The organism is Pseudomonas sp. JDS08PS003, from assembly GCF_045013505.1.
GTDB classification, from domain to species: domain Bacteria; phylum Pseudomonadota; class Gammaproteobacteria; order Pseudomonadales; family Pseudomonadaceae; genus Aquipseudomonas; species Aquipseudomonas protegens_B.
Map to the genome: position 1 here is coordinate 4963346 of NZ_CP120724.1, position 57671 is coordinate 5021016.

Sequence of the window (57671 nt, forward strand, 5' to 3'; positions counted from 1 at the left end):
CACAAGCCTGCGGGCTGCGGGAAAGCCTCTACCGCCACTGTCAACGGGCCATTGAGCACGGCAGCCGGCGCGGCGTCCACGGCTTGCCGCTGATGGGCACCGGGGACTGGAACGACGGCATGAACCGCGTCGGCGAGCGGGGCCTGGGGGAAAGCGTGTGGCTGGGGTTCTTCAGTCACGAGGTGCTGCAACGGTTCGCCGTCACCGCCGAACAGCACAACGATCCGGCCTTCGCCCTGACCTGTCGCAATCAGGCCCTGGCCTTGCGCGCCGCCCTCGACAGCCAGGCCTGGGACGGACAGTGGTATCGCCGCGCCTGGTTCGACGACGGCCAGGCCCTGGGCACCGCCCGCAACCTGGAGTGCCGCATCGACTCCATCGCCCAGAGCTGGTCGGTGTTGTCCGCGGCCGCCAGTGACGCCCGCCAGCACCAGGCCATGGAGTCCCTGGACCAGCATCTGGTCCGCCGGGACAGCGGCGTAGTGCTGCTGCTGGACCCACCGTTCGCCCACAGCCCACTGGACCCGGGCTATATCAAGGGCTATGTGCCCGGGGTGCGGGAGAACGGCGGCCAGTACACCCACGCGGCAATCTGGGCCAGCATGGCCTTCGCCCGCCTGGGGGACAGCGCCCGGGCCTGGGAACTGCTGCACATGATCAACCCGGTGAGCCGACGCAGCGCCGAGCAAGTGGCCACCTACCGGGTCGAACCCTATGTGATGGCCGCCGACGTCTATGGCGTGGCGCCCCACACCGGGCGCGGCGGCTGGAGCTGGTACACCGGCTCGGCGGGCTGGATGTACCGGCTGATCGTCGAGTCGTTGCTGGGGCTGCGGCGTGAAGGCGACCGCCTGTACATCGAGCCGGTGATCCCGGCTCATTGGCCCGGCTACAGCATGGACTACCGGTTTGGCGCGACGGTCTATCACATCGAGGTGCGGCAGAACCCCGGCGCCAGCCTGAGCCTGAGCCTGGACGGCCGCCCCCTGACGGGGCTGGCCATTCCGCTGCTGGACGACGGCACCACACGCCGGGTGTTGCTCACCTGGCCCGTCAACGTCCCACCGCCGCAGACCGGGCTTTCCCCGACAGCGGCCATCACCGAGTCGGCGCCATGACAGACACCGGGCAACGCCCTGGACTACCCTGAGTGAGCGCTGACGCCTTGCCATCCGGTGGTTCTGAGATGTTCGACAACCTTGGGCTCGGGCCCAATCACTTGCTCAACGCACTGCCGGCCGAGGTGCAGGAGCGCCTGCTGCCCCACCTCAAGCCAGTGCCCCTGGCCCTGGGCCAGGTGCTCTACGAGTCAGGGGATATCCCGCGCCACGTGTATTTCCCCACGGACGCGGTGGTGTCGCTGCTGTACCTGATGGAGAACGGCGCCTCCGCGGAAATCGCCGTGGTGGGCAACGAAGGGCTGGTGGGCGTGTCCCTGGTCATGGGCGGCGAGAGCACCACCAGCCGGGCCATCGTGCAAAGTGCCGGGCATGCCTTGCGCCTGCCCGGGCAGCGTCTCAAGGACGAATTCAACCGCCACGGCGAGATGCTCCTGCTGATGCTGCGCTACACCCAGTCGCTGATCACCCAGATGGCCCAGACCGCGGTGTGCAATCGGCACCACTCCATCGATCAGCAACTGTGCCGCTGGCTGCTGCTGTCCCTGGACCGCCTGCCGGGCAACCAACTGGTGATGACCCAGGAGTTGATCGCCAACATGCTCGGGGTGCGTCGTGAGGGCGTCACCGAGGCCGCCGGCAAACTGCAGCGCCAGGGCATCATCGAATACAGCCGGGGGCGCATCAACGTCCTCGACCGGCCACGCCTGGAACAGCACAGTTGCGAGTGCTACGCGGTGGTGCGCAAGGAGACCGCGCGGCTGCTGCCGTACCTGCCCCAGGCCGATCCGGGAGAAAAACCGCCGGACTGAAATTTCCTGATAGAAACCGGGCGTCAGAGGCGCAGAATCCTCGGCTGATCCTGCCTCGCCCGGCCCTGCGCCAGGCGGCTGCAGGCCGCTTTTTCTCCAGCCACGGCCAAGCCCATGACGCCCTCTACCTGCGCTGACAGTGGCGCCTTCGTCACTCGCCAGACCTTTGCCCCCTATGCTGGCGGCCCGCTCTCGGGGCTCAGCTTCGCGGTCAAGGACAACATCGACCTCAAGGGCCTGACCTGTACCTACGGCAGCCCGGCCTGGGGCGCGGCGCACCCACCGGCCAGCCACCACGCCTTGTGTGTCGAGCAGTTGCTCGGTGCCGGCGCCACCTGCCTGGGCAGCACGGTCAGCGATGAGTTCACCTACAGCCTGCAAGGGGAAAACCCGTTCTTTGGTACGCCCCTCAATCCCAAGGCCCCGGGACACATACCCGGAGGCTCGTCCAGCGGCTCGGCCTCGGCGGTGGCCTGCGGCCTGGTGGATTTTGCCCTGGGCACCGACTGCGCCGGCTCGGTGCGGGTGCCGGCCAGCTTCTGCGGGATCTGGGGCCTGCGCCCAACCCCGCAGCGCATCTCGGCCGCCGGCGTGCTGCCGTCGGTGCCCAGCGTCAGCACGGTGGGGGTCCTGGCCAATGGGCTCGACACCCTGAGCCGGGTCATGCCGGTGCTGCTCAGCAGTTGCACGCCAGCGCCCCGGCCCATCGGCACCCTGTATGTGCTGGAAGACGCCTTTGCCCTCGCCGACCCGAAGATCCAGGCCCGGCTGCGGGCGGTCATTCGGGCGTTGCAGGCGCGGGTGCCGGTCGTGGTCAAACCCCTGACCTTCGCTCAACTGGTCAAGGGCGACTGGGACCTGAAAGCCTGCAATGAACAGGCGCTGCGTCTGCTGCAAAGCGCCGAAACCGGCAACTCCATCGGCCACTGGGTCAACACCTTCGAGCCGCCATGCAGCCCCGGTTTCGAGGCCGCCTTCGCCAATGTCCGGCAGCTGGATCGCCGCCACATCAGCAGCGCATTGCGACACTGCGAACAGCTGTTTGCCGCGGTCAGCGCCTTTACCGCCAGCAACGACCTGTTCTGTTTCCCCACGGTGCCGCTACCGGTTCCGGGCAAGGGCCAGTTGCAGGCGCCCGAGGCGATCATGGACTTCTACGACCGTTGCATGGCCGTCAGCAGTTTTGCCGGGGTCGCGCGGCTACCGGAGCTGTCCATCCCGGTGGGCCGGGTCGAGGGACTGCCGGTGGGTCTGTCCCTGGCGGCGGGGCATTACCAGGACCTGTTCCTGCTGGACGCGGCCCGCGAGTTGTTTGCCGCCATCGATTGATTCCCGGCCCTGCGTGGCCTTCGAGGCGGGCGCTGTCTGGGGCCTGCCGCTGACTCTCTTTCGACTCACAAGAGCACCGCCAATGTCACCACAACCTTTTGCAACACCCCGCCGTTTGCTGCCCGTGGCCCGGCCGACGTCCCTGCAAGCAGTGCCCGGCGCGGTCACCCGGGTGCTGGTGGTAGGCGCCGGATTCGCCGGCCTCGCCGCTGCCAATGCACTGATGACCGCCGGCATCGAGGTGCAGGTGCTGGAGGCCCGGCCACGGATCGGCGGCCGCACCCACACCCTGGCCCTGGGCAATTCCCGAGTGGATGCCGGCGGTTCGTGGATTCACGATCCCGAGGGCAATCCCCTGAGCCAGCTGGCCCGGTTCATGGCACTCGATACCCGGGCGTTCTGCATCGCCGAACTGTTTGCCGGCATGGGCCTGGTGGACCCGCAGGGACAACGCCTGGACCCGGCGCGGCGCATGCAGATCCTCGAACTGGCGGACAGCTTCGAAGCCGAACTGATGCAGGACGCCGGGCAGTACCCGGCGGATCTGTCCCTGGAGCAGTGGCTGGAGCTGCGCGCACAGGACATCGCCGATCCCGACCTGCGGGACTGGGTGCAGTTTGTGATCAGGACCGGATTGCAGGCCGACCTGGCCGCGCCGGCCCGCGACATTGCCCTGCTCAACTACAGCCTGGAGTGCGATTACGAGGGCGCGGACCGCTGCATCAGCGGCGGTTACCTGAACCTGCTGCAAGGCCTGGCCGAGGGCCTGCCCATCAGCACCGACTGGCCGGTGGCGAAGGTCCGCAGCAATGCCTGGGGCGTGACCCTGGAGTGCAGCGACGGGCGTGTGGAAAGCGGCTCCCATGTACTGCTGAGCGTGCCGCTGGGGGTGCTCAAGGCCGAGGCCATCGAGTTTTCACCGGCCTTGCCGGCGCAAAAGAAGGCGGCCATACAGCGCCTGGGCTTTGGCCATTTCGAAAAGCTCCTGCTGAGTTTCGACCAGCCTTTCTGGCCCACAGGGCAAGCGGCGTGCAGCGGGTTGTTGATCAAGGACCATCCGCTGTTCCCCTACTGGATCGACGTGACACCCCTCACCGGCACCCCGACCCTGGCGGCCCACGTCTCGGGGCCTCCGGCCCTGGAGCTGGCCAAGCTGGACGATCCGACCGCCCTGGCACTGGCCCTGGAGGCCCTGGCCACGGCCTGCGGCGGTTCGCTGCCGACACCGAGCGCGGTGCACCGAACCCACTGGTCGAGTGATCCCTACAGCCGCGGCGCCTACCTGCACCTGACGCCCCAGGCCTCGCTGGCCGACATCGCCCAGCTCGCAGCCCCATATGGCCGGGTACTGCTGGCGGGCGAAGCCACCTCCTGCGAGCGTTACGGGTATGTCGATGGCGCCTATTGCTCAGGGCTGCGAGAAGCCGCCCGATTGCTACCGGGGGTCGAACTGGCGGTGTCGATCGCCGAACCCGGGCACTGACCCGGGTCGTCTCAGGCTGCCCAACGCGCTGCGGTGCTCAGCTCGCGCCGCCTGACTTGACCGCCAGGATGCTGCCCGGCATCGAGTACAGGGCCCGTTCGGTGGTACTGCCGATCAAGCGGCCAAAGCCGGTGCGGTGCACGGTGCCCATGACCACCACGTCCACCAGGTATTCGTCGACGAACTGGGCGATGCCCGGCACCGGCGGTCCCATGATGAAGTGGCGAAATTCCTGGGGCACGTTGTGTTCATCGCCCAGGCGTTCGAATTCCTTGTGCAGGGATTCGCGCAACTCGTCCAGGCAATTGACGCTCCAGGCGGTGGACGCCACCGGCGCGACACCATCGAGCATCGGCATCAGGTCGTAGGCATACAGCAGGTGCAACTGTGCATCGCATTGCAGGGCCAGGGCGTTGGCGGTCTGGATGATCAGGCCATTGAGGCCGCTGATCTGGGTGTCGGACTGGGCCGGGTCGACGGCGGCGACAATGCGCCGGGGCAGTTTGTGCGGGGCATCGTTGACCAGATGCACCGGCACCGGGGCTTCACGCAGCAGGTGGCAATCCAGGGGGGTGACGAAAACGCGCTTGAGGGCCGATTCCAGGGTCACATCCTTGATCAGCAGATCGGGGCGGAATTCGCTGATGTAGTCCAGCATGTCCTTGAGCACCTGAGTGCTCCAGATCACCTGGGTGGTGACCTCCACGCCCTGCTCGCGCATCCATTGGGCTTCCACCTGCAGCCAGCGCTCATGGCGTTGCAGGTAGGCTTGGCGTTCACTGTCTTCCAGGTGCTCTTCCCACAGGTAGGTGCGCGCCGGTGGTTCGACGAACACCAGGGCATGCAAGGCCGCTCCGCTGGCCTTGGCCAGGGCGGTAGCGCGGCGCGCCGCAGGAGACTGGTGCTGCTGGGGATCGGCAATCAGCAACAGACGCTGGTACTGGCTCATGGTTGACCTCCTTGGACGTTGATGGGCCTGAGTGTCGAGGCAGACGGGCGCGGGCACCTTGATGTGCATCAAGGACACCCGGCGCACGGATCAAGGTGTCACGGCAATCTTCATCACCCCGTCGCGCTGGCTGGCGAACAGCTCGTAGGCGGCTTCGATGTCATCCAGCTTGAAGCGGTGGGTAACCAGAGGCTTGAGGTCCACCTGGCCACTGGCGACCACTTCCATCAAGCGGCGCATGCGCTCCTTGCCGCCGGGGCACAGGGTACTGAGGATGCTCAGGTCGCCGAGTCCGGCGGCGTAGGCATCCAGCGGGATGCGCAGGTCGCTGGAATAGACCCCGAGGCTCGACAGCTTGCCGCCCGGGCGCAGCACCCGCAGCGCCGACTCGAAGGTGCCCTGGGTGCCCAGGGCCTCGATCGACACATCGACCCCGCGACCGTCGGTCAGATCCATGATCTGCTTGACCACGTCGCCCTGCTTGAAGTCCACCACGTGGGTCGCCCCCAGGCCCCGCGCCACGCTCATGCGCGCCGCCACGGTATCGACGCCGATGATGGTGGTGGCGCCCTTGAGCCGGGCCCCGGCCACCGCGCACAGGCCGATGGGCCCCAGGGCGAACACCGCCACGCTGTCGCCGATGTTGACCTCGGCGCGCTCGGCGCCGGAGAAACCGGTGGACATGATGTCCGGGCACATCAGTACTTCTTCGTCACTCAGACCGTCGGGAATCGGGCACAGGTTGGCCAGGGCGTCCGGCACCCGCACGTACTCGGCCTGGCAGCCGTCGATGGTGTTGCCGAACTTCCAGCCGCCGCTGGCGCGAAACCCGTGGCGGGTGTCCGGACCGTCCTGTGAGCCACAGCCACAGAGGCAGGCATAACTCTGGCCGCTAGGGGTGATGGCCCCGGCGATCACCCGCTGGCCCTCATGGAAACCGCGGACCTGGGAGCCCAGGCGCTCGATCACGCCCACCGGTTCGTGGCCGATGGTCAAGCCCTTGGCCACCGGGTATTCGCCCCGCAGGATGTGCACATCGGTGCCGCAGATCGTAGTGGTGGTGATGCGCACCAGAGCGTCCAGCGGACCGATTTCGGGGATGTCCTTGTCTTCCAGCACGATGCGGTTCTTTTCCACGAATACCGCTGCTTTCATCTTGGCCATGTTGCCGATCTCCATTTCCGGGAAGGGGCTGCGCCGTTGCACAGATCTGCCAACAGGCTGCGCGGATGCGCCGGGCAACGGCTTGATCATGATCAAACAATGGACCCTTCAGGGGCGCTGCGGCGACCGCGTGTCGCAAACCCGACATTCACCTGCGACGCGCGCCCAGGCACAGCAACAGGGCCACCACGCCGCACAGGCAAAGGCTCAGCCCCAGGACCTGCCCCCAGCCCACCAGCAGCAGGCCGGCGCCGATCAGCAGGTAATAGAACAAGCCGAACCAGGCCCCGGCGCTGCCCAGCCGGTCGCTGTAGGCCGCCAGGGCCGAGCCGAGAATATTCGGGATCGCCAGGCCAAACCCCAGTACCACCCCGAACATCGGCAGTACCAGCCACAGGCTGTGCTGCAAGGCCAGGACCCCGCCGCCCCCAGCCAACACCGCCAGGGCCGCCAATACCAGTAGCCGCTCGCTGCACCAGCCTCGGCCCAGCAGCCGGCGGTTTAGCCAGGCACCCAGGCCGGAGCCCAGGGCCAGCAACGCGCCGCTGTAGCCGAACCATTGCGCGCCCTGCCCCAGGCCTCGGAACACAAAGGGCCCGAGGCTGTAATAGCTGAGCAAGGCCAGGTTGAACACCGCCACCAGCAGCGCCGAGCGCCAGATCGCAGGGTCCCGCAGCATCTGCCACAAGGTACCGGCCAGGGGCGCCAGAGGCTGCGCAGGCGGACGGGTTTCCGGCAAGGCCCGGGCGCACCAGCCGAGCAACGCCAGGGCCAGCACCAGCAACCCCGTCAGCGCGCCCTGATAGCCAAAAGCGCGGCTCAGGGCCGCCCCCACAAACAGCCCAATGGCGGGGCTGGCCGCCAGCACCATGCCCATCAGCGAGAACACCCGGATCAGCTCGCGGCCCTGGAACAGGTCCCGCAACAGGGTCTGGGTCACCACGGAACAGGCGGCCCCCCCCAGCGCCGCCAGGCCCTGGCACAGCAACAGCTGGGCAAAGCTGCGAGCCTGCAACTCCAGGACCAGCGCCAGGGCATACAGCGCCAGCCCGCCGAGCAAGGCCGGGCGCCGCCCCCAGCGATCGCTCAGGCGTCCCCAGAGCACCACCCCCGGCGCGAAACCGAGGATAAACACCGACAGGCTCTGGGCCGCCTGCTGCGCAGGAACGCCAAAGACCCGGCCGATGTCGGTCAGGGCCGGGCTGAAGAGGGTCTGGGCGATCTGCGCAAACATCAGCAGGGCCATGGCCAGGGGCAACAGGGAACGGGGATTCATCAGGTGGGTGCTCGGCAAAAAAAACATGCCGGCGATTCTAGGCAGGCGACACTGGCGTATTATCGCAACCTGGCCAATAAACAGTGGAAATCGGACAAAGATGGCATGGCTCGATCCCCAGGCACGCTTCGACCCGGACCCCTTCAGCGCGCCGGTGATCGGCATTGCCGCTACCCTCGGCGATCATGATTCCGGCCTGCACCGGCACCGTCGCGGGCAACTGCTGTACACCCGCCAGGGCTGCACCCGGATCACCCTCGCCGACCGCCTGTGCCTGCTGCCTCCCTCGCGGGCGGCATGGATTCCCGGCGGGGTGCAGCACCGCGCGCAGATGCAACAGAGCGTGGATTACCGCTCGCTGTACTTCAGTGTTGAACTGAGTCCGCGCTTGCCTGCGGAGGTGGCGGTGATCGATGTCAGTCCCTTGCTGCGCGCCGTGCTGGAACCCATGGCCCTGGCGGCGTTCGATTGCGACTGGAGCCAGGGCCGCTACCCGCACCTGCTGGGCCTGTGCCTGGAGGAAATCGGCGCCGCGCTGCACCAGCCACTGTCCTTGCCCCTGCCTCGGGACAAGCGCCTGCAACCCTTGCTGGAAGACCTGCAGCGCCTGCCACCGGAGCTGCAGGTGCTGGCCACCCGGGTCGGCGCCAGCAGCCGCACCATCGGCCGCATCTTCCAGCGCGAGACGGGCCTGGGTTACCAGCAATGGCGTCAGCAATGGCGCTTGATGCGTGCCATCGAGCTGCTGGCCACCGGCCGCAGCATCGGTTACGCCGCCTTCGAACTGGGCTTTGCCAGTGACAGCATCTTTATCGCCTTTTTCAGGGCCATGACCGGCACCACGCCCCGGGCCTACTTCAAATGAGGAACCGCGACGGGGCACCTCAGGTGCGGCTGCGCAACCACTGCAGAAAGCCCTTCTTGGCCACAGGCTTGGGCGGCGACTGGGCCAGGCTCTGGGCAATGTGCTGGCGGAAGTCCAGCAGGGTCTTCATGGCGTCGCCGATGTCGTGACGGGCATCCAGGCAGGGTTTGAGGAACTCGTTGTCGATGCGGTACAAGCTGCAGAAGGTCTTGGCCGAAAACTCCGCGATCGTGGCCTGCTCGGCCACCACGCCCGCTTCGCCAATCACTTCACCCGGGCCCATGCGCCCGGCTTCAAAGGGTTTGCCGTCACGCTGCATGGTCACCGACACCACGCCGGACTCGATGATGAACAGGTGATCGCTGACCGCCCCCGCCGGCAGGATGATTTCGCCGGCACGGAAGGTCTGCAACTGCATGTTCTGGCTGAAGGTGTCCTTCTCTTCCTGGCGCAGGGTGGAAAAGATACTGGAGGCGTCCAGCAGCGCCCGAGGTCGCGACAGCGCCTGGTTCTGCACCGGCTCGTCGCTGGACAGCAAGCTGATGCCGCTGGCCTGCAGATGACGGAATGCCAGGTCGAACAGCTGGTTACGCACTTCGCGCTTCTGCCCCATGGTGGCGACGAAGCCGCTGATCTCGTACTCCGCGCCGCTGCTGCCGGAGCTTTTCAGGGCCACGCTGGGGGCCGGGCTGCCGAGCAGGAAACGGCAGCCGAGCATGGCCCGCTCCAGGGCCTCGATGACCTTCTGCGGGCGAGCGTGGGGGCTGACCTGCACGCTGATGGATAAACCGTAGATATCGCTGGGGCGGCTGAAGTTGGTGATCTTGGCCTTGGACGCCAGGGAGTTGGGGATCACCACCATGCTGCCCTGGGAGGTCTGCAGCCGGGTTGCCCGCCAATCGATGTCCACCACCCGGCCTTCAGTGCCGTCGATGGCGATCCAATCATCGATCTGATAGGGCTTGGTGGTATTGAGGACCAACCCGGAAAACAGGTCGCTGAGGGTGCTTTGCAGGGCCAGGCCGACGATGATCGCCAGCGCCCCGGAGGTGGCCAGTACGCCCTTGACCGGCAGGTCCAGCACGTAGGCCAGGGCGGCGATGATGGCGATCAGGAAGATCACCGCGCCCATCAAGTCCTGCAGCAGCCGCCCGGTGTGACCAACCCGCTGCATCATCAGGGTGCCCAGCAACACCGTCAGGGTCCGTGCACCGAACAGCCACCAGCCGATCTGCAAACCGGTGGCCGCCAGGTGCAACGGCACATCGTCCGGCCAGGGCGCCGTCTGCATGGGGCTCAGGCCCTGGTTGAACAGCATCAGGCTGTACAGGCAAAAGATCAGCACCCGTACCGCCAGCTTCCAGCGATCGCCCTGGCGACCGATCAGGTGCCACAGGGCAAGGTCCAGCAGCAACAGCGTCAACGCGGCCAACAGCAGGTGATCGGCGAATGGGGCAAGCATCGAGCAACTCCAGCAGGACAATGGCGGCAAGATCGCACGAAAGACGCTGGGGCAGGTATAGCTGGAAAAGACAAAAACCGGTGATGAGGCCATGCCATACAGCGGCGGACGCGATGCCCGCCGCTGCCGGGGCTTTATTGGCCTTGGGTCAGGGTGTTGTAGCTGGTCATCAGGTTGCGGTAGTCGGGAATGTGGTTGGAGAACAGGGTGCCCAGGCCTTCGACGTCGTTGCGCCAGTCGCGGTGCAACTCGCACGCCAGGCCGAACCAGGTCATCAACTGCGCGCCGGCGTTGGACATGCGGTTCCAGGCCGAGTCCCGGGTCAGCGCGTTGAAGGTGCCGGAGGCATCGGTGACCACGAAGACTTCAAAACCTTCTTCCAGGGCCGAGAGCGCCGGGAAGGCCACGCAGACTTCGGTGACCACCCCGGCAATGATCAGTTGCTTCTTGCCGGTGGCCTTGATCGCCTTGACGAAGTCTTCGTTGTCCCAGGCGTTGATCTGGCCGGGACGGGCAATGTACGGCGCGTCGGGGAACAGCGCCTTGAGCTCCGGCACCAGCGGGCCGTTGGGACCGGTTTCGAAACTGGTGGTGAGGATGGTCGGCAGCTTGAAGTACTTGGCCAGGTCAGCCAGGGCCAGCACGTTGTTCTTGAAGCGATCGGGCTCGATATCGCGGACCAGCGACAGCAAGCCGGCCTGGTGGTCGACCAGCAGAACGGCGGCGTTTTCCTTGTCGAGACGTTTGTAGGCGTTAGTCATGGTGAGTCCTCGCTAATGATCGATGCCGGATAACCCGGCTGGGGTTAAACCCATGGCCGCACCTGCAGCGTGAGGGCGGACATTGGGGATAGCGCGCGACTCGCAGAGCCTAGTCGGCCATGCGCGCCGCGCCAGCGCTGCCGGTCAGTGCCCGGTGGCGTCCATCTGGCCGAAGCGGCCCGATTGAAAGTCGACGAATGCCTGATGAATCTCCTCTTCGCTGTTCATCACGAACGGGCCGTGACCGACGATGGGTTCGTCGATGGGCTCGCCGCTGAGCAACAGCACAATCGCGTCGTTGTCGGCCTGCAGGCTGATCAGGTCGCCCTCGCGCTCCAACAGCGCCAACTGCCCTTGCGCTACCCGCTCCTGGCCATTGATCTGGACCGTGCCACGCAGCACCACCAGGGCGGTGTTGCGCCCCGGGTGCAGGGGCAGCTCCAGGTGCTTGCCGGCCAGCAGGCGCATGTCCCAGACGTCGATCGGGGTGAAGGTCTGTGCCGGACCGCGCTGACCGCCGAACTCACCGGCGATCAGGCGCAGGCTGCCGGCATGGCCGGGCAGCGGGATCTGCGGGATGTCCGCCGCGACGATGGTCTGGTAACCGGGGGCTGCGAGCTTGTCCTTCGCCGGCAGGTTGACCCACAGCTGGACCATTTCCAGAGGACCGCCACGCCGGGCGAAATCGGCGGAATGGAACTCCTCGTGGAGAATCCCCGAGGCGGCGGTCATCCACTGCACGTCGCCCGGACCGATCGTGCCGCCGCTGCCGGTGGAGTCACGGTGTTCCACTTCGCCGTCGTAGACGATGGTCACTGTCTCGAAGCCGCGATGGGGATGCTGGCCGACGCCGCGGCGAGCGCTGGTAGGGCTGAACTGGGCGGGACCGGCGTGATCCAGCAGCAGGAACGGGCTGATGTGCTGACCCAGGTTGTCGTAGGAAAACAGGGTGCGGACCGGGAAGCCGTCACCGACCCAGTGAGGCCGGGGGCTGGTGTAGATGCCGATGATGTTTTTCATGTCGTCCTCCAGAACTATCTGATGGACACACCTTAAAACTCACACCTTTGCCGCGCTAGACTGCAAAAATCGCCCTTAGCGTTCTATTTGGAGAACGATCTTGGAAGACCTGAATACCCTCTACTACTTCACCCAAGTGGTGGAGCACCGGGGATTCGCCGCCGCCGGGCGCGCCCTGGACATGCCCAAGTCCAAGCTCAGCCGACGGATCGCCCAGCTGGAGGAGCGCCTCGGCGTGCGCCTGATCCAGCGCACCAGCCGCCACTGTTCGCTGACCGAGATCGGCCAGGAGTATTACCAGCGCTGCCTGGCCATGCGGGTGGAAGCCGAGGGTGCGGCGGAAGTCATCGAACGCAATCGCTCCGAACCTCAAGGCTTGGTGCGCGTGGCCTGCCCCACTGCCCTGCTCAACTCCTGGGTCGGGCCGATGCTCACCCGTTTCATGCTCAAGTACCCCTTGGTGGAGCTGTTCATTGAAAGCACCAACCGCCGGGTCGATCTGATCCACGAGGGCTTCGACATTGCCCTGCGAGTGCGTTTCCCGCCCCTGGAAAATACCGATCTGGTAATGAAGGTGCTGGGCAACAGCACCCAGAGCCTGGTGGGCCATCCGGACTTTCTCCAGCGCCTGTCGAGTCCGGCCGCACCGGCGGACCTCAGTGGCCTGCCGAGCCTGCACTGGGGCGCGGCGCAGCGCGATTACCAATGGCAACTGCTGGGGCCCGACGGCGCCGAAGCCTTGATCCGCCATCGGCCGCGAATGGTCACCGACGACTTGCTGGCCCTGCGCCATGCGGTGCTGGCGGGCGTCGGCATCGCCCATTTGCCCAAGGTGGTGGTCCGCGAGGACCTGGACGCCGGACGTCTGCTGGAACTGGTGCCCGGCTGGGCGCCGCGCTGCGGGATCGTCCACGCCATCTTCCCGTCGCGCCGCGGCCTGCTGCCTTCGGTACGCAGCCTGATCGACTTTCTCGGCGAGGAATTCAGCCAGAGCGACATGGCCTGAGCAGCACCACCTGCGCCTTGATCGAACAAATCGCCGTGGGACTGACTGCCGATTGTTTATCGCGCAACGCAAAACGGCATCCCCTGGGGATGCCGTTTTGCATAGAGCGCGGTTACATCAACTGGCGCTGGCACTCCAGCTGCCGTGCTGCGGTTCCGGCAGCCATTGGATACCCGGCCTGGGTGCCTTGAGCCGCGGCGGATCGATGTGCAACATCAGGCGCTTGATCGCCTCGTTGTCCGGCAGCTCGGCGCGGCTGGCCTGAATCCTGTGTCGCAGGCTGCTAGGAATCGGCGGGAAGCGCTGACTGTCGTAAATCAGTGCATGGTCGACCTGAGGGTTGTCCAGGCAGAAATCCAGCAGATCGAAACCACTGTGAGTAGCCAGGGTGCCGTTGATGATCAGCAGATCGAACGGATCGCAGGCGTACTCCACCAGCGTCAGGAGCTCTTCAAGCCTGTGCACCGGAGCCACGCGGTAGTAATTGAGTTGGTTAAGTGTTCGCTCGATCTGCATTCGATGAAAATGCTGATCATCGGCAATCAATATACGCAGCGCTCTATTGGACATTTTTCTGATCCTGCTCATGAGACTACGACCGACGATTGCCGGCCTTTCCTCCTAGATCGGTAGAAGGCTAGGGAAGTGTTTATGGGTTTTCTTTAGGATTATTCTGAAAACCATCCCCAGTTCAGTCTTACCGTTGGTTTTTCGGACAAGTCCGCTGTCACACCGGCCCAATCTCCAACCCTTTACGAGGCTGCGAACTACCTTAATCGCCCCTCAGCTTTTTTAGAGGGTGAAAGGTCTCATGGTTTTGTAAGGCTTTTCCCAGACTAGGCAACACACCTCTGAGGGGACGCAATAGGCCGGCACGCTGCCAGCAGCCAGGCCCCATTCACTCGGTGGTACTCGGGCTCCAGAAAGCCTGATGCACCAGGGACGAGGTAGACAGGCGAGCCACCAGTGCATCCAGTTCATCGCCGTCCACCGAGGTGGTGGCCAGGGTGGCCTCGATCTCCACTTCATCGTTGCCAAAGGCATGCACGTCGACATCGCTGGCCGGGTAGTTGCTGCGCGCCAGCTCCGCCTCCAGCAGCGCGAACACCGCCTTCTGTTTCGAACGGTGGGCAATCACATAAACGATGTTGGTGACCTCGGCGGAAATCACATCCAGGGGCTGGCGGTTGATGTTGTTGACGATGGGCCGCAGCAAAGTGTTGGCCGCGAGCACGAACAAGGTTCCCAACAGCGCTTCGAGAACCAGATCGGCACCGGCACAGGCCCCCACCGCAGCCGACGCCCAGAGCGTCGCGGCGGTATTCAGGCCACGGACGTTACCCTCCTCGCGCATGATCACCCCGGCCCCGAGAAAGCCGATACCCGAGACCACATAGGCCACCACCCGCACCGCGCCGTCGGCGCCTCCCAGGCGGTTGGCCATGTCGACAAAGATCGCCGCCCCCACGGCCACCAGCACATTGGTGCGCAAACCGGCGGTGCGTTGTCGGTACTGGCGCTCGAAACCGATCAGGCCACCGAGGATAAAGGCGGCGCTGAGGCTGACCAGGGTATCGATCAGCGAGTCCAAATTGATGTTGTTCAGGGCTTGCATGGCAACTGTCCTTGAGCGGTGCGGCATGAATGGCACCAGAGGACTCTAGCAGCGGTCCATGAACGTCTCATGGCCTGCGGTGGGCGCACGGCCTGCCGTAGGAGTTGGCTTGCCAGCGAAGAGGCCCCTGAGGGCGCCTTCGTCAGCAGGGTAACTTTCGCGGGCAGAGACGCGTTCGTCTGCGGGGTAACTTTCGCTGGCAAGAAAGCCTTCGCCAGCGAGCTGGCTCCTACAGGGGCAGCATTACTGCCAGCCAAAACGGCGGACGTAGTAGCCCTTCACTGCCTGGGTCAGGGCCATGTAGGCCAGCAGGATCAGCGGCAGGAACACAAAGTACAGCGACGGCAACGCCTGCAATTTGAAGTAGTGCGCCAGCGGGCCCATCGGCAGGAAGATCCCCACCGCCATGATGATCCCGGTCATCACCAGCAACGGCGTGGCCGCGCGGCTTTGCAGGAACGGAATCTTCGGCGTGCGGATCATGTGCACGATCAGGGTCTGGGTCAGCAGCCCCACCACGAACCAGCCGGACTGGAACAGGGTCTGGTGATCCGGGGTGTTGGCGTCGAACACGTACCACATCAAGGCAAAGGTGCTGATGTCGAAGATCGAGCTGATGGGCCCGAAGAACACCATGAAGCGCCCCACATCCGCCGGCTGCCAGCGCTGGGGTTTCTTCAGCATCTCCTCGTCAACGTTATCGAAAGGAATGGCGATCTGGGAAATGTCGTACAGCAGGTTCTGCACCAGCAGGTGCATCGGCAGCATCGGCAGGAACGGGATGAAGGCACTGGCCACCAATACCGAGAACACGTTGCCGAAGTTCGAGCTGGCGGTCATCTTGATGTACTTGAGCATGTTGGCGAAGGTCCGGCGCCCTTCCAGCACGCCCTCCTCCAGCACCATCAGGCTCTTTTCCAGGAGGATGATGTCCGCCGCTTCCTTGGCGATGTCCACCGCGCTGTCCACGGAAATACCGATATCAGCGGTACGCAGCGCCGGGGCATCGTTGATGCCGTCGCCCATGAAGCCCACCACATGGCCGTTGGCCTTGAGCAAGCGAACGATGCGTTCCTTGTGGGTCGGGGTCAGCTTGGCGAAGACGTTGGTGGTTTCCACCGCCTTGGCCAGTTGCTCGTCGCTCATGCGTTCGATGTCGTTGCCCATCAGCAGGCCCTGCTGCTCCAGGCCCACTTCGCGGCAGATCTTCGCCGTTACCAGTTCGTTGTCGCCGGTCAGCACCTTGACCGCCACCCCATGCTCGGCCAGGGCCTTGAGGGCCGGAGCGGTGCTTTCCTTGGGTGGATCGAGAAAGGCCACGTAGCCGATCAGGGTCAGTTCGCACTCGTCCGCCAGGCTGTAGGTGTCGCGACCTTCAAGCATCGGCCGCGCGGCCACCGCCACCACCCGCAGGCCCTCTTCGTTGAGATCGGCGGTGACCTGGCGAATCCGTGCCAGCAGGCTGTCGGTCAAGGCTTCTTCGGCCTCGCCATGGCGCACGTTGCGGCACACCGCCAGCACCTCTTCCACCGCGCCCTTGCAGATCAGCAGATGTGGCCGGTCCTGTTCCGCCACCACCACAGACATGCGCCGACGGGTGAAATCGAACGGGATCTCGTCGACCTTCTGGAAGGCGGTGCCGACCTTCAGTTCCCGGTGGACCTCGACGTGCTCCAGCACCGCGACGTCCAGCAGGTTTTTCAGCCCGGTCTGGTAGTAGCTGTTGAGGTAGGCCATTTCCAGCACGTCATCGGAATCCTCGCCCCAGACATCCACGTGCCGCGCCAGGAAGATCTTGTCCTGGGTCAGGGTGCCGGTCTTGTCGGTGCACAGCACGTCCATGGCGCCGAAGTTCTGGATGGCGTCCAGACGCTTGACGATGACCTTCTTGCGCGACAGGAACACCGCCCCCTTGGCCAGGGTCGAGGTGACGATCATCGGCAGCATTTCCGGGGTCAGGCCCACGGCGATGGACAGGGCGAACAGCAACGCTTCCATCCAGTCGCCCTTGGTGAAGCCGTTGATGAACAACACCAGGGGCGCCATGACGAACATGAAGCGGATCAGCAGCCAGCTGACCTTGTTGACCCCGCTCTGGAACGAGGTGGGCGCGCGGTCGGTGGCGCTGACCCGCTGGGCCAGGGCGCCGAAATAGGTGCTGTTGCCGGTGGTCAGGATCACTGCCGTGGCCGAACCGGAGACCACGTTGGTGCCCATGAACAGAATGTTGTCCAGGTCCAGAGGGTTGCGGGTGTCGGCGTCCTGCTGGCGGGGAAACTTCTCCACCGGCATGGATTCACCAGTCATCGCCGCCTGGCTGACGAACAGATCCTTGGCGCTGAGTACCCGGCAGTCGGCGGGGATCATGTCACCGGCCGAGAGCACGATCAGGTCGCCGGGCACCAACTGCTTGATCGGTAGCTCGATGCGCTGGGCGCCCCTGGCCTCGGCGGCAGCTCCCAACAGGCGGTCGAGCATCGGCGCAGCCTGGGGCGCCGACCCTGGGCGCATCACCGTGGCGGTGTTGCTGACCATGGCCTTGAGAGCATCGGCGGCCTTGTTGGACTTGGCCTCCTGCCAGAAACGCAGCAGGGTCGACAGCACCACCATGGAGAAGATCACCGTGGCTGCCTTCATGTCCTCGGTCAGCCAGGAAATCACTGCCAACAGGGTCAGCAGCAGGTTGAAAGGGTTCTTGTAGCAGTGCCACAGGTGAATCCACCAGGGCAGCGCCTGCTCGTGCTCGACCTCGTTGAGGCCGTGACGCTCACGCAAGGCATCGGCTTCTTCGGTGCTCAGGCCATCGGTGTGGCTGCCAAGCTGGTCCAGCAGTTGCGCAGCATCGCTGTTGGCCGCGGTCACCAGGGTTTGCGCCAGGGTCGGCGGCACCTCGCGGCTGACACTGGCGTCATTGAAGCTATCCAACAGGGCCAGGCGGCGGAAGTGCCGGGCGAAATGCCGGGTCCGCAGGAAGCCGGCAAAGAACTCTTTCAACAGGGTGAGCTTCATGGTGATGACTCCTGCAGCAACGGCGTAGGGAAAACCGCAGGCAGGTACGACCGGGCGTGCCGGAGGGAGAAATCCTCCACGCAAGCCTGATCCGCAGGTCCGGGACCTGCGCGTCGGTGCCACCACGACACGGCAACCGGCCGGGTCGAAGGGAAAATAGAAGTCGCCAGGAAGTGACGTCGGGAAGCGAACCGCAGAGGTTCGCGATCGGGATGCCGCATCTCGCTGGACGGCGAGACAACGGCAGGAACAGGCTGCGCGTTATCTTGCCGGGACTGCGCCGGTTACTGAAACCGGCCGACTCCTGTCACTCGAACAAGTACCCACACTGGGCCTCCACTGATTGAAAACGCGCGCAGCTTACGCCGCACTATTTGCAGAGTAAACCTGGGAAAAACCCTGACAGAGGGAATCGAAAAGTTCTTCAGCCAAGGTTCAGGAACGCCTTCGCCGGCAAGCCGATGCCTACGGCTCCCCACACTGTCACTGACAACCGTAGGAGCCGGCTTGCCGGCGAAGATGTGCGCAAAAATGCCTTGCCGCTGATCAGCTGGCGGTGGCCAGCAGCAGGTCGCGTACCGAGCGGCTGTGACCGCGGGTCTTGCCATGTTCGTACAGCGACTCGGCAATCTCCTGGGCACGAATCGGCAGTACCGACAGCAAGGTGTCGCTCAAGCCATGACTGGCCTGACTGAAGCCCTGCATGTAGATACCGGCCTTGCAGCGCTCGTCGGTGATCACGCGATAGTTGCGGTCCACTTCGAAGTCGCCCAGGTATTCCTGCAGAGGCGCCAGCAGCTGGCGGTGCATCTGCCGCTCGTAGCCGGTGGCCAGGACCACAGCATCGTAGTGACGCACTTCGCGCTCGCCGCTGGCACTGTTGCGCAGGGTAAGCTCGATGCCCAGATCGGTGGCGGTGGCCTTCTCCACCGTGGTCATGGTGCGGAAGGTGTGGCGCGCGATGCCGGAAACCTTCTGCCGATAGAAGATCCCGTAGATCCGCTCGATCAGGTCGATGTCCACCACCGAGTAGTTGGTGTTTTGGTACTCGCTGACCAGGCGCTCGCGCTCGCTGCCAGTCTGCTGGAACACCAGGTCGGTGAAGGCCGGGGAGAACACTTCGTTGACGAAAGGGCTGTCATCCGCCGGCTTGAGTGCCGAACCGCGCATGATGATGTCGGCCTGCACCGAAGGGAAACTGTCGTTGAGGTCGATGAAGGCTTCTGCCGCGCTCTGCCCGCCGCCGATGATGGCGATATTCATCGGCTTGCCACTGACACAGGGCTGGCTGGCCATGCGTTCCAGGTACTGGGAATGGTGGAACACCCGCGCATCGCCCTTGAGCCCCTTGAAGGTTTCCGGAATCCGCGCCGTGCCGCCGGCACTGACCACCACCGAACGGGTGGTGCGCACCAGTTCGCTGCCCTGGGCATCCCGGGAAATCACCCGCAACGCCTCGACCTGCTGGTTGTGCAGCACCGGCTCGATGGCCAGCACTTCTTCGCCGTAACGGCTGTGTTCCTGGAAGTGCCCGGCCACCCAGCGCAGGTAGTCGTTGAACTCCATGCGGCACGGATAGAAGGTGCCCAGGTTGATGAAGTCCACCAGGCGCCCGTGGTGCTTGAGGTAGTTGACGAAGGAATAGGGGCTGGTGGGGTTGCGCAGGGTCACCAGGTCCTTGAGGAAGGAAATCTGCAGTTCGCTCTGGGTTACCAGGGTATTGCCGTGCCAGCGATAGTCAGCCTGCTTGTCGAGGAACAGCGCGTCCAGCGGACCGTGCTCCTGCCCGCGCTCTTCCAGCGCAATGGCCAGCGCCAGGTTCGAGGGGCCGAAACCGATACCGATCAAATCGTGAACGTGGGCCGATGCAATTGCCTGTGTCATTTCCAGTGTCCTCTGGATAAACCGCCTCAACGCGGGGGATAAAGTGTCACGGTGACCCGACTGGCCCATGCAGGACAGCAGATCGTCTGTTGAGTAGGGACGAGGACAATGAAAAAAAATTTAACTAAATACGTCTCAACGGCAACGCGTTATTGAGCATCCCACTGGCGCAGGCGCGACCGGCAATGCTTCATGGCATTGACGATGTGTTTCTCCACCAGGCTGCGGGAAATCCCCAGCTGTTCGGCGATCTGCAGGTGAGACAGGCCTTCGAGCTTGCGCAGCAGGAAGCTCTCGCGACACAGCCGGGGCAGCTCGGCCAGGGCCCGTTGCAGCATTTCCAGGCGCTGGCCATGATCCAGGCTGGTCTGCGGCGAAGGGTTGAAGTAACGCTCTTCGTTGTCCAGCACCTCCAGGGGCTCGGACTGGCGCAAGGCATTGCGCCGATGGCCGTCGATCACCAGGTTCAGGGCCGTACGATAGAGAAACGCCCGCGGCTGCTCGATGGGGGTATCGCTGGAGCGCTCCAGGACCCGCACATAAGCGTCGTGCACCACATCCTCGGCCACCTGGCGATTGCCCAGCTTGGCGTTAAGGAAGCACATCAGCTCGCGATAGTAGTTTTCCAACAGGGCTCCCGAGCGCCCACTGGGGCGATTCTGTCCTTGAGCAAGACCGGCAATGGCCGATTGCACCCGGTAATTCGTGATGGCTGTTTAGTAGCGGCGTAATTTATAGTAATTCTCATATAGATTTAAAGTACCGCAGTGCCGCGGTGGGTTTATTTTCAGTATTCCGACAGCTGTAACGCCATGTGTCGGCAGTTAAATTCCCCCCCCGGCATCTCGTTTACCTGACAGCTCCCCGTCTCTGCCGTTCCTGCGGCAGCCGCAAGCCTGGCTGCCCCTTGTGCGGCCGGCAGTTGTGACGGGCCGATTTCCCCTGGCCGGAACCCTGCATGAAACGTCCCCGACATACCCGACGCGCCCTGCTTGCCGCACTCTGCTTGATTCCCGTTGTAGCCATCACTGCCTGGACCGTCATTCCCCCTGGACGGGATCAGTTCGCGACGGTGCAAGTCAGCCGCGGCGATATAGAAAGCAGCGTCACCGCCCTGGGCACCCTGCAGCCTCGGCGCTATGTCGACGTCGGCGCCCAGGCCTCCGGGCAGATCCGCAAGATCCACGTCGAGTCCGGCGACCAGGTCAAGGAAGGCCAGTTGCTGGTGGAAATCGACCCCTCCACCCAACAGGCCAAGCTCGACGCCAGCCGTTTCTCCATCGAGAACCTGCAAGCCCAGCTGCAAGAGCAGTACGCCCAGAATCAACTGGCCCGACAGAAATACCAGCGCCAACAGAACCTGGCGGCCGGCGGCGCCACTCGCGAAGAAGACGTACAGACCGCCCAGGCCGAACTCAAGGCCACTCAGGCGCGGATTGACATGTACAAGGCGCAGATCCGCCAGGCCCAGGCCAGCTTGCGCAGCGACCAGGCGGAGCTGGGCTATACGCGCATCTACGCCCCCATGTCCGGCACCGTGGTCGCGGTGGACGCCCGCGAAGGCCAGACCCTCAACGCCCAGCAGCAGACGCCGTTGATCCTGCGCATCGCCAAACTCTCGCCCATGACCGTCTGGGCCGAAGTCTCGGAAGCCGATATCGGCCACGTCAAACCCGGCATGCACGCCTACTTCACCACCTTGAGCGGCGGCAACCGGCGCTGGACCAGCACCGTGCGGCAGATCCTGCCGATCCCGCCCAAGCCCCTGAACGAAACCAGCCAGGGCAGCGGCAGCCCCACCAGCACCAGCAAGAGCGGCAGCGGCCGGGTGGTGCTCTATACCGTGCTGCTGGACGTGGACAACGCCGACAACGCGCTGATGGCGGAAATGACCACCCAAGTGTTCTTCGTCGCCAACCAGGCAAAAAATGTCCTCACCGCCCCCATCGCCGCTCTGCAGGGCAGTACTGAACCGGACCTGCAGATTGCCCGCGTGGTGGCCAAGAACGGTTCGATCGACGAGCGCAAGGTCCGAGTCGGCATCAGCGACCGCCTGCGCATCCAGGTACTGGACGGTTTGAACGAAGGCGATCACCTGCTGATCGGCCCGGCCAACAGCAGCGGGGGTTGAATGCAGACTCCGCTGATCGACCTCAGAGACATCCGCAAATCCTACGGCGGCGGCGACAGCCCGCAAGTCGATGTCCTGCGGGGCATCGACCTGTCGATCCACGCCGGGGAATTCGTCGCCATCGTTGGCGCCTCCGGTTCCGGCAAGTCGACCCTGATGAACATCCTCGGCTGCCTGGACCGCCCCACCTCCGGCGAGTACCTGTTCGCCGGGGAGAACGTCGCCCAGCTCGACAGCGACGAACTGGCCTGGCTGCGCCGCGAAGCCTTTGGCTTCGTGTTCCAGGGCTACCACCTGATCCCCTCGGCCTCGGCCCAGGAAAACGTCGAGATGCCGGCCATCTACGCCGGCACCCCGACCGCCGAACGCCACGCCCGCGCCGCCGCCCTGCTGGAGCGCCTGGGCCTGGCCAGTCGCAGCGGCAACCGCCCGCATCAACTGTCCGGAGGCCAGCAGCAACGGGTGTCCATCGCTCGCGCCCTGATGAACGGCGGCCACATCATCCTCGCCGACGAACCCACCGGCGCCCTGGACAGCCACAGCGGCGCCGAAGTCATGACCCTGCTGGACGAACTGGCCAGCCAGGGCCACGTGGTGATCCTCATCACCCACGACCGTGAAGTGGCAGCCCGGGCCAAGCGCATCATCGAGATCCGCGACGGCGAGATCATCAGCGACACCGCCCACCAGGACCCGTCGGTGCAACTGAGCGCCAATGCCGGCGCCTTGCAGGCGGTGGACCTGCGCCAGCGCCTGGCCGACGGCAGCGAGCCTACCGATGCCTGGAAAGGCGAACTGCTGGAAGCGATCCAGGCCGCCTGGCGGGTGATGTGGATCAACCGCTTCCGCACCGCCCTGACCCTGCTGGGGATCATCATCGGCGTGGCCTCGGTGGTGGTGATGCTGGCAGTGGGCGAAGGCAGCAAGCGCCAGGTGATGGCGCAGATGGGCGCCTTTGGCTCGAACATCATCTACCTGAGCGGCTATTCACCCAACCCGCGCACCCCGGAAGGCATCGTCACCCTCGATGACGTCGCAGCCCTGGCCAACCTGCCCCAGGTGAAACGCATCATGGCCGTCAACGGCGCCAAGGCCGGGGTGCGTTTCGGCAACGCCGACTACATGAGCTACGTGGGCGGCAACGACACCAACTTCCCGGATATCTTCAACTGGCCCGTGGCCCAGGGCAGCTACTTCAGCGAGGCCGACGAACGCTCGGCGGCGGCAGTGGCGGTGATTGGCCACAAGGTCCGGGAAAAGCTCCTCAAGGACGTGACCAACCCCATCGGCCAGTACATCCTCATCGAAAACGTGCCGTTCCAGGTGGTCGGCGTACTCTCGGAAAAAGGCGCCAGTTCCGGCGACAGCGACAGTGACGACCGCATCGCCGTGCCCTACTCCGCCGCCAGCATCCGCCTGTTCGGCGACCACAACCCGCAGTACGTAGCGATTGCCGCCGCCGATGCCAGCCGGGTCAAGCAGACCGAACAGGAGATCGATGAACTGATGCTGCGCATGCACGGCGGCAAGCGCGATTTCGAACTGACCAACAATGCCGCGATGATCCAGGCCGAGGCCCGAACCCAGAACACACTGTCGCTGATGCTCGGTGCCATCGCCGCGATCTCGCTGCTGGTGGGCGGCATCGGGGTGATGAACATCATGCTTATGACCGTGCGCGAACGCACCCGGGAAATCGGTATCCGCATGGCCACCGGTGCCCGCCAGCGCGACATCCTGCGCCAGTTCCTCACCGAAGCGGTGATGCTCTCGGTGGTCGGCGGCCTGGCCGGCATCGGCGTGGCCCTGATCATCGGCGGCATCCTGATCCTCAGCGAAGTGGCAGTGGCCTTCTCCCTGGCCGCAGTGCTCGGCGCCTTCGCCTGCGCCCTGGTCACCGGCGTCATCTTCGGCTTCATGCCGGCCCGCAAAGCTGCCCGGCTCGACCCGGTCACGGCCCTTACCAGTGAATGATCGACCTATGAAAGCGCACCTGACCCTCCTGGCCGCCAGCATCTTGCTGGCGGCCTGCAGCAGCCCCACGTCGCGCCCGGAAAGTGGCCTGCAAGCACCGGCGTCCTGGCACTCTCCCGCCAACCAGGGCGCCCGGCAGCAAGACCTGCGCTGGTGGACCCGTTTCGGCAGCCCGGAGCTGGATCAACTGATCGTCGAAGCCCGGGCCGGCAGCTACGACCTGGCCGCAGCCATGGCCCGGGTCCGCCAGGCCCAGGCCAGTGCCATCGTGGCCGGGGCGCCGCTGCTGCCCAGCGTCAATGGCACCTTCAACGCCAGCCGCAGAAAACAGCTGCGGGGCAACAACTCCAGCCAGCTCGATTCCAGCAACAACAGCAAAGTCACGAACTCGTTAGACGCGGGCCTGAGCGCCACCTATGAAGTCGACTTCTGGGGCGGCCGCCGCGCCGCCTACGACAGCGCCTTGCTCGGAGTCCAGGCCAGCGAGTTCGATCAGACCACCGTGGAGCTGACCCTGCTCAGCGGCGTGGCCAACAGCTATGCCCAGGCGCTGTCGCTGCGGGAACAGATGCGCATCGCCGAACTCAACCTGGCCAATGCACAGAACGTGCTGCAACTGGTGCAGACCCGCTACGACTCCGGCTCGGCCACCGCCCTGGAACTGGCCCAGCAAAAGAGCCTGGTGGCCGCCCAGCAACGCCAGGTGCCGCTGGTTCGGCAACAGGCTGAAGAAAACCTGATCACCCTTGCTGCCCTGCTAGGCCGGCCGGTGCAGAGCCTGAAACTGAGCGACCAGCCCTTTGCCCAATTGAACTGGCCGACCATCGATGCCGGAGTGCCCAGCGAACTGCTGACCCGCCGTCCCGATATCGCCGGTGCCGAGGCCCGGCTGGCAGCGGCCCAGGCTGACGTCAAGGTGGCGCGAGCGGCAATGCTGCCAACCCTGACCCTGACCGCCAACCTGGGCACGGGCTCCGACAAGCTGGGCGATGTCTTGCGCAACCCCTTCTACAACCTCGCCTCCGGCCTAGTGGCGCCGATCTTCAACAACGGGCGCCTGGGCGCCGAACGGGACAGGGCCACCGCGCGCCAGCAAGAGCTGCTGGAGACTTATCGCGGGGCGATCATCAATGGTTTTGCCGATGTGGAAAAAGCCCTCAATAGCATTCGCGGCCTGGACCAGCAGCGCCAGTGGCAGAGCGAAGAGCTGAACCAGGCGCAGCGCGCCTTCGAGATCGCCCAGAGCCGCTATCAGGCCGGCGCCGAAGACTTACTGACGGTCCTGGAAACCCAGCGCACCCTGTACACCGCCCAGGATCAGAACGTGCAACTGCGGCTGTCGCGCCTGCAATCGAGCATCGCCCTGTACAAAGCCCTGGGTGGCGGCTGGAGCCACTGACACGGCGGGAGTGGCCGGCCCGGCCACTCCTGCGTCCAGCGCAGCGGTCGAGCGTTAAATCGCTTAGAATCCCCTCCCGCCCCACCGCCAACAGAACCCCATGCCCCTCGAAAACGCGCCACGCGATCCACTGGCAGACCTGCTGCCCCTGCTGCGCAAGGTCTACCCCGACGGGCTCGACAGCCGCGACTACAACCGCCTTCTGGTGCTGCTGTACCCGCACTTGTGCGACCGCAATCTGGCGCAGCTGATGGCGCAGCTCACCCACAGGGACGCGGACATCATTCTCAATGAGATCTACGCGGCAGTGACCGGCCAGCCGCCGCCCGCCGCAGAGCTGGAGGCGTTGCAGGACTTACTGGAGCGGCACGGCGCCCGGGCCATCCTGGCGGACGACTGACCGCGCAAGGAGCAAAAAATGAACGTTGAGAACTTCAAGCAACTGCTGAGCGAGCGCAAGCGCAGCCATCCGATCTGGTTCGAACTACCGTCGGACCGCCTTGCCAGCCAAGCCCAGATCCTGGAGGCGCAGCAGGCCTTGGGGCTGCAACTGCCAGCCGATTACGCCTGGTTCCTCAAGGAGTGCGGCGGCGGCTACTTTGCCCTGGGCACGCTCTACTCACTGGACAGCAGCAGCGATTTCCACCTGGTGGAGATCAACCGAGCGCACCCGGCCATCGCCCGCAGTCACCTGCTGTTTTCAGAGAACGGCTGCGGTGACTTCTACGGGTTCAGGATCGATAACCGGCACTGCCTGGCGCCGGTCGAGTTTTTCGACCACAGCTGCGGGCAATGGCAAACCAGCCGATACAGTGGGCTCTTGAGCTTCGTCGCCGAAGTGGCCCTGAGCAACTGAATCCCCCGCCTCACAGCTTCAAGTGCTGGGCATACCAGGGCCGCCGCGGTGCCCGCTTGAGCAGGTCCGGCACCTCTTCGTCGCGGCTCAGGGCGATGCGCAAGGCCAGCTTCATGACTTCCTGATCCATCTCCAGGGACATTTCTCCCGGGGCATTGCCCAGGGGGCCGCAGCCATGGGTCGAGGCCCCCAGCCACGGGTCGTCGATCTCGACCCAGCGCCCGGGAGCGAACCAGGGCACGCCATTGACCTCGCGGCGCAACACTTCGCCGGGGTGGTAGCGCTCGTGGGCCCGGAACCAGTCGTCGATCCGGTCATCGATCCAGCCATGGAATTTCCAGAACATGGGGTGCACGTGGGACGAGAAGGGATCGCCGAGAAAGTCGTTCTGGGGCTGGTACCAGCGCCCGGCGAAGTCCGAGGACAGGCGAGCTTCCATCACTGGCATGCCGTTGGAAGGATCGCGGGCGACATCAGCCCAGCGCATATGCAGCCAGTCGTGCAGGCCCAGCTCGACCTCGGACCCGAACTGGCCCAGGGTCAGGCGACTGAGGTACTCGGGGTCCTGGTACTGCGACTCCCAGACCTGGAAATTGCCATAGAACGCCGCATCGCTTTTCAGCCCGTGCAGCCATTGGGTGAACTCTTCATCGTCGTCGGCCACCCAGGCCGGCGGCACCGAACAGCCGTCATGGTTTTCGTAATAGCGGATAAAGGCCTGCCGGTCCTGCTCAAGACGGGCACAGGGCTGCGGCAACTGGTGCCAGGACACCAGGTCCGGCTGCAACGAGCGGGCGTGCAGCAACATGTGCCGGTGCATGAACAGAAAGTCGATGCCCGAGGCATTGCGATGCTTGCGCCGCCCACGGGCATCACGCTCATGCTTGACCGGGCCCGGCTGCCAGCCGAGCCCTCGCAAACTGTTGCGCTTGTCCTTGGGCAGGGTGTGCCAACGGTCCCGCGAGGCGTGCCAGAGTTGGTGGAACAGGCGGTGCTGTGGCGATACCAGCCACGCCAGCAAAGCGGGACTCAACCCGCTCTGGTCCCGGGCGGCAGGAAAGACCCGCTTGCGCGCTACAAAACGCGCCGCGGATACCGGCGCCAGCGGCGACGCCTGCAACGACTGCAGGCTGCCACTGAGGGTGCCACTACCGGCATTGCCCCAACTGGCCCAGACCTCGTCGAGCACCACCTGACACTCATGACTGGGGGCGCCGGATATCCGGCCACCGGCAAACAGACGCCAGCGCAGCTTGGCGGCATCCACCGACGCCAGGTCGCCCTGCACCAGGAACTCCACCGGGCCATCGCCTCGCAGGCTCTGCGCGCGTCCCAGGACACCGCGCAAGCCGCGCCCGGCGGGGCCGGCATCCAGCAACAACTCACACCCTTTACGAGGCAGGGATTGCGGTCCGTTGGCGTCAAGGAACTCGATATCCCAGATGCCCCGCAGGTGATCGGCAAGGCGCACGCCAGGGTCCAGGGCCACCTCCAGCTTGGCTTCCCCGGGGGTGATCTCCTGCTCTTCCTTGCGACGAACATCCTGACGCAGCAACTCCTTCTGGGTGTAGAACGCCACAGGGATAGCTGCTCCTGTCACCGCCAGACCGGTCAAAAATCCTCTTCTCGAAAACCTCATCGCTCTACCTTTATCCAGTGGCGCGTCACGCATCTAGCTAGAACGTTGGATTTGCAGGGAAATTTACCGGCCAGCGATTCCCGGAACGCTAAATTTGCTCTCGGCCAGCTCGTTTATCGCGGATAGATGTGCACAAAAGGTCGGACCCGGCAGCACTGAACCCCAGGGCCCGACCCCGTCATCAGCCCGCCTGCGACTGGGATAGCAATGATCAAAATATCTGGTAAGAAAACCCTCTATCTGAGCCTGCTGATACTTATCGTCGCCGCCCTCGGTGTCGGTGCCGGCGCGGCCTGGCACTACTACTGGAAGGACCGGGTGTCCTACCCCAACGAGATCGTCAAGCACGCCAACGACCTGCAGGAGCGCATCATTTCCTTCGACAGCCACATCACTGTACCCCTGGATTTCGGCACCGAAGGCAGCGAAGCGGACAAGGACACCTCTCGCCAGTTCGACCTGGTCAAGGCCGGTCGCGGCCGCATGTCCGGGGCCGCCCTGAGCATTCTGGCCTGGCCGGAAATGTGGAACGGCCCCAACGCGCCGCACCGCCCCACCGCTGGCTTCGTCGAGGAAGCCCGCCACCAGCGCGAGACCCGTTACCGGATCATCCAGGGCATGGTGCGTGACTTCCCCAACCAGACCGCGATTGCCTACACCCCCGCCGACCTGCGCCGCATTGCCTCCGAAGGCAAGGTGGCGGTGGTGATCAGCCTGCTCAACGCCTACGCCATGGGCGACGACCTGGACCAGCTGGACCAGTGGACTGCCCGGGGGATGCGCCTGTTCGGCTTCAGCTATGTCGGCAACAACGAATGGGCCGACTCGTCGCGCCCGCTGCCCTTCTTCAATGACACCCGTGACGCCCTTGGCGGTCTCTCGCCCATCGGCAAACAGGCCGTGCAGCGCCTCAATGACCTGGGGGTGGTGATCGACGTCTCGCAGATGTCGAGCAAGGCCCTGGACGACGTTGCGAGCCTGACCCGGGCACCGGTGGTGGCTTCTCACTCCGCCCCCAGGGCGCTGGTGGATATCCCGCGCAACCTCAGCGACCAGGAAATGCAACAGATCAAGGCCACCGGCGGGGTGATCCAGGTCGTGGGCTTCTCCACCTACCTGCGCCCCCTCAGCCAGCCGACCCTGGACAAGCTCAATGCCTTGCGCAAGCGCTTCGACCTCGGGCCGCTGCAAGGCCTGGAGAACGCACTGATGCCCGGCGACGCCGTGATCACCATCTGGCCGGAACAGCGCTTTGGCGAATACGCCAGCTCCCTGTACGGCATCCTCGATGAAGAGCCCAAGGCCAGCCTCAAGGACTATGTCGACGCCATCGATTACACAGTGAAGAAAGTCGGCATCGACCACGTCGGCATCAGCTCCGATTTCAACGAGGGCGGCGGCGTCAATGGCTGGATGAGCGTGGCGGACAACCGCAACGTCACCGCCGAGCTGATCCAGCGTGGCTACAGCGATATCGAGATCGCCAAGCTCTGGGGCGAGAACTATCTGCGCGTCTGGGAACAGGTGCAGAAACTGGCCAAGCCTGCAAAACCCGCCCCTCAACCCGCCATCGCCGGCTAACCCATGACCACGAGCCTTCCTGTGACCAATCGTCGGACATTCCTCAAACAAGCAGGCCTGTTGGCCGCCGCCCTGCCCCTGGGCAACCTCGCCATCAGCCAGGCCCGGGGCGACAGTGCCACGCCGTCGACCGTGGCCGTGAGCACCGCACAATGGACCCAACTGCGCCAATTGTTCGACCTTGACCCGGATTACGTACACCTTTCCAACTTCCTGATCACCTCGCACCCGAGGCCGGTGCGCGAGGCCATCGAAAAGTACCGGGCAGTGCTCGATCGCAACCCGGCCCTGGCCATGGACTACGACACCCAGTACACCTGGCAGCGCGAGGCCCAGGTGCGCGAAAGTGTCGGCCGCTACCTGCAGATCAAGCCCGGCCAGGTGGCCTTGACCGGCAGCACCACAGAAGGCCTGGCCCTGATGTATGGCGGCATCCACGTGCGCCCCGGACAGGAGATCCTGACCACGATTCACGAGCACTACTCGACCCGCAACGCGCTGAAGTACCGCACCCAGCGCGACGGCACCCAGGTGCGCACCATCGAACTGTTCAAGTCGCCCCACCGGATGTCCACCGACGAAGTGCTGGGCAACATCGATCGCAACATCCGCGCCAACACCCGCGTACTGGGCATGACCTGGGTGCAGTCGGGCAGCGGCGTGAAACTGCCGATCGGCGAGATCGGCAAGCTGGTGGACCAGCACAACCGCAATCGCGATGAGCACGAGCGGATTCTCTACTGCGTCGATGGCGTGCACGGGCTGGGGGTGGAGAACATCACCTTCGCCGACCTGAACTGCGACTTCTTCGTCGCCGGCACCCACAAATGGATGTTCGGCCCGCGCGGCACCGGGATCTTCTGCTCGCGCTCGGAACAACTCGAGCACCTGACGCCGATGGTGGCGACCTTCTCCGAAAACCAGAACTTCGCCACCACCATGACCCCCGGTGGCTACCACAGCTTCGAGCACCGCTGGGCCGTGGACCAGGCCTTCGACCTGCACATGCAGCTGGGCAAGGCCAACATCCAGTCGCGAATCCATGAACTCAACAGCTACCTCAAGCAGCGCCTGCAGGAGCACCCAGGCATCGAACTGGTCACGCCCCTGAGCCCGGAGCATTCCGCCGGCTTCACCTTCTTCCGTGGCCAGAACCTGGACACCGATGCCACCGCCGCCTGGCTGATCGAGAACCGCATCCTGGTGGACGCAGTAGACCGTGATGCCGGGCCGGTAGTGCGCATGGCCCCCGGCCTGCTCAACAGCGAGGCGGATATCGACCGGACCATGGACCTGCTGGGCAAACGCCTGCGCAGCAGCAAGACCGCCTGAGCCGTTGGCCCCCTGAACTCACATTGCACAAGGCTATTGACTGATGAAACCCGTCGCCTACTCCTCCCTGGCCGCCCTGGCCGGTTGCCTGATCAGCCTCAACGCCCACGCGGTAGAACCTCCCAAGCCCGGCAGCGTGTTCAAGGACTGCAAGAACTGCCCGGAAATGGTAGTCCTGCCTGTCGGCAGCTTTGTCATGGGCACCCCGGAAGACGAAGTGGGCCGCGAGCCCGATGAAGGCCCGCAGCACACCGTGACCTTCAAGAAAGCCTTCGCCATGAGCCGTTTCCACGTGACCGCCGCCGAGCTTGACGCCTACATCCGCGAAACCGGCACTGTGATCAAGGACGGCGACGACCGCCCCGGCCGCCTGTGCCAGGCCAGCAAGCCACGCTATGAACAGGGGCCGCGCCAGCCGGCGGTCTGCGTCGACTACGCCGACGTGCAGGCCTATACCCAGTGGCTGTCGAAGAAAACCGGCAAGCACTACCGCATGGTCAGCGAGGCGGAACGCGAATATGCCGCACGCGCCGGCAGCACCGGCTCCTTCCCCTTCCCTTTCGATGAGGAAGGCCAGTACCAGATCACCCAGCACGCCAACACCTACGGCCCCAAGGACGGCTTCAGCTTCACCGCCCCGGTGGGCAGCTATCCGCCCAATGCCTTCGGCATGTACGACATGCACGGCAATACCTATGAGTGGGTCGCCGATTGCTGGCACCCGGACTATGCAGGCGCGCCTGCCGATGGCCGGGCATGGATGGAAGAGTCGGAAGGGGTGTGCCTGGACGCCCAGATCCGCGGCAACGACTGGGGCGAGGCACCGGTATTCTCGCGTTCGGGCAACCGCAACAGCCGCAAGCGCGAAGTGCGCGGCGACTGGCTGAGCTTCCGAGTCGTGCGTGAGCTGGAACAGCCCGGCGCCAGCCACAAGTAGACACCCCGATGAACAGCGGCCCGGCGCAACAACCGCACCGGGCCACTGACAGTATCAGGCGACGTCCCGGGACTTGCCGGCCTGAGCCTGACGAAGATTCTCCAGCATCAGCCACAGGCCCTGGCGCAAGGCCGGGAACAGGCTGTTGTTGAAGTTGTTCCAGCGCAGTTCGAGGATGGTGTCCTCGGGGCCGATTTCGGTGTTGAGCACGTCATGCAGCACCTCGCCGGAGTCGATACCGTTGTCCACGTAGTGGAACGACGCCCCGGTCAGGTATAACGGCTCGGTCGGCTCGATTTCCTTCGTCGCCCAATCCACTACTTTCTGCCCACGGGCGCCGTACAGGGCATTCCAGGTGGCATAGGCTCCGCGACGCTCATAGGGCGACTCGATGCGGGTGATGCCCGGGTGGATGTTCATGATCCGCCGGGCGAAAGGCGCTCCCGGGCGTACCAGCTCATCGAGGATCACCAGCAGGCCGTCGAGCACCACGATATCGGCTTTGAGTTCCACCAGAGTGTCGTGCAGGCGACGTTCGAAATCCCGCTTGCCGGCGATGTGTTCGGCACTGCCGCGGGGATGGCGACGATAGGTGGACGGCACGCTCAGCAGCAAGTCGTTGACCCGCTTGCCCTGCACTTCCAGGTCCGCCGGGTACAGCCACTGGCGGCCCGGCTGGTAGGCAAAGCCGTAGTCGCTGACCAGCTGCTGGTCCCGTGGCGACTGCTCGTCATCGTCGTAGACCACGCCCACCAGTTCGTAGGCCTCGCCCAGGGGCGTCTGGTTCAGCGTCTGAACCAGAAATTCCAGCACCGATTTCATATAGCGCTCGTGGTCCTTGTAGGCCACCGGCTGCCCGGCCTTGTCGGCGGCGGCATTTCGCAGGGACCAGACATACACCAGATTCTTCTTTGTCATTTGCTCGCTCTCGCTCAATGGTTCAGGCACTGCGTCGATACACGTGCGCCCACAGAACAAGAACGAACCACAGGCAGGGCAATTTATCCGCAGTGCCCGCGAGGCTGGCATGCCGAGCTAAATACTGGCGTCGGCGCTTCGTTTGTCAGGGGTAAGGGTCTGCGTGCTACGACCCTCTATCCACTCTCTGGGAAGTACTTATGACCGACCCCAAGCGCGGCGCCTTCAACGGTCTGCTCGCATTGCTCAGGCCCTTTCGCACCATCGTGGTGATCTCCGTTGCCCTGGGCATGGCCGGCGGCCTGGCCATCACCCTGTTGCTGGCCACCATCAACAACGCCCTGCACTCGGCGACCGGCATGACCCAGGGCGTGGTCCTGACCTTCGCCGCCCTGTGCGTGCTGGCCCTGATCAGTTCCATCGTCTCGGACATCGGCACCAACTATGTGGGACAACGGATCATTGCTGCGCTGCGCAAGGACCTGGGTGAAAAAGTACTTTCGGCGCCCATCACCCAGATCGAGCGCTATCGCTCCCACCGCCTGATCCCGGTGCTGACCCACGACGTCGACACCATCAGCGACTTCTCTTTCGCCTTCACTCCCCTGGCCATCGCCACTACCGTCACCCTGGGTTGCCTGGGCTACCTGGCGTACCTCTCGGTGCCGATGTTCCTGATGATGGTGGTGGCCATCATCATCGGCACCAGTGTGCAGTTGGTGGCCGGCGGCAAGGGCATCAAGGGCTTCGATGAAGCTCGCGACCATGAGGACGAGCTGCAGCGCTACTACAACGCGATCGCCTCCGGTGCCAAGGAACTGCGTATCCACCGGCCCCGGCGCTTTCGCATGAACACCCAGCGCATCCAGAGAACCGCGGATCGCATCAGCGATATCCAGGTGCGTTCGGTGAACATCTACATCCTGGCCAAGAGCTTCGGCTCGATGCTGTTCTTCGTGGTCATCGGCCTGGCCCTGGCCATGCAGGCCTACTACCCGAACCCGGACCCCGCGGTGATCACCGGCTTCGTGCTGGTGCTGCTGTACATGAAGGGCCCCCTGGAGCACGTGGTCGGCTACCTGCCCATCGTCGGCAAGGCAAAGATCGCCTTCGCCCGGATCAGCGAACTGTCCGAACGCTTCTCCTCTCCCGAGCCGCATCTGCTGATGGACGACAGCGAAGCGCCGCAAGCGGTGGTGCACAGCCTGGAACTGCGCGAAGTGCGCTACAGCCCACCACCGGTAGAAGGCAGCGAACCGTTCCACCTGGGCCCGATCAACCTGAACATCAAGCAGGGCGACATCGTCTTCATCGTCGGCGAGAACGGCTGCGGCAAGACCACCCTGATCAAACTGTTGCTGGGCCTGTACCAGCCTCAGTCCGGGGAAATCCGTCTCAACGGCGAAGCAGTGACCGACCGGGCCCGGGATGACTACCGGCAGTTGTTCACCACGGTATTTGCCGACTACTACCTGTTCGACGACCTGGTCCAGGGCAACGCCGGCAAGTCGCTGGATGTCGCCACCCAGTACCTGAACCGCCTGGAAATTGCCCACAAGGTCAGCGTCAAGGATGGCGCCTTCACCACCACCGACCTGTCCACCGGCCAGCGCAAGCGCCTGGCCCTGGTCAATGCCTGGCTGGAAGAACGCCCGGTGCTGGTATTCGACGAATGGGCCGCCGACCAGGACCCGGCCTTCCGGCGGATTTTCTACACCGAGCTGCTGCCCGATCTCAAACGCCTGGGCAAGACCATCATCGTGATCAGCCACGACGATCGCTACTTCGACATTGCCGATCAGTTGGTGCGCATGAAGGCCGGACGAGTCCTGACTGAACTGCAACCGGCGTGATTGTTTCCGGTTTATGGCAGCTGATGCGTCATACAGATAGAACTGAGAATTAATACCATTAACAGTCATTACATCTGCCGGATTTATAAGAGCATATGAGCATGCCCGCACAACACCGACTGACCCCTTTGACGAAAGCGCTGCTTCGCCAGGCGTTCTCGCCAAAACTGGCTTCCCGCGCCCTGGGCCTGGCCCTGACCCTGCCACTGATGGCTCAGGTCCAGGCCCAGGAAATCCATTTCAACATCGTCTCGCAGTCCATGTCTGCGGCCCTGCAGGAGTTCGGGCGCCAGGCCAATATGCAGGTGCTCTACAACCCTGACGATGTGCAAGGCAAGCGCAGCAACGCCCTCAGCGGCAGCTATTCGCCGGAGCGGGCCATCGCGGCCATGCTCAATGGCACCGGGGTGGCCTACACCCTCAAGGACAACTCGGTCACCATCCGCAACCATGGTGGCAACGGCTCGCTGGAACTGGGGACCAGCACCATCAGCGGCCAGGGCCTGGGCACCACCACCGAGGACACCGGCTCCTACACCACCGGGGCCATGCAGACCGCCAGCAAGCTGTCGCTGACGGCCCGGGAAACCCCGCAGTCGGTCACGGTCATCACCCGCCAGCGCATGGACGACCAGAACATGAAATCCCTGGAGGATGTGCTCAAGGCTACCCCCGGCATTTCCATCACCAAGGACGGTCCGCAGCGGCCGACCTTCTATTCCCGTGGCTTTGCCGTCGAAAACCTGATGACCGATGGCTTGCCCAACGATTTGTCCCACTACCTGAGCCGGGACATGAACTCCTCGGCTGACATGGCGATCTTCGACCATGTGGAAGTGGTGCGTGGCGCCACCGGGATGATGCAGGGCGCGGGTAACCCGTCGGCAGCGATCAACATGGTGCGCAAGCGCCCGACCGCCACCCCGCGGGTCACCGTCACCGGCAGTGCCGGCAGCTGGGACAACTACCGTACCGAGATCGACGCCTCCAACGCCCTCAACGAAAGTGGCACCCTACGAGGCCGGGTGGTCACCGCCTACCAGAGCAAGGACAGCTTCCAGGACTTCGTCAGTTCCGAACGTTCGGTGTTCTATGGCATTACCGAAGCCGACCTGAACGAAGACACCACCTTCACTTTTGGCGCCTCCAACCAGAGCGGCAGAAACAACACTTCCTGGGGTGGCCTGCCGGTTGCAGCCGACGGCAGCGACCTGCACCTGAAGCGTTCTAGCTACCTGGGCAGCAAGTGGGAGTACTGGGATCAGAACAACACCACAGCGTTCAGCCGCCTGGAATACCGTTTCGCCAATAGCTGGAAAATGCTCCTGTCCGCCAGCAAGAGCTGGTCGGACCTGAACATGCTCGGCTCCATTCCGGAACGCATGGGCGCCAACTACGATGAGTTCGGCCAGAATATCGGTCGCTACGACTACGAAGACCAGCAAAACAGCTACGACGGCTACGTCACCGGTCCCTTCTCCCTGTTCGGGCGTACCCATGAACTGGTGGTGGGCGCCAGCCGGCGCGACCTGACGTTCAAAGGCAAGGGCCTGCCCATCGACCTTGAGACCCACACCAACATCTACAAACCCAGCGGCATTCCCAAACCGGACATGAGTGCCAACCCCTGGACCCAACGCCGTACCAGCCAGCTGGAAGGTACCTACATCACCACTCGGCTGAGCATCACCGATGACCTGAAGCTGATCCTTGGCGGCCGCCTGGACTGGTACGACTACGACGTGACCACCACCTGGAACGGCAAGCCTTCGGCCTCCAGCCTGCCGAACAAAGTGACACGCCACCTGACCCGCTATGCCGGGGCCATCTATGACCTGGACCAGCACCACTCGGTCTATGTCAGCTACACCGATATCTTCAAGCCGCAGACCGAGCTCGACGCGTCCAACAGCGCCCTCAAGCCCATCGAAGGCAAGAACTACGAACTGGGCATCAAGGGCGAGTACTTCGACGGCAGCCTGAATGCCAGCGCGGCGATCTTCCGCATCGACCAGGAAAACCGCGCCAAGGCACTCCACCCCGACCTGTGCAGCCCCGGCACCGCCTGCTACGAAGCCGCAGGCCAGGTGCGCAGCGAAGGTATCGAGCTGGAAATCAACGGCACCCTGGCCCCGGGCTGGGAACTGGGGGCGGGCTACACCTATGCCTCGGTCAAGTACACCAAGGACTCCAACGAAGCCAACGTCGGCCGCCTGTTCGACACCGACATCCCGCGCAGCGTGTTCAAGGCCTTCACCACCTACCAACTGCCCGGCGACCTGAACCGCTGGACCATTGGTGGCGGGATCTATGGCCAGAACACCATCTACAACAAGGGCACCAACAACTACCTGAGCACCTTCGACTACCGCATCGAACAGAAGTCCTATGCCCTGGTGGACCTGATGACCAGCTACAAGGCCTCGGAGAATGTGAACATTCGCCTCAACGTCAACAACCTGTTCGACAAGCGCTACTACCAGAGCATCGGCACCAACACCGACTACGGCACCAGCCTCTACGGCGACCCGCGCAACGCCATGGTCACAGTCAGCTGGTCTCTGTGAAACACCCCCTCCCCCTGTAGGAGCCGGCTTTCCGGCGAGGGCGCCCTTAAGACTGGCGCACCTTCGCTGGCAAGCCAGCTCCTACAACGCGATGAATTCCCCACCCGTCCCACCTACGCCCCCGTAGGAGCCGGCTTGCCGGCGAAAGCGCCCTCCAGGCCTGCGCACATTCGCGGGCAAGCCAGCTCCTGCAACACGATGAATTCCCCACCCGTCCCACCTAAGTCCCCGTAGGAGCCGGCTTGCCGGCGAAAGCGCCCTCCAGGCCTGCGCACATTCGCTGGCAAGCCAGCGCCTACAGAGCGATGGCGGGCCGTTGATTTGCTTATGGCGCAAACGACAAAGGCCTGGACCGTTGCCGGCCCAGGCCTTTGCTGACCACTCAGTTCAAGCAGATCGACAACTGCTCTCTGAAGCTTTCCAGCAAGGCAGTGCTGTCCACCATGGCTTCATGGCGGACCTCGATATGGCGTGAAGCGGCGATCTCACCACCCTGCACCTCGCAACCCATGGCCTGCTCCAGGACCTGGATCTGCTCCGGAGTGTAGTCACTGGACCACCATAGCCGTGGCGCAACCCGCAGGGGGCGATAGGCATAGGCCGCAGACAAGGCGCTCAAGTCATTGAACACAGCGCTGACCAGCGAGGCGTCGAACTCGGCCTTGAACAGCCCCACCACCCGATCCAGCTCGCCGGGAGCCAGGGGGATATTGCCGGCCACCCAGCCATGGATGCTCTGCCAGTCGAGCTCGGCTTCGCGCGTCAAGCGGCTCTCGATCATCCCTGCACTGCCCGGGAACTGCTGGCAGAGCTTGTCGATGATCGCCCGCCACTCGGACTCGGCTGTCACGGTGACCGGCGCCTCCTGCCTTTGAACCAGGTCATCCCCGGTGCCCTGGGGCGGCGTCGGGTCGAGCAGGCCGAGGAAGCGTACCGTCTCTCCTGCCGCCTCCAGTTCGCTGGCCACGTCCATGGCAATGGACCCGCCCAGGGACCAGCCCGCCAGATAGTAGGGACCGCTCGGCTGTACCTGACGGATGCTGGCGACATAGCGCTCGATCATCGCCAGCCATGAAACCTCGCTCCAGTCGGCTTGCAGATAGGCCTGGTGCAGCACGCCATACACCGCACAACGGTCGCGCAACTGCGCCGCCAACGGCAGGTAGCCATACACGCTGCCCCCCGCCGGGTGGAAGCAGAACAGCGGCTGGCCGGAGCCGCCCAGGGCGATGACGTTCTGTGCACTGTCGGCCTGACCGGCTGCGATCACGCCAGCCAGTTGCCCCACGGTCGGCGCCGTGAACAGGGCATTGATGCTCAGTTGCACAGCCAGTGCCTGGTTGATGGCGCCGATCAGGCGCAATGCATCCAGGGAGTGCCCACCCAGCTCGAAGAAGTTGTCGTCCAGACCCACCTGATCGACGCCCAGCACCTGGCTCCAGAGGGCGGCGACCTGCTGTTCCAGTTCGCTCTGTGGAGCGTTGTAGGCCTGCTGCAACTGGCTGGCGTCGGCCTTGGGCAGGGCTTTGCGGTCCAGCTTGCCATTGGGGCTCAGCGGCAACGCTTCGAGGAACAGCAGGTGCGCCGGCAGCATGTAGTCCGGCAGCACCTCCTTGAGGGCCGCTTTCAATTGCTCGCGCAATTGCGCCTGGGCCTCTGGCGTATCGGCCGCCACCTGCGCGGCTGGCACCACATAAGCCACCAGCTGCGGCCCGCTCGCGCCGTCCTGGGCCAGCACAATCGCCTCGCGTACTTGCGTCAGCTCCAGCAGCCGCGCTTCGATCTCGCCCATTTCGATACGGAAACCGCGGATCTTCACCTGGTGGTCGATGCGCCCGGCGTACTCGATCACGCCTTCGGCGTCATAGCGGGCCAGGTCACCGGAGCGATACAAGCGACCACCATCGCTGCTGAACGGATCGGGAATGAAACGCTCGGCAGTCAGGCCTGGGCGGTCGTGGTAACCCCGGGCCAGCAGGTCGCCACCGATCATCAGCTCGCCAATCACACCGTTGAGCGGCAGGTTGCCGCTGTTGTCCAGCAAATAGATGGAGCGGCCCGGCAGGGCCTTGCCCAGTGGAATCACCGCCGGCAGCGGCTCGGTCCCCTTCAGGTAGGCACCGCAGTCATGGGCCGTGGCACTCACGGTGGCCTCGGTCGGCCCGTAGGTGTTGAGCAGGCAGGCGTGTTTCAGGCCGGCCTGTTTCCAGGCGGCCACACCTTCCGCCGGCATGGCCTCGCCCCCCAGGTTGAGCTGACGCAGGCGGCCAAAGTCCCGCGGCCCCTTGGCGGCGAAGTCCTTGCCCAGCATGAACCAGTAGGCGGTGCTCAAGTCGACGATGCTGATGCCTTGTTCGATCAGCTCGCGGTAGAAGGTTTCGCTGTCCCACAGCTCCTTGCCGCGGATCACCACCGAAGCACCACGGATCAGCGCCGGGTACAGCTGTTCGACAAAGGCATCAAAGTTGAAGGTGGAGAACTGCAAGCCACGGTCCGTAGCCGTCATGTTGAAATAGCTGGCGGTGGCCCGTGCATGCTGGCTCAGGGCGTTGTGGGTGATGCCTACGCCCTTGGGCCGGCCGGTGGAGCCGGAGGTGTACATCACGTAGGCCAGGTTTTCTGCACTGCTGCGCTCTGGCGGGTTGCCCTGCGCCATACCGGCCAGCCAGACGGGAGCCTGGTCCAGGCACAGGTACGGCACCACGAGGCCATCCTGCAAACGCTCCAGCAGCGGCGACTGGGTCAGCAGCAACTGGATGCCGCTGTCCTGCATCATGTAGTGCAGGCGCTCCTGGGGGTACTCAGGGTCCAGCGGCACATAGGCGCCGCCAGCCTTGAGCACCGCCAGCAAGCCGACAATCATGTCCAGCCCACGTTCCACGGCGATGCCCACCCGCACATCCGGGCCCACGCCCTGCTCGATCAGCTTATGGGCCAACTGATTGGCCCGCTGGTTGAACTGGCCATAGCTCAGTTGCTCACCGGCGCACAGCAGCGCCACGGCATCCGGAGTGCGCGCGGCCTGGGCTTCGATCAACTGGTGGATATTCAGGTCTCGGCCCACTTGCCCGGCCGCCCGGCGGGACTCTTGTTCAACGGCTGCCCGTTGCCCGTCGCTGAGCAGCGAAAGATCCCCCAGGCACTGCCCGGGGTTGCCGATCATGGCCAGCAGCAGGTGCTGCAGACCCTCGGCCAGTTGCCGGATCACTGCGCCACTGAAGTGCTGGCACGAATAGCTGTAGTCGAACGACAAGCGTTCAGCGACGAACACCGACAACGTCAGCGGATAGTTGGTCTGCTCATGATTGCCTACCGCGCCAAATTGCAACTGTGCCGGCGAACCTTTCTCCAGGGCTTCGGACACCGGGTAGTTCTCGAACACCAGGATGTTGTCGAACAGGGCCTCGCCCACCAGGCCGGCCCAGCGCTGCACGTCGTACAGCGGCGTGTGTTCAAAGTCACGCAGGGCCAGGTTGCGCTCCTGCACAGCCTGCAACCAGTCGCTGACCGACAACTGCGGACGTGGCGCGGCCACCACCGGCAAGGTGTTGATGAACAGGCCGATCTGCTGCTCCACGCCCTTGAGTTCCGCCGGCCGGCCGGACACCGTGGCGCCGAACACCACCGTGTCTTGCCCGGTGCAGCGTTGCAGCAGCAACAGCCAGGCGGCCTGCACCAGGGTGTTGACCGTGACTTTCTGCTGGCGGGCAAACTCGCCCAGGCTGCGGGTCTGGACCTCGTCGAGGGTGCAGCCATGGCTACCATGCCCCTCCTCCAGCGGCGCACGTGCACCGGTAGCAATGGCCTGGGCCAGACGGGTCGGCTCATCCAGCCCCTGCAGTTGCTGTTTCCAGAAATGCTCACTGAGGGTTGCGTCCTGGCGTTGCAGCCAGGCGATGTAGTCGCGGTAGCGCCCGGTCAAGTGCTGCGGCAATTGACCGGCATAACGTTGCAGTACTTCACCGAGCAACTGCGAGTTGCTCCAGCCATCCATCAGGATGTGGTGGTTGGTGTAGATCAGGTGGTAGCGCTGTTCGCCAGTACGCACCAGAGTCAGGCGCAACAGAGGTGCAACGGCCAGATCGAAGCCCCGTTGACGTTCGGTCGCCGCCAGGGCGTCCAGGGCTTGCGGGGTCTGCTGCGCCGAGCGCCAATCGTGTTCGACACACTCCAGGCTGACCTGCTTGTACACCACCTGGATCGGCGCCGGCAGCTCGCCCTGCCAGAGGAAACCGCTACGCAGGATGTCATGGCGCTCGATGGTTGCCTGCCAGGCCTGGCGGAAGCGCTCGGGATCGAGCCCGTCCACGTCCACCCGCAACTGGTTGATGTAGTCGCCGCCCTCCTCTTGATACAGAGTGTGGAACAGCATGCCTTGCTGCATCGGCGACAGCGGATAAAGGTCTTCGACCTTGGCCAGGGCCAGCGGCAAGCGGTCCAGCTGCTGCTGGTTCAAGCCGGCCAGCGGGAAGTCCGACGGCGTCGCGCCACGGTGCTCGGGCTGGCTGCAATGCTCGATCAGGGCCTGGAGCTCCTGGGCATACTCGTCTGCCAGGCGCTGGATGGTGGTGGTATCGAACATCGCCTGGCTGAAGTTCCAGCCTAGGCTCAGCTCACCGCCATAGACCTGACCGTTGAGGGTCAGCCAGTTGCCCAGGGGGGCTTGCAGGCTCTGGTCGTCGCCCTTGGCCTCATTGGCCGGGGCAAACCATGCCTGCTGCTCATCGAAACTGCCGTCGAACTGGCCCAGGTAGTTGAAGGTGATGCGCGGCACCGCCAGTGCGGCGAGGGCTGTCTGTGCTTGCGCATCCCCCAGGTAGCGCAAGGCACCGAAGCCGATGCCCTTGTTCGGCACCGCCCGCAGCTGTTCCTTGATGAGCTTGATCGAGTCGGCCAGCGCCGGCTGCGGTGTCAGCTTCACCGGGAACACGCTGGTGAACCAGCCCACAGTGCGGCTCAGGTCGATGGCGTCGAACAGCTCTTCGCGGCCGTGGCCTTCCAGTTGCACCAGGACGCTGCTGTCGCCGGTCCAGCGGGTAATGACCCGGGCCAGAGCGGTGAGCAGCAGATCGTTGATCTGGGTGCGATAGGCTGCCGGCGCGTCCTGCAACAGGCGCTGGGTATCACCCTTGCTCAGCCGGGTTTCGACACTGCTCGCGTGCTGGTTCTGCAAACCGTCGTGGCCATGGTCACAGGGCAGGTTCGGCTCGACACCCTGCAGTTGCGCCTGCCAGTAAGCCAGCTCCTGCTGCAGCGCAGCACTGCTGGCATAGGCTTGCAATTGCCCGGCCCAGGCCTGGGTCGAGCTGGACTTGGTCGGCAGCGTCTGATTGCCCAACAGGGCTTGCAGATCCTCCAGGAGAATCCGCCAGGACACCCCATCCACCACCAGGTGATGGACGATCAGCAACAGGCGCTGGCTCTGATCGGCCAGGGTGAACAGCACGCCACGCAACAACGGGCCGGCCTGCAGGTCGAGACTGCGCTGGGCCTGCTCGGCAAACTGCTGCAACGCCTGGGCGTCGACCACATTGGCCTGCCACAGCAGTTGCACCGACTCATCGGCGTCGGCAAAGGCTGCGCTCCACATGCCCTGATGTTCGGTAAAACGCAGGCGCAGGGCATCGTGCTGCACCGTCAGGGCCTGTAATGCGCTTTCCAGGGTCTGGGCTTGCAGCGCCTGTAGCGGCTTGAGCAGCACCGACTGGTTCCAGTGATGACGCTCCGGTACCGGGGTGTCGAAGAACCACTGCTGGATCGGCAGCAGCGCCATTTCGCCACGCACCGGACCCTGGTCGATCTGCAACCCGCCCTCGCCCTGCTCCGCCACCGTGGCCAGCCCTTGCACCGTCTGGTGCTGGAACAGGTCCTTGGGGGTGAAGCGGATACCGGCCTGCCGCGCACGGCTGACCACCTGGATCGAGATGATCGAGTCGCCCCCGAGCTCGAAGAAGTTGTCGGTGACGCCCACCTGTTCAAGTTTCAGCACATCGGCCCAGATCGCCGCGATCTGTTGTTCCAGCGGGTTCTGCGGCGCCACGTAGGTCTGCTGCATCAACTGCGCATCGACTTTCGGCAGCGACTTGCGGTCCAGCTTGCCATTCGGTGTCAGCGGCAGTGCTTCGAGGAACAGCAGGTAAGTCGGCACCATGTAGTCCGGCAGGCTTTCCCGCAGGCGAGCCTTGATGCTTTCGCGCAACTGCGCCTGGCGCTCGTTGCTCAACGCCACCTCGGCGTCCACCGGCACGATGTAGCCCACCAGCTGCTGGCCACTCGGCCCTGGCTGGGCGATCACCGCCACTTCCAGCACCGGGTCCTGTTCCAACAGGCGCGCTTCGATCTCGCCCAGTTCGATACGGAAACCCCGCACCTTCACCTGATGGTCGACACGGCCTACGTACTCCACCAAGCCATCGGTGCGATAGCGGGTCAGGTCGCCGCTGCGGTACAGCCGGGCACCGGTGGTGCTGTAGGGGTCAGGGATAAAGCGTTCCGCTGTCAGCCCAGGTCGATCCAGGTAACCCCGGGCCACGCCCAGGCCGCCCAGGTACAACTCGCCGGCCACGCCAACCGGTAACAGGTTGAGGTTGGCATCGGCCACATAGGCGCTGCGATTGCCGACGATATTGCCGATAGGCGCATAGGCCGCATCGCACGGATCGCCCGCCTTGGCCTTCCAGATCAACGGCGTAACCACAGTTTCGGTCGGGCCGTAGCCGTTGAAGATGTACTTGGGCCGCAGCACTCGCCACGCCAAATCGTAACTGGCCTGGGGCACTGCATCGCCGCCGAAGCAGTAGACCCGCACCGCCGGCGGATTGCCGTCGCGCTCGGCGTGTACCGCCAGTTGTTGCAGGTACACCGGCGGGAACACACCGACGGTGACGCCGTAGCGATGCATCTGTTCGTAGGTGAATTCCGGCGACCACAAACTATCGTCGCGGATCAGCACGCTGGCGCCGTAGATCAGCGGGTGCATCCAGCCTTCATGGGAGCCGTCGAAGGCGAAGGACATGAAGTGCAGCTCACAATCCGCCGGGCTCATTTCATAACGCTCACCGGTGGCCAGGCTGTGCATCGCCAGCGGCCCATGGGACACCGCCACGCCCTTGGGCAAGCCGGTGGAGCCGGAGGTGTAGATCACATAGGCGAGGTTTTCCTCGGCCAGCTCCACCTGCGGGGCACTGGCGGGATAGCCGGCAAAATCCGCGGCCCGCTCCACCGACAAGGTCGGCAGGCCATCGGGGATCGGCAAGCGATCCAGCAGATGGCTCTGGGTCAGCAGCAGCCACGCGCCGCTGTCCTGCATCATGTAGCGCAGACGGTCCTGGGGGTATTCGATATCCAGCGGTACATAGACCCCACCGGCCTTGAGCACGGCAAGGAAGGCCACCATGATTTCCGCGCAGCGCGGCATGGCGATGGCCACCCGCACTTCCGGGCCCACTCCCAGTTCGATCAGCTTGTGCGCCAGTTGGTTGGCCTGAATATCCAGCTCGCGGTAGCTCAGGCGCTGCTCGGCGAAGAACACCGCCGGCGCATCCGGGGCCTTGGCCGCCTGATCGGCGAACAGCTGATGGACAAAACGGTGGGTCGGGTAGACCACATCGGTGTGGTCCCAATCCTGGCGAATGCGGCGCTGCTCGTCCTGCGTCAGCAATGGCAACTCACCCAGCCCAGTCTGTGGATGCTCCATCAGGCTCAGCAACAGGCCCTGCAAGTGCCCGCCCAACTGCACCATTGAAGGTTCGGAGAAAGATTCACGGGCATAGATGAACTCGAACGACAGGCTCGCCCCCAGATTCACCGCGACGGTCAGTGGGTAGTTGGTCTGCTCGTGGTTGCCCACCGCGCCAAAGCGCAGTTGCGCCGGAGCGCCTTTTTCCAGGGCCTCGGACACCGGGTAGTTCTCGAACACCAGGATGTTGTCGAACAGCGCATCCCCACCCAGCCCGGCCCAGCGCTGCACTTCGTACAGCGGCGTGTATTCATAGTCGCGCAGCGCCAGGTTGCGGCTCTGCACCGCTTGCAGCCATTGGCTCACGGTCATGTCCGGGCGCGGCGTGGCCACCACTGGCAAGGTGTTGATGAACAGGCCCACCTGCTGCTCGATGCCTTTGAGCTCCGCCGGGCGCCCCGCTACCGTGGCGCCGAACACCACGCTGTCCTGCCCGGTGCAACGTTGCAGCAACAGCAGCCACGCTGCCTGCACCAGGGTGTTGACCGTGACCTTCTGCTGCCGGGCAAATTCGCCAAGCCGAGCCGTCTGTGCCAGGTCCAGCTCGCGATGGTGCTTGCCGTGGCCGGTGCCGGCCGCAATGTCCGCGACCCGGGACAGCGCCTGGGTCAGGCGGGTCGGTTCATCCAGCGTCTGCAGTTGTTCTTTCCAGAACTTTTCACAGGCCTGGGCATCCTGGCGTTGCAGCCAGGCGATGTAGTCCCGGTAGCGGCCCGGAGCGTGGCTGGGCAACTGACCGGCATAACGTTGCAGCACTTCGCCGAGCAACTGCGAGTTGCTCCAGCCGTCCATCAGGATGTGATGGTTGGTGTAGATCAGGTGGTAGCGCTGCTCGTCGATACGCACCAGGGTCAGGCGCAACAAGGGCACGGCATCCAGCTCGAAGCCACGCTGGCGCTCGGCGGTGGCCAGGGTATCCAGGGCTTTCTGCTGCTGCGGCTGGCCGCGCCAGTCATGTTCGGTGCAGTCCAGGGCAATGTGCTTGTGCACCACTTGCAGCGGCGTCGACACCTCGCCCTGCCAGATAAAGCCGGTGCGCAGGATGTCATGCCGATCGAGGGCCGCCTGCCAGGCCTGCTGGAAGCGCAGCGGATCGAGGCCATCCACGTCTACCCGCAGCTGGTTGATGTAGTCGCCCGCCGCCTGTTCGTAGAGGGTATGGAACAGCATGCCCTGTTGCATCGGCGACAGGGGGTAGAGGTCTTCGACACCGGCCATCGACACCGGCAGGCGATCCAGTTGCTGCTGGTTCAGGCCCGCCAGCGGGAAGTCCGACGGGGTCGCGCCCGCCTGCTCCGGTGTGCAGCAATGCGCCACCAGCGCCTTGAGCTCCTCGGCATAGTCGTCGGCCAGCCGCTGCACGGTGGCGGTATCGAACATCTGCTGGCTGAAGGTCCAACTCAGGCTCAACTCGCCGCCATAGACCTGGCCATCCAGGCTCAGCCAGTTGCTCAGCGGGGCCAGCGGGCTCTGGTCGTCGCCCTTGGCTTCGCCGCTGGGTTTGAACAGGGAATCCTGCTCGTCGAAACTGCCGTCGAACTGGCCCAGGTAGTTGAAGGTAATACGCGGCACGGCCAGGGCTGCCAGGGCCTGCTGCGCCTGAGCATCCCCCAGGTAACGCAGGGCGCCAAAGCCGATGCCCTTGTTCGGCACCGCCCGCAGTTGTTCCTTGATGAACTTGATCGAGTCGGCCAGGGACGCCTGGGGCGTGAGCTTCACCGGGAACATGCTGGTGAACCAACCCACGGTGCGGGTCAGGTCGATGCTGTCGAACAGGTCTTCGCGGCCGTGGCCTTCCAGTTGCACCAGGGCACTGGCTTCGCCGGTCCAGCGGGTGATGACCCGGGCCAGGGCGGTGAGCAGCAAATCGTTGATCTGGGTGCGGTAGGCCGCCGGGGCGTCCTGCAGCAGGCGCTGGGTATGGGCCTTGTCCAGGCGTGAGCTCAGGTTGCTGGCGTGCTGGTTCTGCAACTCGGTGACCGGGCGATCCTGCGGCAGGTTCGACTCGACGCCCTGCAACTGGGCCTGCCAGTACTTGAGTTCTTCCTGCAGCGCTGCACCTTGGGCATAGGTCTGCATCTGCTCGGCCCAGGCCTGGGTCGAGCTGGTCTTGGCCGGCAACGCCAGGGGCTGGCCGGCGCTGAGTTGAGTGTGGGCCAGTTGCAGATCCTCCAGCAGGATCCGCCAGGACACGCCGTCCACCACCAGGTGGTGGATCACCAGCAACAGACGCTGGCTGCCGTCCTCCAGGCTGAACAGCACGGCCCGCAGCAGCGGCCCGTCCTGCAGGTTCAGGCTGCGCTGCGCCTCGATCGCCGACTGCTCCATGGCCTGGGCGCTATCCACCGCAACCCGCCAGAGCAGCTCCGGCCGCTGGCTGGCATCGGCAAAACGCGCCGACCAGCCATCAGCCTCCTGGCGGAACTGCAACCGCAAGGCGTCATGCTGCACCCGCAGCGCCTGCAAGGCGCTCTCTACCACTTCGGCACACAGCGGCTGGGACGGTTTGAGCAGCACTGACTGGTTCCAGTGATGACGCTCGCTCATGGGCAGCTCGAAGAACCACTGCTGCACCGGCAGCAGCGCAGTCGCGCCATGCACCGGGCCCTGGTCGATCTGCACCCCGCCTTCACCCTGCTCGGCCACTGCCGCCAGCCCCTGTACCGTCTGGTACTGGAACAGATCCCGCGGGGTGAAGCGGATACCGGCCTGCCGCGCGCGGCTGACCACCTGGATCGAGATGATCGAATCACCGCCCAGTTCGAAGAAGTTGTCGGTGGCACCGACCTGTTCGAGCTTCAGCACATCGGCCCAGATCGCCGCGATCTGCTGTTCCAGCTCGCTCTGCGGCGCCACATAGACCTGCTGCATCTGCTGGGCATCGACCTTGGGCAGGGCCTTGCGGTCGAGCTTGCCGTTGGGGGTCAGGGGCAATGCTTCGAGGAATAGCAAGTACGCCGGCACCATGTAGTCCGGCACATGTTCCTTGAGTGCACTCTTGATGTTCTCGCGCAGGGTGGCCTGGGCATCCCCGGCGACGGCCATTGCCGCGTCGCTCGGCACAATGTAGGCCACCAGTTGCTGGCCGTTGTCACCCTCGTGGGCCAGGACGAAAGCCTCGCGCACGGCTGCTTGCTGCACCAGCCGCGCTTCGATTTCCCCCAGCTCGATACGGAAGCCGCGGATCTTCACCTGATGGTCGATGCGACCGATGTATTCGATCACCCCATCGGCGCGGTAACGGGTCAGGTCGCCGGTGCGATACACCCGGCCACCGTCGCTGGAGAACGGATTGGGCACGAACTTCTCGGCGGTCAACGCCGGGCGTGCCAGGTAGCCACGGGTGACCCCGGCACCGGCCAGGTACAGCTCACCGGCACTGCCCAGCGGTACCGGTTGCAGGTCCGGGCTGAGGATGTAGCTCTGGGTATTGCTGATGGCCCGGCCGATATTCGCCTGACCGCCGGCCTCGCGCCGGGTGTAGGTCGAGTAGGTGGTGTCTTCCGATGGGCCGTACAGGTCGTAGACATGCACCAGCCCCGGCTGTTGGTAGAGGCTGTCCACCAGGGCCTGTTTCAGCGGCTCCCCCGCCAGGTTGATGATCCGTACGCTGGGCGGAATCTGCCCGCTGCGCTGCAGCGCGGCAATCGCCGAGGGCACGGTGTTGATCAAGCGCACCCGGTCGCGGTCTGCCAGCTCCGGCAGCTCCAGGGCGTTGCGGGCCAGGACGATGGAACCGCCGCTGGACAAGGTGACGAACAGCTCCCACACCGACAGGTCGAAGCAGATCGAGGTGGAGGCCAGCACCCCTTGCAGGTCTTCAGTGCTGTACACCCGGCTCGACCAATCGATCAATGCCAGCACGTTGCGATGGGCAATCGCCACGCCCTTGGGCAGGCCGGTGGAACCGGAGGTGTAGATCACATAGGCCAGATTGTCCGGGGTCGCGCGTGGCGCCGGGTCGTCTGTCGAGTAGCCATCCAGCCAGCCCGGCTGGGCATCCAGTTGCAGGGTCTGCAGGGATTCCACGGACGGCAGCAGCGACAGCAAGGCGCTTTCGGTCAGCAGGATCTGCGCCTGACTGTCGCGCAGCATGTGGGCTAGACGGTCCTGGGGATAATCCGGGTCCAAGGGCACATAGGCGCCGCCGGCCTTGAGCACCGCCAGCAGCGCCACGACCATTTCCGGGGTGCGCTGCAAGGCCACGCCGACCCGCACTTCAGGCCCCACGCCCAGCTCGATCAGCTTGTGCGCCAGGCGGTTGGCTCGGGCATTGAGCTCTCCGTAGCTCAGGCGCTGGCCGGCAAACAGCAGGGCTTCGGCCTCCGGGGTTTTCAGTGCTTGTGCTTCCACCAACTGCTGCACGCAACCATCGCTGGGGAACTCACCGGTGGCCGGGGCCCACTCGTGCAGCAACTGGTGCTGCTCGGCAGCGCCCAGCAGCGGCAGGTCTCCCAGGCGCTGGCGCGGCTGCTGGACGATGCCCTGCAGCAACTGCACCCAGGACTGGGCCAGACGCTCGATGGTGGAGGCCTCGAACAGGTCGGTGGCGTAGGTCAGGGAGGCCCAGAGGCCATCCTCGGATTCGAAGGTGTCCAGGGTCAGGTCGAACTGCGCGGCACGCCCCTGCCAGCTCAAGGTCTCGATGCTCAGGTCGTCCAAACGCTGGCTCTGCCCACCTTTCTTGACCGCGGTCTGGTGGTTGAACATCGCCTGGAACAGCGGGCTGTGGCTCAGGCTGCGCTCGGGGCGCAGGGCTTCCACCAACTGTTCGAAAGGCAAGTCCTGATGGGACTGAGCCATCAGCGCGGTCTGCTTGACCTGCTGCAGGAAATCATTGAAGCCCAGCTGCCCGTCGACCTCGGCCTTGAACACCTGGGTATTGACGAAGAAGCCGATCAGGCGCTCGGTCTCCACCCGGTTGCGGTTGGCGGTCGGCACGCCGACGCGGATGTCCGCCTGGCCGCTGTAACGGTGCAACAGCACCTGGAACGAGGCCAGCAGCAACATGAACAGGGTCGCCCCTTCACGCTGTGCCAGTTGTTTGAGGCCCAGGCGCAGCTCTTCCGGCAAGGGAATATCCAACAGCGCCCCACGATAGCTCTGGATCGGCGGGCGCGAGTGGTCCAGCGGCAGCATCAGCAAGGGTTGCTCCCCAGCCAGTTGCTCCAGCCAGTAGCCCAGTTGCCGCTCACGCTCGCCGGCATCCATCCACTGGCGCTGCCAGTTGGCATAGTCGGCGTATTGAATCGGCAAGTCCGGCAGGTTGATCGTGCGTCCCAGGCGGTAGCCGGCATAGAGCTGGATCAGCTCGTCGACCATCACCCCCATCGACCAGCCATCGGAAACGATGTGGTGCTGGGTCAGGACCAGCACATGCTCGTCTGCTGCCACCCGCAGCAATTTGGCCCGCAGCAGCGGGCCATTGCGCAGATCGAAGGGTGGCTGGCTCTTGCTGTCGGTGAGGGCATGGACCTGGGCCTCATAGGACAGGCCGCCGGCGTGCAGTTCGATGACCTCGATGTCCAGCGGCGCCGGTGGATGGACCACCTGCACCGCCGTGCCATCGTCTTCGGAAAAGGTAGTGCGCAGGGTTTCATGCCGGGCAATCAGGGTATCGAATGCATGGCGCAGCGCGTCGAGGTCCAGCTCTCCGGTCAAGCGCAGCGCCGTGGTGATGTGGTAGGCGGTGCTTTCGGGTTCCAGCTGCCAAAGGAACCACTGGCTTTCCTGGGTATAGGAGAGAACCGGCGCCTCGTCGGCGCCGCGGCTGCAGATAGGAGCGATACCAAAGAGGTTGATGCCCTTTTCTTTAAGCAAAATCGCCAGGGCTCTTCTTTCCTTGGAAGAAAGCGTGCCTACCGAGTCGATTAAAGCTTGCATGTACTACCTCGCCTAAGAAATTATTTTTTCAAGATCATCGGGAGATAAACGTTTGAGGGCCTCCAAAGATTTAGCCAATTCGTCCTGCAGCGAAGAAGTTGTCTGCCGCAGGGCCTGAACCTTCTCGACAAAGGCCGCGAGGCTCTCTGCACCGAACAGCGACTTGATGGGAATATCCACGCCAAACTGCTGCTTGACCCGGGTCACCACCTGGGCCACCAGCAGGGAGTGGCCGCCCAGCTCGAAGAAGTTGTCGCTCATGCCCACCCGATCCAGCTTCAGCACATCGGCCCAGATCGCCGCGACCTGCTGCTCCAGCTCGCTCTGCGGCGCCACATAGACTTGCTGCATCTGCTGGGCCTCGACCTTGGGCAGGGCCTTGCGATCGAGCTTGCCGTTGGGGGTCAGCGGCAACGCTTCGAGGAACAGCAGGTAGGCCGGCACCATGTAGTCCGGCAGGTGTTCCTTGAGTGCAGTCTTGAGACTGTCACGCAGGGCGGCCTGGGCCTCGACGGTCGGGGTGGCCTCGCTCGGCACGATATAGGCCACCAATTGCTGGCCGTTCTCGCCGTCCTGGGCCAGGACGAAGGCTTCACGCACCGCCGCTTGCTGCACCAGCCGCGCTTCGATTTCCCCCAGCTCGATACGGAAACCGCGGACCTTCACCTGATGGTCGATACGACCGATGTATTCGATCACCCCATCGGCGTGATAGCGGGTCAGGTCGCCGGTGCGATACACCCGGCCCCCATCGCTGGAGAACGGGTTGGGCACGAATTTCTCGGCGGTCAACGCCGGGCGTGCCAGGTAGCCACGGGTGACCCCGGCACCGGCCAGGTACAGCTCGCCGGCACTGCCCACCGGCACCGGTTGCAGGTCCGGGCTGAGGATGTAGCTCTGGGTGTTGCTGATGGCCCGGCCGATATTGGCCTGCCCTCCCGCCTCGCGCCGGGTGTAGGTCGAGTAGGTGGTGTCTTCCGAAGGGCCATACAGGTCGTAGACATGCACCAGCCCGGGCTGTTGGTAGAGGCTATCTACCAAGGCCTGCTTCAGTGGTTCGCCCGCCAGGTTGATGATTCGCACGCTAGGCGGAATCTGCCCGCTGCGTTGCAGCGCGGCAATTGCCGACGGCACGGTGTTGATCAAGCGCACCCGGTCGCGATCCGCCAGCTCCGGAATCTCCAGGGCATTGCGGGCCAGGACGATGGAACCGCCGCTGGACAGGGTGACAAACAGCTCCCACACCGACAGGTCGAAGCAGATCGAAGTCGAGGCCAGCACCCCTTGCAAGTCTTCAGCGCTGTACACCCGGTTCGACCATTGGATCAGCGCCAGCACGTTGCGATGGGCAATCGCCACGCCCTTGGGCAGACCGGTGGAACCGGAGGTGTAGATCACATAGGCCAGATTGTCCGGGGTCGCTCGTGGCGCGGGGTCGTCTGTCGAGTACCCATCCAGCCAGCCCGGCTGGGCATCCAGTTGCAGGGTCTGCAGGGATTCCACGGACGGCAGCAGTGCCAGCAACGCGCTTTCGGTCAACAGAATCTGCGCCTGACTGTCGCGCAGCATGTGGGCCAGACGATCCTGTGGATAATCCGGGTCCAGGGGCACATAGGCGCCACCGGCCTTGAGCACCGCCAACAGCGCCACGACCATTTCCGGGGTGCGCTGCAAGGCCACGCCCACCCGCACTTCAGGCCCCACACCCAGCTCGATCAGCTTGTGCGCCAGACGGTTGGCCCGCTCGTTGAGCTGCCGGTAGCTCAGGCGCTGACCGGCAAATAGCAGGGCTTCGGCGTTAGGGGTTTTCTGTACTTGCGCTTGTACCAACTGGTGCACGCAGTGCTCGCCGGCAAACTCACCGGTGGCCGGGACCCACTCGTGCAGCAACTGGTTCTGCTCGGCAGCACCCAGCAGCGGCAAATCCCCCAGACGCTGGCGCGGCTGCTGGACGATGCCCTGCAGCAACTGCACCCAGGACTGGGCCAGACGCTCGATGGTTGATGCCTCGAACAGGTCGGTGGCGTAGGTCAGGGAAGCCCAGAGGCGATCCCCGGACTCGAAGGTGTCCAGGCTCAGATCGAACTGGGTCGTGCTGTCCTCGCCACTGAGCATCTGCACCTGCAACCCTGGAATCTCCAGGGTTGCAGCGTCCTGGCGGGCGGCAGCCTGGTGGTTGAACATCACCTGGAACAGCGGGCTGTAGCTCAGGCTGCGCTCCGGCTTGAGGGCTTCCACCAGTTGTTCGAAGGGCAGGTCCTGATGTTCCTGGGCCTCCAGCGCGCGTCTTTTGACCTGACTTAGAAAGTCGCTGAAGCTCAGTTGCCCGTCGACTTCAGCCTTGAGCACCTGGGTATTGACGAAGAAGCCGATCAGGCGCTCGGTCTCCACCCGATTGCGGTTGGCGGTCGGCACCCCGACGCGGATGTCCGCCTGACCGCTGTAGCGGTGCAGCAGTACCTGGAACGAGGCCAGCAACAGCATGAACAGCGTGACCCCTTCGCGCTGGGCCAGCTGTTTCAGCCCCCCCGGTAAGGCGCCATCCAGGCTGATGCCATGGCGCGCGCCCTTGTGGCTTTGCTGCAACGGCCGCGGATGGTCCAGAGGCAAATCCAGAACCTGAGCGCCGCCTTCCAGTTGCTGCAACCAGTAATCCAGTTGCCGCTCGCGCTCACCGGCTTCCATCCACTGGCGTTGCCAGGCAGCGTAGTCCGCGTACTGCACCGCCAGCGCCGGCAACTCGGCCTCCTGCCCCTGGCTATGGGCGCCGTAGAGCCGGATCAGTTCCTCCACCATCAACTGCATCGACCAGCCATCGGAAACGATGTGATGCTGGACCAGCACCAGCACATGCTCGTCCGCCGCCAGGCGCACCAGGGTGGCCCGCAGCAAAGGCCCCTGGCGCAGGTCGAACGCCTGCCGTACCTGAGTGTCGATGACCTGCTTGATCAAGTCATCGGCATTGCCGGCCTCCACCAACAGGGACAAGTCCTGCTGGCTGATGGGCAAACGGGCCTGGGCCGCGATCACCTGGGTCAGGCCCCCGGCGCTCTCGACAAAGTGCGTGCGCAAGCTTTCATGGCGGGCGATCAAGGCATCGAAACTGCTTTGCAGGGCCTGGCTATCCAGAGCGCCACGCAGGCGCAGGGCCATGGGGATGTGATAGGCGCTGCTGTCGGGGTCCAGCTGCCAGAGGAACCACTGGCGCTCCTGGGCATAGGACACCACCAGCGGCTGCTGCCGGTCCACCAGGGGAATCGACTGGAGTGGCTGGGCGGTTTCCGGCCCCAGCAGGCGGACGAAATCTTCCAGCGACTCGCCTTCGAACAGCAGCTTGAGCGGCGCCTCGATGCCCAGCTCCTGGCGGATGCGCGACATCACCTGGGTAGCCAGCAGCGAATGGCCGCCGAGCTCGAAGAAGTTATCGGTCAAGCCGACCTTTTCCAGTTTCAGCACCTGGGCCCAGATCCCGGCCACTTGCTGTTCGCGCTCGCTGCGCGGGGCCACGTGGGCCTGCTGCAACAGGCTGCCGTCGATGGCCGGCAAGGCAGCGCGATTGAGCTTGCCGTTGGCGGTCAGGGGCAGCGCCTGGAGGAACAGCACATGGGCCGGAACCATGTAGCCCGGCAGGTGCTCGCGCAGCCCGACCTTGATGGCGTCGCGCAGTGGCAGTTGCTCGGCAAGCGGGTCCTGGCCGTTCCAGTCCAGGCCGGCGGGCACCACGTAGGCCACCAGTTGCGGGCCGTCGGGGCCTTCCGGGGCCAGCACCACCGCCTCACGCACCGCAGACAATTCCAGCAGCCGCGCTTCGATCTCCCCCAGCTCGATACGGAAACCGCGGATCTTCACCTGGTGGTCGATACGGCCGATGTAGCCGATCGAACCGTCGGCCTGATAACGCGCCAGATCGCCGGTGCGGTAGAGACGCCCACCAGCCTCGCCGAACGGGTCCGGGACAAACCGCGCCGCACTCAAGTCGCCGCGGTTCAGGTAGCCCCAGGCCAGCCCGGCACGCCCGACATACAGCTCACCGATGCAGCCCTTGGGCACCGGTTGCAGGTTGCCGTCCAGCAAATACCAGGACATGTCGGGAATCAGCTCGCCAATCGGGCTGGCCCCCGTCAGGCTCAGATCCGCCACGGACAAGGGACGATAGGTCACGTGTACCGTGGTTTCGGTGATGCCGTACATGTTCACCAACTGCGGGCGCTGATCGCCGAAACGCTGGAACCAGGGTTGCAGGGTATTGACCTCCAGAGCCTCGCCACCGAACACGATGTAGCGCAACCGATGCACAGGCTCGGCGCTGCAGGCCACGTGCATCAACTGGCGGAACGCCGACGGCGTCTGGTTGAGCACCGTCACGCCCTCGCTGCAGAGCAGCGGGTAGAAGTCCTGGGCCGAGCGCGCCACCTCCTGGGGCACGATCAGCAGCCGCCCGCCGTACAACAGGGCCCCGAAAATCTCCCACACCGAGAAGTCGAACGCATAGGAGTGGAACAGGCTCCAGACATCCTCGGGGCCGAACTGGAACCACTCCTGGGTGGCCGCGAACAGGCGCAGGACGTTGTGGTGCGGCTGCAAGGTGCCCTTGGGCTTGCCGGTGGAGCCGGAGGTATAGATCACGTAGGCCAAGTCCTCGGGTGTTACCCCGACCTCGGGGTTGTCGACCCGGTAGCCGTCCAGGGGTTGCTCCAGCAACCAGGTACTGCCGGCAAACGCCGGCAAGCCCTGCAGCAGATGCCCCTGGGTCAGCAGCAACGCGATGGCGCTGTCCTGCATCATGTGCTGCAGGCGATCCTGGGGATAGGCCGGGTCCAGCGGCACATAGGCACCGCCGGCCTTGAGGATCGCCAGCAGGCCAATGACCATCTCCAGGCTGCGCTCCACCGCCAGCCCCACCAGTACATTGGGGCCCACGCCCTGCTCGATGAGCTTGTGCGCCAGGCGGTTGGCCCGATCGTTGAGCTGCCGGTAGTCCAGGCTCTGCCCGGCGAAGGTCAGGGCAATGGCCTGGGGGGCCCTGGCGGCCTGAGCCTCGATGAGCTGATGGACGCAGGCCCGGGAAGGGAATGCCTGCTGCTGCGGGTTCCACTGGTCGAGGATCTGCGCCTGCTCGTCGGCCCCCAGCAATGGCAACAGGCCGATGCGCTGCTGCGGCTGGCGGGCAACGCCTTGCAGCAAATGACGCCAATGGGCGGCCAGGCGCTCGATGGTGGCGGCGTCGAACACATCGGTAGCATAGACCAGGGACGCGGCGATCCGACCCTGGGTTTCCACGGTGTCCAGGGTCAGATCGAACTGCGCCGACTGCCCTTGGGAGTCCAGAGCCTCGATGCTCAGGCCAGGCAGGTTCAGGGGTTTGCCTGCGACCGCCGCTTCCACCTGGTGGTTGAACATCACTTGGAACAGCGGGTTGTGGCTCAGGCTGCGCTCCGGCTGCAAGGCCTCCACCAGTTGCTCGAAAGGCAGGTCCTGGTGCGCCTGCGCCGCCAGGGCGGTCTGGCGCACCTGCTGCAACAGCTGGCTGAAGGACATCTGCCCGTCGATCTCGGCCTTGAGCACCTGGGTGTTGACGAAGAAGCCGATCAGGCGCTCGGTCTCGACCCGGTTGCGGTTGGCAATGGGTACACCGACGCGGATATCGGCCTGGCCGCTGTAGCGGTGCAGCAGGGTCTGGAAAGAGGCCAGCAACAGCATGAACAGGGTCACCCCTTCCCGCTGGGCCAGGCTGCCCAGGGCTTCACTCAACGGCTGCTCCAGGGTCAGCTCCAGGCGCCCGCCCCGATGGCTCTGCACCGCGGGACGCGGGCGGTCCAGAGGCAGTTCAAGCAAAGGTTGCTCGCCGCCCAGTTGCGCCGTCCAGTAGGCCAGTTGCCGGTCCTTTTCACCGGCCTCCATCCAGTGGCGCTGCCAGAGGGCGTAGTCGGCATACTGGATCGGCAGCGCCGGCAACGGCGCCGTCTGCCCTTGGCAGTAACCGATGTAGAGCGCGATCAGTTCATCCACCATGACCTGCATCGACCAGCCATCGGAGACGATGTGGTGCTGGGTCAGGACCAGCACATGGTCATCCTCGGCCACCTGCAACAGGCCGACCCTGAGCAACGGCCCGGCCAGCAGATCGAACAGCTGCCGGGTCTGGGCCTGGACGAAGTCCTGCACGGCCACCTGGATCTGCTGTTCGCTCGCCTGCGCCGGCAGTGCCTGGCGCACCAGTTCCAGGCGCGCCTCGGGGGCGACCACCTGCAGCGCCGTGTCGGCCTCCTCGACAAAATGCGTGCGCAGGCTTTCATGGCGGGCGATCAGGCTGTCAAAACTGCGCTGCAAGGCCTCGACGTTCAGCTTCCCGCGCAGGCGCAGGGCTTTGGGAATGTGATAGGCCGTGCTCTCGGGCGCCAGTTGCCAGAGGAACCACTGGCGTTGCTGGGCATAGGACAGCGGCAGGTGCTCCTGGCTCAGGCGTACCTCGGGAATCGGCAGGTTGGCCGGGGAGATGCCCTGTTCGAGCATCTTCTGCAGGTAGACCTTGCGTTTTTCCAGGGGCAGCAGGATGAAGCCTTTGACAATTTTCAGCGCGGTGGTGTTGTCCATTACACAGCCTCCATTTCGTCGAGCAACAGTTCCAGCGCACTCAGGTCGGCGTCTTGCACCTGGCCGGGCGTCTTCTGCAACTGGCTGACGAACAGCCCCAGGGAGGGAAATTCAAACGCCATCTGCACACTGACCTGGCGCCCAAGCTTGAGCTGGACTCGAGAGACCATCGCGGTTACCAACAAGGAATGCCCACCTAGTTCAAAGAAGTTATCGTTCATGCCCACCTGCTCGACCTCCAGCACCTGGGCCCAGATCGCCGCGACCTGCTGTTCCAGTTCGCTCTGTGGAGCGATGTAGGCCTGCTGCAACAGGCTGGCGTCGGCCTTGGGCAGGGCCTTGCGGTCCAGCTTGCCGTTGGGGCTCAACGGCAGGGCCTCAAGGAACAGCAGGTGCGCCGGCAGCATGTAGTCCGGCAACACCTGCTTGAGGGCCGCTTTCAATTGCTCGCGCAACTGCGTCTGCTGTTCCAGGCTCTCCACCGCCACGCCCGCGGCCGCCACCACGTAGGCCACC

At 64.5% G+C, this 57671-nt stretch carries 32 protein-coding genes (2 of these 32 running past the window's edge); 16 read left to right on the forward strand and 16 right to left on the reverse strand.

What is annotated here, in order from left to right; translation table 11 throughout:
* The 4 genes from P7C00_RS21985 to P7C00_RS22000 all read left to right on the forward strand — a co-directional run.
* Positions 1–1118: the end of a GH36-type glycosyl hydrolase domain-containing protein gene (locus P7C00_RS21985; protein WP_404937357.1), read on the forward strand. 7573 nt of this gene lie to the left of the window's left edge; 1118 of the gene's 8691 nt are visible here — the last part of the coding sequence; its start codon lies beyond the left edge, outside the window; it ends in the stop codon at positions 1116–1118.
* 68 nt (positions 1119–1186) lie between these two features.
* Positions 1187–1930 carry a Crp/Fnr family transcriptional regulator gene (locus P7C00_RS21990; protein WP_346636131.1) on the forward strand — a complete coding sequence of 248 codons (744 nt, stop codon included), beginning with the start codon at positions 1187–1189 and terminating at the stop codon, positions 1928–1930.
* 114 nt (positions 1931–2044) lie between these two features.
* Positions 2045–3259, forward strand: coding sequence for an amidase family protein (locus tag P7C00_RS21995; protein WP_404937358.1), 1215 nt, complete (start codon positions 2045–2047; stop codon positions 3257–3259).
* A gap of 82 nt (positions 3260–3341) precedes the next feature.
* On the forward strand, positions 3342–4742 hold the full coding sequence (locus tag P7C00_RS22000) for a flavin monoamine oxidase family protein (protein WP_404937359.1): 1401 nt from the start codon (positions 3342–3344) through the stop codon (positions 4740–4742).
* A gap of 37 nt (positions 4743–4779) precedes the next feature.
* Here the strand turns inward: P7C00_RS22000 and P7C00_RS22005 are convergent, their stop codons facing one another.
* The 3 genes from P7C00_RS22005 to P7C00_RS22015 form a co-directional block, all read right to left on the reverse strand.
* Positions 4780–5691, reverse strand: a complete 912-nt coding sequence (locus tag P7C00_RS22005; protein ID WP_346636134.1) for a universal stress protein — start codon at positions 5689–5691, stop codon at positions 4780–4782.
* A gap of 90 nt (positions 5692–5781) precedes the next feature.
* Complete coding sequence (locus tag P7C00_RS22010) at positions 5782–6855, reverse strand: NAD(P)-dependent alcohol dehydrogenase (protein ID WP_404937360.1); 1074 nt, start codon at positions 6853–6855, stop codon at positions 5782–5784.
* 148 nt (positions 6856–7003) lie between these two features.
* Positions 7004–8131, reverse strand: coding sequence for an MFS transporter (locus P7C00_RS22015; RefSeq protein WP_404937361.1), 1128 nt, complete (start codon positions 8129–8131; stop codon positions 7004–7006).
* Positions 8132–8231: 100 nt separating this feature from the next.
* Between P7C00_RS22015 and P7C00_RS22020 the strand changes: the two genes are divergently transcribed.
* Positions 8232–8996: a helix-turn-helix transcriptional regulator gene (locus P7C00_RS22020; RefSeq protein WP_346636137.1), complete on the forward strand. Its 765-nt coding sequence runs from the start codon at positions 8232–8234 to the stop codon at positions 8994–8996.
* Between the two features lie 19 nt (positions 8997–9015).
* Here P7C00_RS22020 and P7C00_RS22025 read toward each other — a convergent pair whose 3' ends face one another.
* The 3 genes from P7C00_RS22025 to P7C00_RS22035 form a co-directional block, all read right to left on the reverse strand.
* A complete protein-coding gene (locus tag P7C00_RS22025) occupies positions 9016–10458 on the reverse strand; it encodes a mechanosensitive ion channel family protein (protein WP_346636138.1) in 1443 nt (480 codons plus the stop codon).
* 134 nt (positions 10459–10592) lie between these two features.
* Positions 10593–11219 (reverse strand): isochorismate family cysteine hydrolase YcaC, encoded by a 627-nt coding sequence (ycaC, locus tag P7C00_RS22030; protein ID WP_102861744.1) that lies wholly within the window; start codon positions 11217–11219, stop codon positions 10593–10595.
* 144 nt (positions 11220–11363) lie between these two features.
* Positions 11364–12239 carry a pirin family protein gene (locus P7C00_RS22035; protein WP_404937362.1) on the reverse strand — a complete coding sequence of 292 codons (876 nt, stop codon included), beginning with the start codon at positions 12237–12239 and terminating at the stop codon, positions 11364–11366.
* 97 nt (positions 12240–12336) lie between these two features.
* On the opposite strand from P7C00_RS22035, the gene P7C00_RS22040 reads away from it, so the two are divergent.
* Complete coding sequence (locus P7C00_RS22040) at positions 12337–13245, forward strand: LysR family transcriptional regulator (RefSeq protein ID WP_346636201.1); 909 nt, start codon at positions 12337–12339, stop codon at positions 13243–13245.
* A 117-nt stretch (positions 13246–13362) separates the two neighbouring features.
* On the opposite strand, the gene P7C00_RS22045 is transcribed toward P7C00_RS22040, so the two are convergent.
* From P7C00_RS22045 to P7C00_RS22065, 5 genes are all read right to left on the reverse strand, one after another.
* Positions 13363–13815, reverse strand: coding sequence for a response regulator (locus P7C00_RS22045; protein ID WP_346636140.1), 453 nt, complete (start codon positions 13813–13815; stop codon positions 13363–13365).
* Positions 13816–14143: 328 nt separating this feature from the next.
* Positions 14144–14860, reverse strand: coding sequence for an MgtC/SapB family protein (locus P7C00_RS22050; RefSeq protein ID WP_346636141.1), 717 nt, complete (start codon positions 14858–14860; stop codon positions 14144–14146).
* Between the two features lie 243 nt (positions 14861–15103).
* Positions 15104–17869, reverse strand: a complete 2766-nt coding sequence (mgtA, locus tag P7C00_RS22055) for a magnesium-translocating P-type ATPase (RefSeq protein ID WP_404937363.1) — start codon at positions 17867–17869, stop codon at positions 15104–15106.
* 546 nt (positions 17870–18415) lie between these two features.
* Positions 18416–19753, reverse strand: a complete 1338-nt coding sequence (locus tag P7C00_RS22060; protein ID WP_404937364.1) for a lysine N(6)-hydroxylase/L-ornithine N(5)-oxygenase family protein — start codon at positions 19751–19753, stop codon at positions 18416–18418.
* 149 nt (positions 19754–19902) lie between these two features.
* Entirely contained in the window at positions 19903–20385 is a 483-nt protein-coding gene (locus P7C00_RS22065; protein ID WP_404940066.1) for a sigma-70 family RNA polymerase sigma factor, read from the reverse strand.
* Positions 20386–20711: 326 nt separating this feature from the next.
* Here P7C00_RS22065 and P7C00_RS22070 point away from each other — a divergent pair, with 326 nt between their 5' ends.
* The 5 genes from P7C00_RS22070 to P7C00_RS22090 all read left to right on the forward strand — a co-directional run bounded on the left by P7C00_RS22070 (position 20712) and on the right by P7C00_RS22090 (position 26113).
* On the forward strand, positions 20712–21884 hold the full coding sequence (locus tag P7C00_RS22070) for an efflux RND transporter periplasmic adaptor subunit (protein WP_346636145.1): 1173 nt from the start codon (positions 20712–20714) through the stop codon (positions 21882–21884).
* Positions 21885–23858, forward strand: coding sequence for a MacB family efflux pump subunit (locus P7C00_RS22075; RefSeq protein WP_404937365.1), 1974 nt, complete (start codon positions 21885–21887; stop codon positions 23856–23858).
* A 7-nt stretch (positions 23859–23865) separates the two neighbouring features.
* Positions 23866–25257: an efflux transporter outer membrane subunit gene (locus P7C00_RS22080; RefSeq protein ID WP_404937366.1), complete on the forward strand. Its 1392-nt coding sequence runs from the start codon at positions 23866–23868 to the stop codon at positions 25255–25257.
* 100 nt (positions 25258–25357) lie between these two features.
* Positions 25358–25657 (forward strand): hypothetical protein, encoded by a 300-nt coding sequence (locus P7C00_RS22085; RefSeq protein ID WP_404937367.1) that lies wholly within the window; start codon positions 25358–25360, stop codon positions 25655–25657.
* 18 nt (positions 25658–25675) lie between these two features.
* Positions 25676–26113, forward strand: coding sequence for an SMI1/KNR4 family protein (locus P7C00_RS22090; RefSeq protein WP_404937368.1), 438 nt, complete (start codon positions 25676–25678; stop codon positions 26111–26113).
* 10 nt (positions 26114–26123) lie between these two features.
* On the opposite strand, the gene P7C00_RS22095 is transcribed toward P7C00_RS22090, so the two are convergent.
* Positions 26124–27752, reverse strand: coding sequence for a twin-arginine translocation signal domain-containing protein (locus P7C00_RS22095; RefSeq protein ID WP_404937369.1), 1629 nt, complete (start codon positions 27750–27752; stop codon positions 26124–26126).
* Between the two features lie 207 nt (positions 27753–27959).
* Between P7C00_RS22095 and pvdM the strand changes: the two genes are divergently transcribed.
* From pvdM to P7C00_RS22110, 3 genes are read left to right on the forward strand one after another with little or no spacing between them, the layout of a single operon-like run.
* Complete coding sequence (gene pvdM / locus P7C00_RS22100) at positions 27960–29333, forward strand: pyoverdine-tailoring dipeptidase-like protein PvdM (RefSeq protein ID WP_404937370.1); 1374 nt, start codon at positions 27960–27962, stop codon at positions 29331–29333.
* Positions 29334–29354: 21 nt separating this feature from the next.
* The gene (locus tag P7C00_RS22105) at positions 29355–30665 is read left to right on the forward strand and encodes an aminotransferase class V-fold PLP-dependent enzyme (RefSeq protein ID WP_404937371.1); all 1311 of its coding nucleotides are present in this window, start codon (positions 29355–29357) and stop codon (positions 30663–30665) included.
* A 43-nt stretch (positions 30666–30708) separates the two neighbouring features.
* On the forward strand, positions 30709–31602 hold the full coding sequence (locus tag P7C00_RS22110; RefSeq protein ID WP_404937372.1) for a formylglycine-generating enzyme family protein: 894 nt from the start codon (positions 30709–30711) through the stop codon (positions 31600–31602).
* 54 nt (positions 31603–31656) lie between these two features.
* On the opposite strand, the gene P7C00_RS22115 is transcribed toward P7C00_RS22110, so the two are convergent.
* On the reverse strand, positions 31657–32520 hold the full coding sequence (locus P7C00_RS22115; protein ID WP_404937373.1) for a formyltransferase family protein: 864 nt from the start codon (positions 32518–32520) through the stop codon (positions 31657–31659).
* Positions 32521–32720: 200 nt separating this feature from the next.
* Here P7C00_RS22115 and P7C00_RS22120 point away from each other — a divergent pair, with 200 nt between their 5' ends.
* Both P7C00_RS22120 and P7C00_RS22125 read left to right on the forward strand, forming a co-directional pair.
* Positions 32721–34373 carry a cyclic peptide export ABC transporter gene (locus P7C00_RS22120; RefSeq protein ID WP_402886800.1) on the forward strand — a complete coding sequence of 551 codons (1653 nt, stop codon included), beginning with the start codon at positions 32721–32723 and terminating at the stop codon, positions 34371–34373.
* A 95-nt stretch (positions 34374–34468) separates the two neighbouring features.
* On the forward strand, positions 34469–36940 hold the full coding sequence (locus tag P7C00_RS22125) for a TonB-dependent siderophore receptor (protein ID WP_404937374.1): 2472 nt from the start codon (positions 34469–34471) through the stop codon (positions 36938–36940).
* 382 nt (positions 36941–37322) lie between these two features.
* Here P7C00_RS22125 and P7C00_RS22130 read toward each other — a convergent pair whose 3' ends face one another.
* The 3 genes in view from P7C00_RS22130 to P7C00_RS22140 are tightly spaced (at most 12 nt apart) and all read right to left on the reverse strand, a layout consistent with a single transcriptional unit that may run on beyond the window.
* Positions 37323–50561, reverse strand: coding sequence for a non-ribosomal peptide synthase/polyketide synthase (locus P7C00_RS22130; RefSeq protein ID WP_404937375.1), 13239 nt, complete (start codon positions 50559–50561; stop codon positions 37323–37325).
* A 12-nt stretch (positions 50562–50573) separates the two neighbouring features.
* A complete protein-coding gene (locus P7C00_RS22135) occupies positions 50574–57155 on the reverse strand; it encodes an amino acid adenylation domain-containing protein (protein ID WP_404937376.1) in 6582 nt (2193 codons plus the stop codon).
* A protein-coding gene (locus P7C00_RS22140) for a non-ribosomal peptide synthase/polyketide synthase (protein WP_404937377.1) crosses the window boundary here: on the reverse strand, positions 57155–57671 show its 3' portion. The gene runs 10631 nt beyond the window's last position; only the last 517 of its 11148 coding nucleotides appear in the window; its start codon lies off the right edge, out of view; the stop codon is at positions 57155–57157. Before P7C00_RS22140 ends, P7C00_RS22135 begins: the two co-directional genes overlap by 1 nt.

What these genes read in the sequence shown, in the direction of transcription:
- P7C00_RS21990 (WP_346636131.1), top strand. Translation starts at nt 1,187, where the DNA reads ATGTTCGACAACCTTGGGCTCGGGCCCAATCACTTGCTCAACGCACTG.
- P7C00_RS21995 (WP_404937358.1), top strand. Translation starts at nt 2,045, where the DNA reads ATGACGCCCTCTACCTGCGCTGACAGTGGCGCCTTCGTCACTCGCCAG.
- P7C00_RS22000 (WP_404937359.1), top strand. Translation starts at nt 3,342, where the DNA reads ATGTCACCACAACCTTTTGCAACACCCCGCCGTTTGCTGCCCGTGGCC.
- P7C00_RS22005 (WP_346636134.1), bottom strand. Translation starts at nt 5,691, where the DNA reads ATGAGCCAGTACCAGCGTCTGTTGCTGATTGCCGATCCCCAGCAGCAC.
- P7C00_RS22010 (WP_404937360.1), bottom strand. Translation starts at nt 6,855, where the DNA reads ATGGCCAAGATGAAAGCAGCGGTATTCGTGGAAAAGAACCGCATCGTG.
- P7C00_RS22015 (WP_404937361.1), bottom strand. Translation starts at nt 8,131, where the DNA reads ATGAATCCCCGTTCCCTGTTGCCCCTGGCCATGGCCCTGCTGATGTTT.
- P7C00_RS22020 (WP_346636137.1), top strand. Translation starts at nt 8,232, where the DNA reads ATGGCATGGCTCGATCCCCAGGCACGCTTCGACCCGGACCCCTTCAGC.
- P7C00_RS22025 (WP_346636138.1), bottom strand. Translation starts at nt 10,458, where the DNA reads ATGCTTGCCCCATTCGCCGATCACCTGCTGTTGGCCGCGTTGACGCTG.
- ycaC (WP_102861744.1), bottom strand. Translation starts at nt 11,219, where the DNA reads ATGACTAACGCCTACAAACGTCTCGACAAGGAAAACGCCGCCGTTCTG.
- P7C00_RS22035 (WP_404937362.1), bottom strand. Translation starts at nt 12,239, where the DNA reads ATGAAAAACATCATCGGCATCTACACCAGCCCCCGGCCTCACTGGGTC.
- P7C00_RS22045 (WP_346636140.1), bottom strand. Translation starts at nt 13,815, where the DNA reads ATGTCCAATAGAGCGCTGCGTATATTGATTGCCGATGATCAGCATTTT.
- P7C00_RS22050 (WP_346636141.1), bottom strand. Translation starts at nt 14,860, where the DNA reads ATGCAAGCCCTGAACAACATCAATTTGGACTCGCTGATCGATACCCTG.
- mgtA (WP_404937363.1), bottom strand. Translation starts at nt 17,869, where the DNA reads ATGAAGCTCACCCTGTTGAAAGAGTTCTTTGCCGGCTTCCTGCGGACC.
- P7C00_RS22060 (WP_404937364.1), bottom strand. Translation starts at nt 19,753, where the DNA reads ATGACACAGGCAATTGCATCGGCCCACGTTCACGATTTGATCGGTATC.
- P7C00_RS22070 (WP_346636145.1), top strand. Translation starts at nt 20,712, where the DNA reads ATGAAACGTCCCCGACATACCCGACGCGCCCTGCTTGCCGCACTCTGC.
- P7C00_RS22075 (WP_404937365.1), top strand. Translation starts at nt 21,885, where the DNA reads ATGCAGACTCCGCTGATCGACCTCAGAGACATCCGCAAATCCTACGGC.
- P7C00_RS22080 (WP_404937366.1), top strand. Translation starts at nt 23,866, where the DNA reads ATGAAAGCGCACCTGACCCTCCTGGCCGCCAGCATCTTGCTGGCGGCC.
- P7C00_RS22085 (WP_404937367.1), top strand. Translation starts at nt 25,358, where the DNA reads ATGCCCCTCGAAAACGCGCCACGCGATCCACTGGCAGACCTGCTGCCC.
- P7C00_RS22090 (WP_404937368.1), top strand. Translation starts at nt 25,676, where the DNA reads ATGAACGTTGAGAACTTCAAGCAACTGCTGAGCGAGCGCAAGCGCAGC.
- P7C00_RS22095 (WP_404937369.1), bottom strand. Translation starts at nt 27,752, where the DNA reads ATGAGGTTTTCGAGAAGAGGATTTTTGACCGGTCTGGCGGTGACAGGA.
- pvdM (WP_404937370.1), top strand. Translation starts at nt 27,960, where the DNA reads ATGATCAAAATATCTGGTAAGAAAACCCTCTATCTGAGCCTGCTGATA.
- P7C00_RS22110 (WP_404937372.1), top strand. Translation starts at nt 30,709, where the DNA reads ATGAAACCCGTCGCCTACTCCTCCCTGGCCGCCCTGGCCGGTTGCCTG.
- P7C00_RS22115 (WP_404937373.1), bottom strand. Translation starts at nt 32,520, where the DNA reads ATGACAAAGAAGAATCTGGTGTATGTCTGGTCCCTGCGAAATGCCGCC.
- P7C00_RS22120 (WP_402886800.1), top strand. Translation starts at nt 32,721, where the DNA reads ATGACCGACCCCAAGCGCGGCGCCTTCAACGGTCTGCTCGCATTGCTC.
- P7C00_RS22125 (WP_404937374.1), top strand. Translation starts at nt 34,469, where the DNA reads ATGAGCATGCCCGCACAACACCGACTGACCCCTTTGACGAAAGCGCTG.
- P7C00_RS22130 (WP_404937375.1), bottom strand. Translation starts at nt 50,561, where the DNA reads ATGCAAGCTTTAATCGACTCGGTAGGCACGCTTTCTTCCAAGGAAAGA.
- P7C00_RS22135 (WP_404937376.1), bottom strand. Translation starts at nt 57,155, where the DNA reads ATGGACAACACCACCGCGCTGAAAATTGTCAAAGGCTTCATCCTGCTG.